We start from the raw sequence: 57,671 nt of genomic DNA on the forward strand, positions 1-57,671 counted from the left end.
CTCCGCAGTCCCTTCGCTCGGCCTCCTGAAGTCGCAATCGGCGGCGCCTGAACTATCGCGCGCTTAGAAGCAAAAGCCGAAGCAAGAGCAAGAGCAAGAGCAGGAGCAAAGCGGTTCGCTGTGCTAGCGCGGCTTCAAGTCCAACCGGCGCAGATGGCAGGTCACTTCCTCGCGGTCGTGATACAGCTGCTTGCAAGCAATCGACACCTTGATCTTGCGCGCCTTGAAGGTCGCCTCCATGCGGTCGAGCAGCCGGCGTACTTCGGCATAGCGCTGTTTCATCGGCAGCTTCAGGTTGACCACAGCTTCACGACACAACCCCTCGCCCAGCCAGGTCTCGATCAGCGAGGTGGTACGCGCCGGTTTCTCGACAATGTCGCACACCATCCAGTCCACCGGCTGCTTCGGTTGCCAGGTGAAACCATCGGCCATCAGGTGCTGAACCAACCCGGTGTCCATCAGGCTTTCGGCCATCGGCCCGTTGTCGATGGCGGTCACCAGCATGCCCCGGCGCACCAGCTGGTAGGTCCAGCCACCCGGCGAGGCCCCCAGGTCGACACCGGTCATGTCATCGCCCAGGCGCTGCTCCCACTGCTCGCGCGGGATGAACTGGTGCCAGGCCTCTTCCAGCTTGAGCGTCGAGCGGCTGGGTGCCTCGCGGGGGAATTTCAGGCGCGGGATGCCCATGGGCCACAGCGCACTGTTGTTGGCCGGGGCAACACCGGCAAATACCCGGCGGCCGCTGATGAAGGTGAGCAGCAGGCGTGGGCGGCTGGGGTCGTCGACCAGGCGCCCGGCCTTTTCCAAAGCCTTGCGCAGCGGCACCTCGAACTTGCGGCAGAAGGTGGACAGTTCCTTGCCTTCGTTGCTGTCCAGCACCTCCAGCCACAGGCTACCGAATACCGGGAACCCAGCCAGGTGCGCCAGCAGCACACTGATGCGGTCGCTTTCCGGCAGTTCGACATAACCGCCACGGGCCCACTGCCGCGGGAAAATCAGCTGGTTGAAGCGCAGTTCCCCCATCAAGCGCTCGGCACCGCCCTCCTCGCTACAGACAAACTCGGCACTGGCGCTTTGCGGCTTGCCTTTGGCATAGCCGGCAACACCCAGGCGGGCAGCATGTTCGCTGATTTCGGCGCACACCTCACCCTCGAAACCGGGCCGGCAATGCATGAACAGGGTATTCATCTCTCACTCCACTACGGCTGGCGCGCCACAGGCGCCGGCAGGGCGGCGATGATAAAGGAAGATCGGAACCTGCGACACGCCCCGCCGGTCCAGAAAAGGGTCAGGTGGCGCAAAGCGGTCTAACCTGACCTTTCAGCCAGGTCCGTGCCGTGCGGATCGATACAGAGCGGTGCCATCGGCAGATCTTGCCAGGCACCGGCGCAGAAGGAGTTGGCAATGCCCTCGCTCGATAGCCTGAATACCCTCAAATCCCTACAGGTCGGCGACAAGACCTACCACTACTTCAGCCTCACCGAAGCCGCCCGCCAACTGGGCGACCTGCAGCGCCTGCCCATGTCGCTGAAGGTGCTGCTGGAAAACCTGCTGCGCTGGGAAGACGGCAAGACCGTCACCGGCGACGACCTGCGCGCCCTCGCCCAATGGCTGGGCGAGCGACGCTCCGACCGCGAGATCCAGTACCGCCCGGCGCGGGTGCTGATGCAGGACTTCACCGGTGTGCCGGCCGTGGTCGACCTGGCCGCCATGCGCGCAGCCATGGCCAAGGCCGGCGGCGACCCGCAGCGGATCAACCCGCTGTCTCCCGTGGACCTGGTGATCGACCATTCGGTGATGGTCGACCGCTACGGCACGTCGCAGGCCTTCAGCGAGAACGTCGACATCGAAATGCAGCGCAACGGCGAGCGCTACGCCTTCCTGCGCTGGGGCCAGAGCGCCTTCGACAACTTCCGCGTGGTACCGCCGGGCACCGGCATCTGCCACCAGGTCAACCTCGAATACCTCGGCCGCACCGTCTGGACCCGTGAGGCCGATGGCCGCACCTACGCCTTCCCCGACACCCTGGTCGGTACCGATTCGCATACCACCATGATCAACGGCCTGGGCGTGCTCGGCTGGGGCGTGGGCGGCATCGAAGCGGAGGCGGCGATGCTCGGCCAGCCGGTGTCGATGCTGATCCCCGAAGTGATCGGCTTCAAGCTGACCGGCAAACTGCGCGAAGGCATCACCGCCACCGACCTGGTGCTGACGGTGACGCAGATGCTGCGCAAGAAGGGCGTGGTGGGCAAGTTCGTCGAGTTTTATGGTGATGGCCTGGCCGAGCTGCCCTTGGCCGACCGTGCGACCATCGCCAACATGGCCCCGGAATACGGCGCCACCTGCGGCTTCTTCCCGGTCGACCAGGTGACCCTGGACTACCTGCGCCTGTCCGGCCGCCCCGAGGCGACCGTGCAACTGGTCGAGCAGTACTGCAAAGCCCAGGGCCTGTGGCGGCAGCCCGGCCAGGAGCCACTGTTCAGCGACAGCCTGGCGCTGGACATGCACGAGGTCGAGGCCAGCCTGGCAGGGCCCAAGCGGCCGCAGGACCGGGTAGCCCTGGGCCAGGTCAGCCAGGCCTTCGACCACTTCATCGAACTGCAACCCAAGCCGCTGGCCAAAGAGGTCAGCCGCCTGGAAAGCGAAGGTGGCGGCGGCGTGGCGGTGGGCAACGCCGACCAGGCGGGGGAGATCGACTACAGCCATCAAGGCCAGACCCACACACTGCGCGATGGCGCCGTGGTGATTGCCGCGATCACCTCGTGTACCAACACCTCCAACCCCAGCGTGATGATGGCCGCCGGGCTGGTGGCGAAAAAGGCCCTGGAAAAAGGCCTGCAACGCAAACCCTGGGTCAAGAGCTCGCTGGCGCCGGGCTCCAAGGTGGTCACCGACTACTTCAAGGCAGCCGGGCTCACCACCTATCTGGACCAATTGGGGTTCGATCTGGTCGGCTATGGCTGCACCACCTGCATCGGCAACTCCGGCCCGCTGGATGAAGCGATCGAAAAAGCCATCGGCAGCGCCGACCTCACGGTGGCTTCGGTGTTGTCGGGCAACCGCAACTTCGAAGGCCGCGTGCACCCGCTGGTCAAGACCAACTGGCTGGCCTCGCCGCCGCTGGTGGTGGCCTATGCCCTGGCCGGCAGCGTGCGCCTGGACCTGACCTGCGACCCGCTGGGCACCGGCAAGGATGGCCAGCCGGTGTACCTGCGCGATATCTGGCCCAGCCAGCAGGAAATCGCCGCTGCCGTGGCCAAGGTCGACACGGCGATGTTCCACAAGGAGTACGCCGAGGTGTTCGCCGGCGATGCACAGTGGCAGGCCATCGAGGTACCGCAGGCGGCCACCTACGTGTGGCAGGCCGACTCCACCTATATCCAGCATCCGCCGTTCTTCGACGACATCGGCGGGCCACCCCCGCAGATCACCGACATCCAGGGTGCGCGGATCCTGGCGCTGCTGGGTGACTCGGTGACCACCGACCACATTTCCCCGGCCGGCAACATCAAGGCCGACAGCCCGGCCGGGCGCTACCTGCGTGAGCAGGGCGTGGAGCCCCGCGACTTCAACTCCTACGGCTCGCGGCGTGGCAACCATGAAGTGATGATGCGCGGCACCTTCGCCAACATCCGCATCCGCAACGAAATGCTGGCGGGCGAAGAAGGTGGCAACACCCTGCACGTGCCCAGTGGCGAGAAGCTGTCGATCTACGACGCGGCCATGCGCTACCAGCAGGAAGGCACTCCGCTGGTGGTGATCGCCGGCCAGGAATACGGCACCGGCTCGAGCCGCGACTGGGCGGCCAAGGGCACCAACCTGCTGGGGGTCAAGGCGGTACTGGCGGAAAGCTTCGAACGCATTCACCGCTCCAACCTGGTAGGCATGGGCGTACTGCCGCTGCAGTTCAAGGCCGGGCACAACCGCAAGCAACTGGGGCTGACCGGCAAGGAAAAGATCGATGTGCTTGGCTTGAACGGCGCACAGATCCGCCCGGGCATGAGCCTGCCCTTGCGCATCACCCGCGAGGACGGGCAGCAGGAGCAGATCGAGGTGCTGTGCCGGATCGATACCGTGAATGAGGTGGAGTACTTCAAGGCCGGGGGAATTCTGCATTATGTGTTGCGCCAGCTGATTGCTGGTTGAGGCGCGTATGCTTGGGGCTGCTGTACACGCCGATCGCCTGTAGGAGCGGCCCGTTTCCGTTTACCCGAAAAGGACCACTCGTGCCTCGCTTCCACCTGATCGCACTTTCACTCCTGGCACTCGGCTACACCCTCGCCCTGAGCCAGGGCAACCTCGGCATCACCACCCTGCCCACCTTTCTCGCCCTGCTTGCCAGCGCCCTGCTCGCTCGCCGCCCCCAGCGCTGGCAACAAGCCCTCGGCCACACGTTGTTCATCCTCCTGGCCATCGCCCTGGCATTGCACTGGCTGCCCGGCTTCAACGCTGCCAAGGTCATCGACGGCGTTGTCCTCAGCCCCGGCGCCCTGCCCTTCACGATGTACCTGAACCTGGACAAACCGCTGATCGGCGCCTGGCTGCTGCTGGCCTGCCCTTGGCTGTTCCTGTGGCGCAGCCAGGGCCTGGCGACCAGCCTGCTGTACGCCCTGCCCCTGACCCTGCTCGCCTGCCTGGGCGGCGCCTGGGCACTGGGCATGCTGGCCTGGGCCCCGAAATGGCCCGACCAGGCCTGGCTCTGGCTGCTGAACAACCTGCTGCTGGTAAGCCTGACCGAAGAACTGTTGTTCCGCGGTTACATCCAGGCCGGCCTGCAACGGCTACTGCGCCACCAAGGGTTGGCATTGTTCGCCGCCGCCTTGCTGTTCGGCCTGGCCCACCTGGGGGCCGGCTGGCAATGGGTGTACCTGGCCACCCTTGCCGGTATCGGCTACGGCCTGGCGTACCGCTGGGGCGGCGTGGCGGCGGCGGTGCTCTGCCATTTCGGCCTGAACCTGGTGCACTTCACCCTGTTCAGCTATCCGATGCTGGCTCTTGGCTAGCTAATCGGTCATCATTCGACTTATACGTCATGAAACAGCAGTAAAAACGCAATAATGACGCCAACTTGCTTGAACGTGCTCGCTGGCTAACCCAGATCAAGTGATGGCTTATTGCCACAGATCAAGCACATTAATTATTCATTCAATAAAACCAGCGGCTTGCCGATACCTGTCGAAAGCCCTGCGGACTATCAACCCATGCGTAACAACCAGCCGATTACCCAGAGAGAACGGACTTTCCCTGCCCAGCAGCGGTTGATCTCCACCACCAATGCCAAAGGTGTGATCACTTACTGCAACGATGCCTTCATCGAGATCAGTGGTTTCACCCGCGAAGAGCTGACCGGTGCGCCGCACAACCTGGTGCGCCACCCCGACGTGCCGCCAGCGGTGTTTGCCCACATGTGGCAAACCCTCAAGCAGGGCCAGCCGTGGATGGGTATCGTCAAGAACCGCTGCAAGTCCGGTGACCACTACTGGGTCAACGCCTATGTCACGCCGATCTTCGACAACAACCAGGTGGTCGGCTTCGAGTCGGTACGGGTCAAGCCTACCGCCGAGCAGGTCCGCCGCGCCGAGGCGCTGTACCAGCGCATCAACCAGGGCAAGCCGCCGGTACCACGCCGGGACAAGTGGCTGCCGGTGCTGCAGGACTGGTTGCCGTTCATCCTGATCAGCCAGGTGGGCTTCCTGATCGGCAACTGGCTGGGCCATTCCTGGGGCTTCGCCCTGGCTGCCGGGCTTTCCGTACCGCTGGGCCTGCTGGGCCTGAGCTGGCAGCAGCGCGGCCTCAAGCGCCTGCTGCGCCTGGCCGAACAGACCACTTCCGACCCGCTGATCGCGCAGATGTACACCGACAGCCGTGGCGTGCAGGCGCGCCTGGAAATGGCCATGCTCAGCCAGGACGCGCGCATGAAAACCTGCCTGACCCGCCTGCAGGACAGCGCCGAACACCTCAGCGAACAGGCGCGCCAGTCCGACGAGCTGGCGCACAAGAGTTCTTCGGGCCTGGAACGCCAGCGGGTGGAGACCGAGCAGGTTGCCGCTGCGGTCAACCAGATGGCCGCCACCACCCAGGAAGTGGCCAACCACGTGCAGCGCACCGCCGATGCCACCCAGGAAGCCAACCGCCTGACCAGCCAGGGCCGGCAGATTGCCGGTGAAACCCGCGAGGCCATCGAGCGCCTGTCGGCGGCGGTGGGCGAGACCGGCCAGACGGTGACGCAACTGGCCAAGGACAGCGACGAGATTGGTGGCGTGGTCGATGTGATCAAGGGCATCGCCGACCAGACCAACCTGCTGGCGCTGAACGCGGCCATCGAAGCGGCACGTGCCGGTGAAATGGGCCGAGGCTTTGCCGTGGTGGCCGACGAAGTACGCCAGCTGGCCCAGCGCACTGCCGAATCCACCGGGCAGATCCACGGCCTGATCGCCAAGCTGCAACAAACCGCCAGCAATGCCGTGCTGACCATGGAAACCGGCCATCGCCAGGCGCAGGAAGGCGTCGACCGTGTGATGCAGGCCGACGAGGCACTGGTGGGCATCAGTGACGCGGTAGCCAACATTACCGACATGGCCACCCAGATTGCTGCGGCGACCGAGGAGCAGACTGCAGTGGCTGACGAGATCAGCCGCAACATCAGCACCATCGCCGACCTGGCCGACCAGACTGCCGAACAGGCCCAGCACTCGGCGCTGCTCAGCGAAGAGCTGACCAGCACGGCGGGCACCCAGTACTCGCTGGTGGAGCGGTTCAACCGCTAGGGCCCTGTAGGAGCGGCCTTGTGTCGCGATGGGCCGCGAAGCGGCCCCAGGAGTTCAGCGGTGATGCAAAAAAATGCCGGGGCCGCTTCGCGGCCCATCGCGACACAAGGCCGCTCCTACAACGACCCCGTCCAGACTACCAATCCAGCTGCAAGCAGCTCTCGAAGTAGCGCTCTTCCCCGCTCAGCGGGTCTGCAAAGCGCAGGCTCTGCGCCAGCAACTTCAGTGGCCGCTGGTAGTCATCCTCTTCGTTGACCAACTGCGGATAGAACGGGTCATTGCAGATCCCCGCCCCCAATGCCGCCATGTGCACACGCAACTGATGGGTCTTGCCAGTCACCGGCGACAGCCCGTAACGCCACAGCTCGCCATTCTTCTCCAGCACTTCGGCCAGGGTTTCGCTGTTGGCCTCCCCCTCTACCTCATGCATGCGGAAAAACGGCTCGCCATGTACCAGGCGGCTTTTGTGCACCAGCGGGAAATCGTGCTGCGGCATGGCCGCGGCAATGGCCTGGTAGCGCTTGTCGATACGTCGTTCGGGGAACAGCCGTTGGTAGGCACTGCGGCTCTGCGGGTTGGCGGAAAACAGTACAAGCCCGGCGGTATGCCGGTCGATACGGTGCAACGGCACCAGATGCGGGTTGCCCAGGCGGCGGATCAGGCGGCGCAGCAAGGTCTGTTCGACGTATTCGCCAGTCGGCGTCACTGGCAGGAAATGCGGCTTGTCGGCTACCACCAGGTGCTCATCCACATGCAGTACGGTCTCCTGCACCGGGATCGGCCGCTCGTTCGGCACCTCACGGAAGTAGTGCAAACGCATACCGCGCTTGTAAGGCAGTTCGGCAGAAACCGCCCGCCCCTCGGCATCCAGCACCCGGCCCCGGGCAAAGCGGTCGAGCCACTGGGCGCGGTCGATGGCCTTGAAATGGTCACACAGGCAGTCGAGCACCGTCGCCCAGTTACCGGGGGGCAGGCACACCGTGCTGGCTTGCTGGCGGGCGGGGTCGAAAGGCGTTGTCATGGCAGGGCTCGAAACGTTCACGGCCGCGCATTATCCCCCAAGCCCGTGCCCTCAACCAGCCTGGGCAATGGCCTCGCAGCGCTCCTTCAGCCAGCGCAACACCTGCACCGGCTCCCAGCGCCCAGGGTCGTAGAGGGCATACAGCAACCCCTGGTACCCCACCACGTCCAGCCCACGGTGGTAGCCGGCACGCTGGAACAGGGCCTCGATCTCGGCGAAGCAGGTATTGAAGTGGACCTTGCCGAACGGCGTACGGTCGTCGGTCACCAGGCCTTCGAGGCGCAGTTCCAGAACAGCGTCGGCCACCCGCTCGACGGGCATGCGGTTGACGCTGTACTTGAGTTGCTCGACATTGAGCATGGCTTCACCTCGACACTGTATTTATATACAGCATACGAACATCCCCTTGGCGCCGTCAATGCGCTTCATTGCAGCCCCGGCAGATAGCCGGTGCCTTTGCGGATGGTCAGCACCTGGCGCCGGGGGTCGCTACGCGACACGGCCAGGTGCACCCAGTTATCGAATTCGAGGATCAGCTGGTCGAAGGGGATGGCGCTTTCGCTGATCCGGCGCACCACCTCGCGCGGGCTGACTTCAATCACCGTGAAGTCAGCCGCCAGCCCCTGCAGATGCTTGCTCGCCAGCGCCCCGCCAATGCGCTGGTTGACTGCGGGGCTGCGATAGCCGCTGCTGACGATGACCGGTGCACCGAACAGCGCGCGCACCTGCTCCAATGCATTGCACAGCAACTGCAGGTTGGCACGCGCTTCGGCTGGAGGATTGTTGTCGAGCCCTTCCCTGGCGGCGAGCTGCGAAACGGTCATTTCATCGAGGGTGAAATGGGGGGAAATGAGCATGGCTGGGTTCCTGATGACAGCTGAAGGATGCCGGCCTCAACGTGCCGGCAGCGGATCATCACAACGCAGCACGCCGCATGGAGCAGGGACAGACCTCCCCTTGCGCGATTACTGCGCGAGAAACGCCACCACCTGTTCGGCATCGAACGGCCAGTGCAGCTCGCCGCCATTGTCACAGCGGCGCAGCACCGGAATGATCAGGCCATAGCGTTCGAACAGGGCTTCGTTCTCGGCAATGTCGACCAGTTCTACCAGCAGGCCATGGTCGACGAAGGGCATCAGCACGGCCTCGGCCACTTCACACAGGTGGCAGCCGAGGGTGCCGAACAGTTGGCATTCAGGCAGCATGGGGGCAAGTCCGCTTTGGCAGGGAGAAACCTATTCTAGGTCTGTCCTGCCGTCCGTGCACCTGACCTGGCTCAATCCTGGCTGGTGGCGCCGATACGGTGCAGCGACAGGTCCGCGCCCTGGAACTCCTGCTCATGGCTCAAGCGCAGCCCATGCAGCGCGCGGATTGCACCATACACGGCAAATCCGCCGGCCAATGCCACCACCACGCCCATCAGGCTGCCCAGCAACTGGCTGACCAGGCTGACAGCGCCCATGCCACCCAGCACCTCCTGGCCGAAGATGCCGCAGGCCATGCCACCCCAGACACCGCACAGGCCATGCAACGGCCACACACCCAGCACATCATCGATCTTCCAGCGGTTCTGCGCCGCGGTGAAGGTCCAGACGAACAGCGCACCCGCCACCAGGCCGGTGGCCAGCGCACCAATCGGGTGCATCAGGTCGGAACCGGCACAAACCGCTACCAGCCCGGCCAGCGGCCCGTTATGCAGGAAGCCCGGGTCGTTACGCCCGGCCAGCAAGGCCGACAGGGTGCCACCGACCATGGCCATCAGCGAGTTGATCGCCACCAGGCCGCTGACACCCTGCAAGGTCTGGGCACTCATGACGTTGAAGCCGAACCAGCCGATGATCAGGATCCACGACCCCAATGCCAGGAAGGGAATGCTCGACGGCGCAAACGCCACTAGCCGGCCATCGCGGTAGCGCCCGCGGCGTGCGCCCAGCAGCAGCACCGCCGCCAGCGCCAGCCAACCACCCATGGCATGCACCACCACCGAGCCGGCAAAGTCATGGAACGGCGCGCCGAAGCGTGCCTGCAACCAGGCCTGAACGCCCAGGTTGCCGTTCCACACCACGCCCTCGAAGAACGGGTAGATGAACGCCACGATCAACGCCGTGGCACACAGTTGCGGCACGAAGCGCGCCCGCTCGGCGATGCCCCCGGAGATGATCGCCGGGATCGCCGCTGCAAAGGTCAGCAGGAAGAAGCACTTGACCAGCGCATAGCCATGGTCGGCCGCCAGCGCCGCCGCTGGCTGGAAGAAGTTGACCCCGTAGGCGATCCAGTAGCCGATGAAGAAGTACACCAATGCCGAGATAGCGAAGTCGCTGAGAATTTTCGACAAGGCGTTGACCTGGTTCTTGTGGCGCACCGTGCCCACTTCGAGAAACGCGAAGCCGGCGTGCATGGCCAGCACCAGAATGGCGCCCATGAGAATGAACAGGGTGTTGGAACCATGGACCAGGGAGTCCATCGCGCTGTGCATGTTTTCCATGAAATAGGCAGACCTGCTGAAAAAGGCACCAGGACAGTTCAAGAACCTGCATCCCTGCACCGAATCGGTGCCAGCCCCCTGCCCTGTTTCGGTGAGCCGGGCGGAGCCTGCGTGGTTTTTTCTTGGGTTTGTCGTGGATTGGGTTAAGGTTTATCGGTATCCGCTGCGCTGGCGCCCCTAATCGGCGCAATACCTGCCTGGGGCGCCCCGCAACGTGGCAAAGCCTTAGCAAGGCCCATACCAGCGCCGGCACTTGAACCTTCCGCGCGTGCTATCACTCGAACTACCAACACTCATCGACAGGGAGACACCCATGGCCAGCAAATCGGCAAAGACTGCACAAGAGATATTGATGGCTGACTTCCAGGCATTGGTCCGTGACACCGAGAAGCTGCTGGCCGACACCGCCAACCTGGCCGGCGACCAGGCTGACGAGTTGCGTGAACAGATCCACGACCGCCTGGCCCAGGCCCGCGAAAGCCTGCAGCTGACCCAGGACTCGGTGCGCGAGCGCGGCCAGGCAGCACTGGGCAGTGCCGAACAGTACGTGCAGGAAAAACCATGGCAGGCGATCGGCATTGCCGCTGGCGTCGGCCTGTTGATCGGCCTGCTGGCCAACCGGCGCTAAGGGGTTCCCATGGAGAACGACGCCAACGGCGCCAGCGCCTCGGGCAGGCGCCTGGGCGCGGCTGCCCTGGGGCTGCTGCACAGCCATATCGAACTGTTTGGCATCGAGTTGCAGGAGCAGAAGGGCCGCACCTTGAGCCTGCTGCTGTTCGCCGGCCTGGCCCTGGTATTCGCCCTGCTGCTGCTGACGGCGCTGTCCGGGCTGTTGCTGGTATTGCTGTGGGACAGCTATCGCCTGGCCGGCATCATCGGCCTGTGCGTGTTCTACGGCATCGCCGCGCTGTATTGCGGCCTGCGCCTGAAGGCAGCGGTGTTCGACGAGTCGTCGCCCTTCGGCGCCACCCTCGAGGAACTTGCCAAGGACCGGGAGCGCCTGTTGCCATGAGCCTGCCAGAACTGCCAAACACCCGAAACCCGCGGGAACTGCGCAAGGCGCTGCTGCGCCTGCGCATGGAAATGCACCGCCAGGAAATCCGCCACGAGTCCGCACAGTTGCTTGAGCCGCTGCGCCGCGTGCGCGGCATGGGCAGCTCGCTGCACGACGGGCTGGGCATCAAGCATGCGCCGCTGTGGGGGATTGGCGCCGTGGTGGCGCTGGGTTTCCTCACCGGCAAGGGCGTGCGCAGCGGCAACCTGGCGCGGCTGTTGCGCCTGGGCACCAGCCTGCTGCCGCTGCTGCGCCTGTACCTGCAAGGCAGCCGCCGCCCCTAACCATCGCGGTCCCTGTAGGAGCGGCCTTGTGTCGCGACAGGGCTGCATAGCAGCCCCGACAATTTGTGCACTATTGCTGAAATCCTGGGGCCGCGTTGCGGCCCTTTCGCGACACAAGGCCGCTCCTACAGGATATGCTGCTGCCTTCGACCTACAGGAGACCGCGCCTTGGACTGGCACACCCTGCTCACCCGCGAACGCCTGGGCAAAGCCCTGTACAGCGCCGATGAACTCGGGCGCAGCCCCTTCCACAAGGACCACGACCGCATCATCTTCTCCGGTGCCTTCCGCCGCCTAGGGCGCAAGACCCAGGTGCACCCGGTTTCCAGCAACGACCATATCCACACACGCCTGACCCACTCGCTGGAAGTCAGCTGCGTCGGCCGCTCGCTGGGCATGCGCGTCGGCGAAACCCTGCGCGACAGCCTGCCGGACTGGTGCGCCCCCAGCGACCTGGGGATGATCGTGCAGTCGGCCTGCCTGGCCCATGACATCGGCAACCCACCGTTCGGCCACTCTGGCGAAGACGCCATCCGCCACTGGTTCCAGCAGGCCGCCGGGCGTGGCTGGCTGGACGACATGAGCGACGACGAGCGCGCCGACTTCCTCAACTTCGAAGGCAACGCCCAAGGCTTTCGCGTACTCACCCAGCTGGAGTACCACCAGTTCGACGGCGGTACCCGGCTGACCTATGCCACCCTCGGCACTTACCTGAAGTACCCGTGGAGCGCACGCCACGCCGACGCCCTGGGCTACAAGAAGCACAAGTTCGGCAGTTACCAGAGCGAACTGCCGCTGCTCGAACAGATCGCCCGCAAGCTCGGCCTGCCGCAACTGGAACATCAGCGCTGGGCGCGCCACCCGCTGGTCTACCTGATGGAGGCTGCGGATGACATCTGCTACGCGCTGATCGACCTGGAAGACGGCCTGGAAATGGAGTTGCTGCAGTACGCGGAAGTCGAAGCGCTGCTGCTCGACCTGGTCGGCGATGACCTGCCGGAAACCTACCGTCAGCTCGGCCCAGGCGACTCCCGGCGGCGCAAGCTGGCGATCCTGCGCGGCAAGGCCATCGAGCACCTGACCAACGCTGCCGCCCGCGCCTTCGTCGAGCAGCAGCAAGCCTTGCTGGCCGGCCAGCTGGCGGGCGACCTGGTCGAACACATGCATGGCCCGGCCAAGCGCTGCGTGCTGCAGGCCAAGGACATGGCACGCAACAAGATCTTCCAGGACAAGCGCAAGACCCTGCACGAGATCGGCGCCTACACCACGCTGGAGATTCTGCTGAACACCTTCTGCGGCGCCGCCCTCGAACAGCACGGCGGACGCACGCCGTCGTTCAAGAGCCGCCGGGTACTGGACCTGATCGGCAACAATGCCCCCGATCCACGCGGCTCGCTGCACAGCGCCTTCCTGCGCATGATCGACTTCATCGCCGGGATGACCGACAGCTATGCCAGCGAAATGGCCCGGGAAATGACCGGGCGCTCCAGCCCGACCTGAGCACTGCCGGTGCAGCCCGGGCATCGCCCGGAGCTGCACCGTGTATTGTGGGAAACTTCCTACATATATTGGCAGCAAGTTAAACAGCACGAATAAAAACAAATGAAAAGTTACCAATCACGCTTTGACATCGAGTTAAACGCGCCTGCCTCGTAGCCCGTTTTGTTTTATCTTGTAAGCCATTTCCCATATAGGGCTAATAGCCCTTCCTCGCATGCCCGATGACTTCCAACTGCGATATGGTGCCGCCTGTCACCCTCAATAGCCCGCAGGGAAGTTGAACATGCATTCCATATTTATCGTCGACGACCACCCCGTCATCCGCCTGGCCGTTCGTATGTTGCTGGAAAACCAGAATTACAAAGTTGTCGGCGAGTCGGACAACGGCGTGGACGCCATGCAGATGATTCGCGAAACCGCCCCCGACCTGGTCATTCTCGACATCAGCATCCCCAAGCTAGACGGGCTGGAGGTGCTTGCCCGCTTCCAGGCCATGGCCCTGCCCCTGAAGGTGCTGGTACTGACCGCGCAGTCTCCCGCATTGTTTGCCGTACGCTGCATGCACTCCGGTGCTGCAGGCTACGTGTGCAAGCAGGAAGACCTGAGCGAACTGCTCAGTGCAATCAAGGCCGTGCTGGCCGGTTACAACTACTTCCCCAGCCAGGCAATCAAGCATGACCAGGCGGTAGATGCCGACTTGCAACTTTTCCGCCAGGTGAATGACCGCGAACTGATGGTGCTGCAACTCTTCGCCCAAGGCCGCAGCAACAAGGAAATTGCCAAGGGCATGTTTCTCAGCAGCAAGACCGTCAGTACCTACAAGAAGCGCCTAATGCACAAACTTCAGGTCAATACGCTGGTCGACCTGATCGAAATGGCCAAACGCAACGCGCTGGTCTGAGGGTAGTCATGGTGCGCCTTATCGTTCGCCTGCTGCTCACCCTGCTTCTGTTCAGCGGCGTGGCACAGGCTACCCATCACGAGGCCTCGTCCTATGCCTTGCTGGCACGCTCATCGGCCAGGCCGGCACTGCCTGCCCTCACCAGCGAACAACGTCAATGGCTCGAAGGCCGTCAGGAACTGGTGCTGGGTACCTCGGCACCGGACTACCCGCCGTTCGACATCACCAGTGGGGGTCGCGACTACCAGGGCCTAACTGCCGAGTACGCGAGCCTGATCGGCAAGGCCCTGCAGTTGCCTGTGCGGGTGCTGCGCTTTTCCAGCCGGCAAGCGGCGGTGGAGGCGCTCCGGCAGGGCGACATCGACCTGCTTGGCAGCGCCAATGGCTACGAAGCGGCCAGCGATGACCTAGCCCTGTCGCACCCCTATGCCATCGACCAACCAGTGCTGGTAACGCGCGAGGACGAAAGCCGGGCGCTGGACATGGGCCTGGCGGGCATGCGCCTGGGCATGCTCTACCACTATCTGCCCCGGCAGGAGGTGAAAAGCGCCTACCCCAAGGCCGAGCTGCTGGCCTTCGGCTCGTCCAGCCAGGCCCTGAGTGCCGTGGCGTTCGGCCAGGCCGACGTATTCATCGGCGATACCATTTCCACCCACTACCAGCTCAATCGCGGCCACCTGCCGCGCCTGCGCATGGCCAGTTTCGGCAAGCACGAAGCCATCGGCTTCGGTTTTGCCCTGCGCCACGAGGACAGGGTGCTGATGGAGATGGTGAACGCCACCCTGGACGGACAGACCTTGGCCATACGCGCCAGTATCTTCAAGCGCTGGAGCGCCGGTAGCGACCTGCTGCTGACCGACCGCAGGCTGCAACTGACCGACGCAGAAGAACAATGGCTGCAGGATCACCCGGTGATGCGCGTGGCGATCGACGAGACCGCTGCACCGGTCTCCTATTTCGATGGCTCGGGGCATTTTCGCGGTATCACCGCCGACCTGCTCGAACTCATTCGCCTGCGCACCGGCTTGCGTTTCGAAGTGCAGCGCGCCAGCGGCCTCGCCGACATGATTGCCCGCCTCAAGGATGGCCGCGCCGATGTCATCGCCGCACTGGCTACCGGCGGGGTGAACGAAGACGACCTGCAAATCAGCCGGCCCTACCTGGAAAGCGCCTATGTACTGGTCAGCCGCAAGGACAAAAAGCCCTTCACCTCGCTGGAGCAACTGCAGGGGCATCGCATTGCCATTACCCGCTACAGTGCCATGGACGCCATGCTGTCGCGGCACCATCCGCAAATCGGCTGGGTCGAGACCGAAAGTTCGTTCTATTCCATGGCGTTGCTCAACAGCGGTGCCGTCGATGCGGTGATCACCACCCTGATCGACGCCAACCACGCGCTGGCCGGCAACCCCGAACTGGTCATCCGGGCTACCGTCGGCAGCGAACCCGCCAACTTCGCCATGGCCACCAGTGCCCCGTCACAGGCGCTGGTGTCGATCCTCGACAAGGCGCTGCTGAGCATCTCGCCGGAAGAACTGGGGGTCATCAACAACCGCTGGCGCGGCTTCAGCCTGCACGAGGATGGCAACGACCAGGGCTACCGCCGGCTGGCGATACAGGTGGTACTGGGCACCGCCGTGCTGTTGCTGCTGGCCTTGCTGTGGAATGCCCGCCTGCGCCTGCAGATTCGCCAGCGGCAACGCGCCGAACGGGCGCTGAACGACCAGTTGGCGTTCATGCGCGCCCTGCTCAACGGCACGCCCCACCCCATGTACGTGCGTGACCGCGAGGGCCGCCTGCAAAGCTGCAACTACAGCTACCTGGAAGCCGTGCAGGCCCGCTCCGAAGAGGTCATCGGCAAGAACCTGGAGGGCAGCCTGTTCGCCGATTTCGAGCAGACCCGGCAGATCCACGCCGACTACCTGAAGGTGATGGCAGAAGGCTCGCCACTGATCATGGACCGGCCACTACGGATCCAGGGCCGGGAGATGACCATCTACCACTGGATCCTGCCGTACCGCGACTCACTGGGTGAGGTGCAAGGCATAATCGGTGGCTGGATCGACATCAGCGAGCGCCGCCATCTGGTCATGGAGCTGCGCCAGGCCAAGCAGCAGGCCGACGATGCGAACCGCGCCAAAAGCACGTTCCTGGCCACCATCAGCCACGAAATCCGTACCCCGATGAATGCAGTCATCGGCATGCTCGAACTGGCAGTCAAGCGTGCCGACCAAGGCCGGGTAGACCGTTGCGCGCTGGAGCTGGCCCACCACTCGGCCAAGGACCTGCTGGGCCTGATCGGCGATATCCTCGACATCGTGCGCATCGAGTCGGGGCACTTGTCCCTCGCCCCGGAGGCCGTCGACCTGGCGGCCCTGGTCGAATCGGTGGGGCGTATTTTCGAAGGCCAGGCGCGGCAGAAAGGCCTGGCCCTGGAGGTGATGATCGCACCGGCCGCACGCTGCCATGCCCTGCTCGACCCCCTGCGTTTCAAGCAGGTCCTGTCCAACCTGGTAAGCAACGCCATCAAGTTCACCGAGCATGGCCAGGTGCGCATCTGCGTCGGCCTGGTGGACGACGGCAGCACTACCCCCGCCGTGCTGGAGCTGGAAGTACGCGACAGTGGCATCGGTATCCACGCCGACGACCTGCAACGCCTGTTCAACCCGTTCATCCAGGCCAACCCGCATAGCCAGAGCGCCCGCGCGGGTACCGGGCTGGGCCTGGCCATCTGTCGCAACCTGTGCGAAATGATGGGCGGCAGCCTGACCATCAAGAGCCTGGAGGATGTCGGCACCCAGGTACGCCTGAAAATGCCGCTGCAGCGGGTTGACGCTGCGGCGCAGCCGGCCCCGCTGATAGAGAACCTCGATGTGCCCGACCCACGGCTGAACGTGCTGGTGATCGACGACCACCCGGCCAACCTGCAACTGATGGCACAGCAGCTTGGCTACCTGGGGCTGGAGCACACCAGCGCCCGCGACGGTCGCGAAGGCCTGGCCACCTGGCGGGCGGGCGACTTCGATGTGCTGGTGCTCGACTGCAACATGCCGCACATGAACGGCTACCAGCTGGCCACCGCCGTGCGTACCGAGGAACGCCATGGCAAGCGGCCGCGCTGCACCATTCTCGGCTACACCGCCAACGCACAGCCGGAGGTACGCCGAAAGTGCCTGAGCGCCGGCATGGACGACTGCCTGCTCAAGCCCATCAGCCTGGGCACGCTCAGCCAGCGCCTGGCCGGCATCCGCCCGCGCCGCCAGCACAAACCGCGGCTCAAGCTGTACCACCTGGACGGCCTGGCCACAGTGGTCGGGCATGACCCGAACGACCGCCAGCGCTTCCTGCAGGCATTGCAGCAGAGCCTGCAGGCCGATCTGGCCACCTTGATGGCATTGCATCCACAGCGCGACAGCGATGCCATTGCCGAACAGGCGCACAAGGTGCTCAGCGCCGCGCGGATGCTGGAAGCCCCCGCGCTGATGAAGGCCTGCGAAGCCCTGGAGGCAAGCGGCTTGCCTCCCGACCAGTTACGCCTGCGGCGCCAGGCACTGGCGCGGCATATGTGCCGGGTAGAACGTGCCCTGGCCAAGGAACTGGCCACAGGCACCTGCACACAGGCAGGCAGCCAGGCGTGTTAACTGGTAGACTGCGCGGCGTTATTACCTAAGAGGATTGTTTCATGGCCACAAACCGCTCCCGTCGTCTGCGCAAGAAGCTGTGTGTCGACGAGTTTCAGGAATTGGGCTTCGAGCTGAACCTGGAATTCAAGGAAGATCTGGATGACCAGGCAATCGATGCTTTCCTCGACGCGTTCCTGGCAGAAGCCATGGACGCCAACGGCCTGGACTATGTAGGCGGTGACGATTTCGGCCTGGTGTGCTCGGTCAAACGTGGCTCGGTCAGCGAAGAACAGCGTGCAGCCGTTGAAGCCTGGCTCAAAGGCCGTAGCGAACTGACCAAGATCGAAGTCAGCCCGCTGCTGGACGCCTGGTACCCGGAAAAGCCGATCAACAAGGCCGAGTAATACCGGCCCGGCTCGATCGCTGAAAAGGCCACCCCAAGGGGTGGCCTTTTTTATTGGGGGTGCTTTTCCGTCGAACGTGGCGCATCGTCGCTGCGCTTGGGGCATAATGCGTATTCTTTCACCCTGGGGCCATCATCCCTTACAGCCCCAATGCCCTTTTCCCTCGCCGTAGGGTATTTATCGATCATGATCAAAACGCTTCGTCCCCTCGTTCTTGCCGGTCTGCTGTTGCCACTCGCCCTGCCCAGCCAGGCCGCCGCCGTCAACACCACGCTGCCTGCCAAAGTGCAGCAGGCCCTCAAGGCCAACAAGCTGCAGGATTCTGCCCTGTCGCTGGTGATGCTGCCGCTGGACGGCCCCGGCACACCGACCGTGTTCAATGCCGATGTCTCGGTCAACCCGGCCTCGACCATGAAACTGGTCACCACCTACGCCGCCCTCGAACTGCTTGGCCCGACCTTCCAGTGGAAAACCGAGTTCTACACCGATGGCACCCTGAGCAACGGTGTACTCAACGGCAACCTGTACCTCAAAGGTGGCGGCGACCCGAAACTGAACATGGAGAAGCTGTGGCTGCTGATGCGTGACCTGCGCGCCAATGGCGTGCGCACCATCACCGGCGACCTGGTGCTGGACCGCAGCCACTTCGTGCAGCCCAACCTGCCGCAGTTCAACGACGACGGCGGCGATGAGAACAAGCCGTTCCTGGTCAAGCCCGACTCACTGCTGGTCAACCTCAAGGCCCTGCGCTTCGTGGCCCGCAACGATGGCGGCAAGGTCACCATCGCGGTCGAACCGCCGATTGCCAGCATCCGCATCGACAACCAGGTCAAGGCGGTGGCCTCCAAACAGTGCTCGGGTGATGTGCGCTACAACCCGGTGCAGCAGGCCGATGGCATCAGCGTAACGGTCAGCGGCCAGCTGGGTGACGGCTGCAACTCGCAGACCTACCTGTCGCTGCTCGACCACCAAACCTACGCCGCCGGTGCCGTGCGCGCGATCTGGAACGAGCTGGGTGGCAGCATCCAGGGTGGCGACCGCTTCGAGAACGTGCCCAAGGGCGCTCGCCTGCTGGCCCGCGCCTTCTCACCAGACCTGGTGGAAGTGATCCGCGACATCAACAAGTACAGCAACAACACCATGGCCCAGCAGCTGTTCCTGAGCCTTGGCGCGCAGTTCCGCACCGATGCCGACGGTGACGACGCCCGCGCCGCCCAGCGCGTGGTGCGCCAGTGGCTGGCGAAGAAGGGCATTACCGCGCCGCACCTGGTGATGGAAAACGGTTCCGGCCTGTCGCGTGCCGAACGGGTCAGCACCCGGGAGATGGCCGCGATGCTGCAGGCCGCCTGGAAGAGCCCCTATGCCGCCGAGTTCATGAGCTCGATGCCGCTGGTGGGTATGGACGGCACCATGCGCAAGCGCCTGAAGCGTACCGCCATGACCGGCGAAGGGCACATCAAGACCGGCACGCTGAACACCGTGCGGGCAATTGCCGGCTTCAGCCGCGACAGCAACGGCCATACCTGGGCGGTGGCGGCGATCCTCAACGACCCGAAACCGTGGGGCGCCTCGCAGGTGCTCGACCAGGTGCTGCTGGACCTTTACCGTCAGCCGAAACTGGCCGGCAGCACAGCGGCCAACTGATCGTTAGCCGGTACCGGCCTCTTCGCGGCTAAAGCCGCTCCTACACAGTGCAGGGTTCAAGACCTGTGATGTCCCTGTGGGAGCGGCTTTAGCCGCGAAAGGGCCGGCATTGGCAACTGAAAGCTGTCAGGCCAACTCCCCCTCCACCCGGTCCCGCCCGGCCTGCTTGGCCGCATACACGCCTGCATCAGCCCGCAACAGCAAGGCATCGGCCCCTTCCCCCGGTCGCCAGCCCGCCACACCAAAACTCGCGGTCACCCTGCCCACGCCTTCCACCGGCACATTGCGCACTCCTTGCCACAGCTCCAGCGCCAGCAGCCGCGCCTGCTCGGCATCGCTGCCCGGGCACAGCACCATGAATTCCTCGCCGCCCAGCCGGCAGAACACATCGGTACGCCGCAAACGCTGGCCGATACGCAGGCACAGGCTACGCAGCACGCGGTCGCCGACGGCATGGCCGAAATGGTCGTTGATGCGCTTGAAGTGATCGATATCGAGCATGATCACCGCCAGTGCCTGGCCATCGCGCTGGGCCCGTTCCAGTTCGAGCTTGAGCCGCTCCTGGAAGTAACGGCGGTTATGGATGCCGGTCAGCGAGTCGGTCACCGACAGCGCACGCAACTCTTCCTCCACGCCCTTGAGGTCGGAAATGTCGGTCAGGTAGCCATGCCACAAGGTGCAGCCCTGCTCGCCCACCTCCGGTGTCGCCTCGCCACGCACCCAGCGCAGCCCGGCACGCGGCAGGCAGACCCGGTATTCCTCGCGCCAGGGCGACAGGTGTTCGGCCGAGTAACGCACCGAGCGGCGCACGCGCTCTAGGTCATCCGGGTGGATACGCTCGAACACCGCCGTGGCATCCTCGCGCAACTGCTGCAGGTCGACTTCGTAGATGTCGTACAGGCCCATGCTGGCGTACGGAAAGCAGGAATGGCCGTTGCCATCCAGGCGGTACTGGTAGATGCCGCCCGGCACCTCGGCACTGAGCTTTTCCAGAAGGCGGTCACGCGCCGCCAGCGCCTCATGCACCCGCCGCCGTTCAGTGACATCGATGCAGATCGCCAGGTAACCGACCCACAACCCCTGTTCATCGAGCATGGCGGTGACCAGCATGTTGGCCACCAGTTGGCTGCCATCGGCGCGCAACAAGGTCCACTCCCCCGGCTCGGCGCCATGCTCCTGCACCGTTTCGGCGAACATGGCCTGGCCACCTTCAATCGGCCGGCCGTAACGCAGGCTCAAGGCATGGGCACGCAGGCTCAACTCCTCGGGCAGCACCAGGTCCTCCAGGCGCAGTTGGCCGATCGCCTCGCTGGCGGGGTAACCGAGCATGCGCTCGGCGCCGGCGTTGAAGGTGCTGACCACGCCCTTGAGGTTGGTGGCGATGATCGCCACCTGGGTTGCGGCATCCAGCACGCTGCGCAGCTGGTTGTGGGTGCCACGCAGGGATTGCTCGCTGACCCGCAGCTCGGCGGTGCGCTGCTCGACCAGGGCCAAGGCGCGCTGGCGCTGGCTGAACAAGCTGTAGAGCAAGACACTGAGCAGCAGGCTCAACAAGCCGCCCAGCAGGCTCACCGCCAGCACTGCGGATGAACGGTTGGCGCGCACGAAGGCCAGGCTCGGCCGGATACTCAGCTGGAAGTGGTGATCAGCCAGGTGCAACAGCTGGTTGGTGGCCAGCGGCAGGGGTGCGACCGGGTTCTGCGAATCGAACATCACCTCGGGGCCATGCAGCCCGGTGGGGTCGACGATACGCACCACCAGGTTATCGTCTGCCGAAACCGGGCGCCCGTCACTGACCAACTCACGCATGCTCAGCAAGGCCATCACATAGCCCACTGCAGCGCCGCGGGGGTTGGCATCGGAAAACACCGGCGCCACCATCAGCAGGCCACGCGCATCCGAGCTGGTATCGAACATGGGCAGTGGCTCGGACACCGCCATGCTGCCCGGTCCCAGCGCCCGCGCCAGTGCCGCCAGGGGCACTTCCTGGCCGGCGAGGTCCAGCCCATAGGGCAACCCGGGCAATTCACCCGACTGGGTATAGAGCACCGGGAAGTAATGGTCGCGCTGGGGGGATGGCCGCCACTGGCCTTGCTCATCCTGGTCGCGGATCACATAGCCCGGGCCGGAATGCGCACTGGCCTGGCGCTCGAACTCGGCTCGTTGCGCGGCTTCGACACGCGGCGCCCAGGCGTAGGCCAGGGTCCGCTGCAGCAATGGCCTGGCGTAGCCGTCGAACTCGTGTGGGGTGATTTCGTTGGAAAAGCTGAAAAACCGCCGCAGCCCGTCCAGGCGCTGCTGCTGTTCGTCAAACCGCTCGGCGATACGGCTGAAACGCTCGCTGGCCAGCAGCTCGAAGCGCTGGCGCAGCTGCTGCTTGTAGAAGGTTTGCGTGGCTAACGCCAGGACGGCCGTCAACAGGCCGCCCACGACCAGGGCGACCAGGGCCACCGCCCAGGCGGACACCGCCTCTGTGCACAGGCCAAGCAACCGCGCACGCACGCCACCCTTTGACATACACCCATCTCGTCACGTCAGCGTCCTGCGGATTATCTTGCCCTGCCCTCAGTTATAGCTATTGGCCATTAGCCGCGCAATGTACCTCGTCGCCTCAACGAAGCTGCAGACGCCAGGCGCGATGGATACGGTTATTGCGGGCGAAGTCCGGGTCCAGGGTCTGGGCCGTGATTTCCTCCACCGCGTAACGCGCCATCAGGTGCTCGTCCAGCTGGAACTTGCGGAAGTTGTTGGAGAAATACAGCACGCCACCCGGCGCCAGGCGGGCCATGGCCAGGTCCAGCAGTTGCACGTGGTCACGCTGCACGTCGAACACGCCTTCCATGCGCTTGGAGTTGGAGAAGGTCGGCGGGTCGATGAAGATCAGGTCGTAGCTGTCGCGGTTGCCCTCCAGCCAGGCCATCACATCGCCCTGCTCCAGGCGGTTGCGCTCGGAGAAGCCATTGAGCGCCAGGTTGCGTCGCGCCCAGTCCAGGTAGGTTTTCGACAGGTCGACGCTGGTGGTGCTGCGCGCGCCGCCCTTGGCCGCATGTGCGGTGGCCGTGGCGGTGTAGCAGAACAGGTTGAGGAAGCGCTTGCCGGCTGCTTCGCGCTGGATGCGCATGCGCATCGGGCGATGGTCGAGGAACAGGCCGGTGTCGAGGTAGTCGGTGAGGTTGACCAGCAGCTTGACGCCGCCTTCGTTCACTTCCTGGAAGCGGCCTTCGGTTGCCTGGCGCTCGTACTGGCGCGTGCCGCTCTGCCGCTCGCGACGCTTGAGCACCACACGCTGCGGTGAAATGCCCAGGGCCTGCGGGATGGCTGCCAGCGCGTCGAGCAGGCGTGCCTGGGCCTTGTCCGGGTCGACCGAACGTGGCGCGGCGTATTCCTGTACGTGCACCCAATCCTGGTACAGGTCGACCGCCAGGGCGTACTCGGGCATGTCGGCATCGTACAGGCGGTAGCAATCGACCTGCTCGCGGCGGGCCCACTTGCCCAGTTGCTTGACGTTTTTTTGCAGGCGGTTGGCGAACATCTGCGCCCCTTCCGACAGGCGCGCCGGCTCGCTGGCCGGTGCTGCCTGCTGGCGGCTTTCCGCGCCTTCAGGCTGCGCCTCGCGGCGCTCGCCGGTAACGAACTGGTCGGGCTGCACCTTGAACAGCAGCAGCTTGCACGGCAAGGCGCCGTTCCAGAACGCGTACTGCTTGTGGCTGCGAATGCCCATGCGCTTGCCCAGCTGGGGCGCGCCAGTGAATACCGCCGCCTCCCAGCCCATGCAGGCCTGGCGCAGGCGCTCGCCGAGGTTCTGGTAGAGGTACAGCAGGCTGGCTTCGTCACCCAGGCGCTCGCCATAGGGCGGGTTGCTGATGACCAGGCCTTTCTGGTTCTGGTCCGGGCGCGGCTCGAAGGTGCTGACTTCGCCCTGGTAGATCTTCACCCAGTCGCCCAGGCCGGCACGCTCGACGTTGTTGCGGCCTGGCTGGATCAGCCGCGGGTCGGCCTCGTAGCCACGGATCCACAGTGGCGGCCTGGCCAGGCCGGCCTGTGCCCGCGCCTGCGCCTCGTCATGCACCTTGCGCCACAACGCCGGTACATGGCCGAGCCAGGCACTGAAGCCCCAGCGTTCACGCTTGAGGTTGGGCGCGATATCGGCGGCGATCATCGCCGCTTCGACCAGGAAGGTACCCACACCGCACATTGGGTCGGCCAGCGCGCCACCTTCGGCGGCAATGCGCGGCCAGCCGGCGCGGATCAGCACCGCCGCCGCCAGGTTTTCCTTCAGCGGCGCGGCACCTTGCTGCAGGCGGTAGCCACGCTGGTGCAGGCTGTGCCCGGAAAGGTCGAGGGAGAGAATGGCTTCGCCACGGTCCAGGCGCAGGTGCACGCGCACATCAGGGTCGATCTTTTCCACCGACGGGCGCAGGCCTTCGCGGTTGCGCAGCTTGTCGACGATCGCGTCCTTGACCTTCAGCGCACCGAAGTGAGTGTTGTCGATGCCCGAGCCATGGCCGCTGAACTCCACCGCCAGGGTGCCGTCGGCTGCCAGGTGATCGGCCCAGTCGACCGCGTGCACGCCGTCGTAGAGGTCGTCGGCGTTCTTCATGGAGAAGCGCTTGAGTACCAGCAGCACCCGGTTGGCCAGACGTGACCACAGGCACAGGCGGTAGGCGGTTTCCATGTCGGCGGCGCCGCGAATGGCCGAAGTGTGCTCGCGCACATCATCCAGGCCGAGGCCCCGTGCCTCTTCGGCAAGCAGGCCTTCCAGGCCTTTGGGGCAGGTGAGGTAAAGTTCGAAACGGTCCGACATGAGTAATCCAGCGCCTTGGGCTATTTGACTGACGGGGCGACGCATCGCCCCGCGATGTTTGCCCGCATACCTTTCCAGCAGGCGTGCGGGTGGCCTTTCCGGCACGCGAGCGTGCGGTGAAAGGCCGGGCCGCCTGACCGATCTGTGCTTGGCCCAGTGGCAAAGACAGCTTAGATCATCAGGCAGTACGAAAAATTCTGGCGATACCGGGGCCGATGTGACCCTTCGTCGCATTTCAAATTATTTCTGTCATCCGCGAGAAACGCTGGCGAAATGACGTCAATGATCGGCAAAGCCTGATCATAGCGGGCTCAACGCTAAACAAGGTTGAGTCGCATTTATTTACTTATCCCCTCACCCTTGGAAAGGTTACGTGCTTATGACAAATCGATCATTCACACGGTGACTCGCATTCGATAGAACTGGTCTCAGGCCACTTCGCAACGAGGTGGCACTTTCAGCTCGCCACGCCGGCAGCGAGCGCACACCGGCAGAAAGACTCTGCCCGGCCTCGGAGAGGCCGACGGGACATTACAGTCAACAAGTGAGGGCAACACCCTATGAGAAGACTTAAGCGTGATCCGTTGGAAAGAGCATATTCACGTGGCTACCAATACGGGGTCACCGGCAAATCCCGCGAACTTTGCCCCTTCAATCTTCCTTCTGTTCGCCAAGCCTGGATCAACGGCTGGCGTGAAGGTCGCGGTGATAACTGGGACGGAATGACTGGCACCGCTGGCATCCATAGACTCAACGAAAATCACGCCGTTGGCTGAACGAGGACACTGAATTCGATTTACCATGCACGCCCTATCCGGGCGGCGGGCGAAGGCCCAGGGGCCCCTTGATGGGGCCCTTTTTTATGACTTCGAATCCCTATCCGCGCTGGCTTCTTCGCGGGCTCGCCCAGGTCACCGCGGCATCGCAGCGATAGCGTCCACCGCCTCGCGAATCAGCGCTGGCCCTCTGTAAATGAAGCCCGAATAAATCTGCACCAGGCTCGCCCCGGCAGCGATCTTCTCGGCGGCATGGCGGCCTTCGGTAATGCCGCCAGCGGCAATGATCGGCAGCTTGCCGCCCAGCTCGCCCGCCAGCACCTTGACAATATGGGTGCTTTTCTCCAGCACCGGCGCGCCCGACAGGCCCCCCGCCTCGCCACCGTACGGCAACCCTTCGACACCTTCACGCCCCAGCGTGGTGTTGGTGGCGATCACCGCATCCATGCCCGACTCCATCAGCGCGGCGGCCACCAGGGCGGTTTCTTCGTCGCTCATGTCCGGAGCAATCTTGATTGCCAGAGGTACGCGCTTGCCATGCGTGCCGGCCAGTTGCTCGCGGCGCTCGGCCAGGGCATCGAGCAACTGCTTGAGCGAATCGCCGAACTGCAGGCTGCGCAGGCCCGGGGTGTTTGGCGAACTGACGTTGACCGTGATGTAACTGGCGTCGGTGTAAACCTTGTCCAGGCAGATCAGGTAGTCATCGACGGCACGCTCCACCGGGGTGTCGAAATTCTTGCCGATGTTGATGCCCAGCACGCCGTTGTAACGCGCAGCCCGCACCCGGCCGAGCAGGTGATCAACGCCCAGGTTGTTGAAACCCATGCGGTTGATGATGGCTGTTGCCTCCGGCAGGCGGAACAGCCGCGGCTTGGGGTTGCCCGGCTGCGGGCGCGGGGTGACGGTGCCGATTTCGACGAAGCCGAAGCCCAGCTGGGCGAAACCGTCGATGGCCGCGCCGTTCTTGTCCAGGCCGGCCGCCAGGCCCACCGGGTTGGCGAAGTTCAAGCCCATGACCGTAACCGGCAAAGCCGCCGGCTGCTTGCACAGCATGCCGTTGAGGCCAAGACGGCCACCGGCGCCGATCAGGTCCAGGGACAGGTCGTGGGAGGTTTCCGGAGAAAGCTTGAACAGCAGCTGGCGGGCCAGGGTATACATGGGCGGGCAAGGCTCGGGGTGAATGAGGGGGCGATTATAGCCAGCGCGAGGCCGGCATGACAGCAAATCGTGGGGCTGCTGAGCAGCCCATCGCCGGCAAGCCAGCTCCCACAGGTACAACACAAGAGCTGAAACCTGCGCTGTATCTGTGGGAGCTGGCTTGCCGGCGATGAGGCCAATGCAGGCGGCACAAGGCAGTTGCTCCACAGGGATGCTGCCAGATGGCACATCGGTTGCACCGGAAAAGCCCACAGCCTTATCAGTACGGGCGAGGAACCTTGTGAACACTGTACCCCGAGCAACGCCCCTGGCCTGGGTCAACGGCAGCGACGCGCCGGAAAAGCCCAGCCTGAACATCGGCTACATGGCCCTGACCGACTGCGCCTCGGTAGTAGTCGCCGCCACCCAGGGCTTTGCCCAGCAGCACGGCCTTACCCTCAACCTCAAGCGCCAGGGCTCCTGGGCCGGGCTGCGCGACAAGCTGGTCAGCGGCGAGCTGGATGCCGCGCACTGCCTGTATGGCCTGGTCTATGCCGTGCACCTGGGCATCGGCGGTGTACCGGCCAGCGCCATGGCCGTGCTCATGGGGCTGAACCAGAACGCCCAGGCCATAAACCTGTCCCCGGCCCTGCAGCGCAAAGGCGTGACCAACCCTGAAGCATTGGCACGCCTGGTGCACCAGCATGGCGCACGCCTCACCTTCGCCCAGACCTTCCCCACCGGCACCCACGCCATGTGGCTGTATTACTGGCTGGCCAGCCAGGGCATCCACCCATTGCGCGACGTCGACAGCGTGGTGGTACCACCAGCGCAGATGGCCGCGCATATCCAGGCCGGGCGCATCGACGGTTTCTGCGTGGGCGAACCCTGGGCTGCCGATGCCGTAGCCACGGGCCAGGGCTTCACCCTGGCCACCAGCCAGTCGATCTGGCCGGACCACCCGGAAAAGGTCTTGGCCTGCGCCCGCGCCTTTGCCGAGCAATACCCCAACAGCGCCCGCGCGCTGATCAAGGCGGTCCTCGCCGCCAGCCGCTTCATCGAGCAAAGCCCGGAGAACCGCCGCAGCACTGCGCAACTGCTCAGCGGCAGCGCCTACCTGGCCACCCCGCTGGCAAGTATCGAACCACGCCTGCTCGGCAGCTATCACGATGGCCTGGGCAACTACTGGCAAGACCCGCACGCCCTGCGCCTGCACGATCATGGCCGGGCCAACCTGCCGTACCTGTCCGACGGCATGTGGTTCATGACCCAGTTCCGCCGCTGGGGCCTGCTGCGCGACGACCCCGACTACCTCGGCGTGGCCCGCCAGGTCCAGCAGCTGGCACTGTATGGCGAGGCGGCACAAAGCCTCGGCGTGGCCTGCCCCGAGCAGCCGATGCGCAGCAGCCTGCTGATCGATGGCAGCCGCTGGGACGGCAGTGACCCCTACGGTTATGCCCGCAGTTTCAGCCTGCATGCACTGGGCGACCTGCCTGATGCCCGTGTCGGCGCGTGAGGGGGACCATTCATGTTGCGCATCCTGCTGATCGACGACACCCAGAGCAAACTCGGCCGCCTCAAGGCGGCCTTGAGCGAGGCCGGCTTCGAGGTCATCGAAGCCCCGGACCTGACCATCGACCTGCCCGCCTGCGTCGAAACGGTGCGCCCGGACGTGGTGCTGATCGATACCGACTCACCGGACCGCGATGTGATGGAACAGGTGGTCCTGGTCAGTCGTGACCAGCCGCGGCCAATCGTGCTGTTCACCGACGAGCACGACCCTGGGGTAATGCGCCAGGCGATCCAGGCAGGGGTCAGCGCCTACATCGTCGAAGGCATCCAGGCCGCGCGGCTGCAACCGATCCTGGACGTGGCCATGGCCCGCTTCGAAAGCGACCAGGCGCTGAAGGCGCAGCTGCTTGCGCGCGACCAGCAACTGGCCGAGCGCAAGCGCATCGAGCAGGCCAAGGGTTTGCTGATGAAGATGAAGGACTGCAACGAAGAACAGGCCTACACCCTGATGCGCCGCCAGGCCATGAGCCGGCAGCAGAAGCTGATCCAGGTGGCCGAGCAGATCATTGCCATGCACGAGATGCTGGGCTGACGCTTCGTTCAAAACCTCACGCGATCCATGTGGGAGCGGCCTTGTGTCGCGAAAGGGGCGCGTAGCGGCCCCCGAATTTCCAGCTTCGCCGCAGACATTGCCGGGGCTGCTGCGCAGCCCTTTCGCGACACAAGGCCGCTCCCACATAACCCGAGTCAACCCACGGTCCGAGTTGGCCCATCTCTTGCTGAACAAATATCACCGGTAGCCAACGGCGGTTGCCCACTTGATCCCGACAAAGACGTCGCTCTCCCCTCCACCCACGTGGAGCGGGTAGCGGCGTCTTTTTCGTTCCGTTGCATTGCCGAGTGAGGTGTTCGATGAGTACCAGCTTCTGGAAATCCGGGCATGTGCCCACGCTGTTCGCCGCGTTCCTGTACTTCGACCTCAGCTTCATGGTCTGGTACCTGCTTGGCCCACTGGCGGTGCAGATTGCTGCCGATCTGCAGCTGAGTGCACAACAACGGGGCCTGATGGTGGCCACGCCGATCCTGGCCGGGGCGATCCTGCGCTTTGCCATGGGCGTGCTGGTCGACCGCCTGTCGCCCAAGACCGCCGGGCTGATCGGCCAGGTGGTGGTCATCGTCGCCCTCGCCGCTGCCTGGAACCTGGGCGTGCACAGCTATGAACAAGCGCTGCTGCTGGGCGTGTTCCTCGGCTTTGCCGGCGCTTCGTTCGCCGTGTCACTGCCGCTGGCCTCGCAGTGGTACCCGCCACAGCACCAAGGCAAAGCCATGGGCATTGCCGGTGCCGGCAACTCCGGCACGGTGTTCGCCGCCCTGCTGGCCCCGGCGCTGGCTGCGGGCTTTGGCTGGAACAATGTGTTCGGCTTCGCGCTGGTCCCGCTGTCGCTGGCCCTGTTGGTGTTCGCCCTGCTGGCACGCAATGCTCCGCAGCGGCCCAAGCCAAAAGCCATGGCCGACTACCTCAAGGCCCTGGGCGACCGTGACAGCTGGTGGTTCATGTTCTTCTACAGCGTCACCTTCGGCGGCTTCATCGGCCTGGCCAGTGCCCTGCCCGGCTATTTCAGCGACCAGTATGGCCTGAGCCCGGTCACCGCTGGCTACTACACCGCTGCCTGCGTGTTCGCCGGCAGCCTGATGCGCCCGCTCGGCGGCGCTCTGGCCGACCGCTTCGGCGGCATCCGCACCCTGCTGGGCATGTACAGCGTGGCGGCTATCTGCATCGCTGCAGTCGGCTTCAACCTGCCTAGCGCCGCCGCCGCACTGGCGCTGTTCGTCAGTGCCATGCTCGGCCTGGGCGCCGGCAATGGCGCGGTGTTCCAGCTGGTACCGCAGCGTTTCCGCCAGGAGATCGGCGTGATGACCGGGCTGATCGGCATGGCCGGCGGCATCGGTGGCTTCCTGCTGGCCGCCGGGCTTGGCACCATCAAGCAGCACACCGGTGACTACCAGCTGGGGCTGTGGCTGTTCGCCAGCCTGGGCTTGCTGGCCTGGTTCGGCCTGCACGGCGTGAAACAGCGCTGGCGCACCACCTGGGGCTCGGCTGCGGTTACCGCGGCACGGGTCTGAGGCACAGCCATGAGCCTGCAACTGAACTTTGCCCAGGCCAGCGCCACCGGGCCGCGCGAGGAAAACCAGGATGCCCTGCGCCTGGTTACCCCGGCGCCGGAGCTGGCCGCCAGCAAAGGCTACCTGTTCGCCCTCGCCGACGGCGTCAGCCAATGTGCCGATGGCGGCCTGGCAGCCCGTGCCAGCCTGCAGGCGCTGGCCCTGGACTACTACGCCACCCCCGCGACCTGGAGCGTGGCCCAGGCCCTCGACCGCCTGTTGCTGGCGCAGAACCGCTGGTTGCGTGCCCAAGGCAGTGGCCAGCCACTGCTGACCACCCTCAGCGCGCTGGTGCTGCGTGGCCGGCGCTTTACCCTGGCCCACGTGGGTGACTGCCGCGTGTACCGCTGGCACGCTGGGCGCCTGCAATGCCTGAGCGAAGACCATGTATGGGACCAGCCAGGCATGCAGCATGTGCTTAAACGCGCGCTGGGCCTGGACCAGCACCTGCTGGTGGATTATCTGGAAGGTGAGCTGCAGCCGGGCGAGAGCTTCCTGCTGTTGAGCGATGGCGTATGGGCCAGCCTGGGCGACCAGCACATCCAGGCGGTACTGCGCGAGCAACCCGACCTGCAACTGGCCGTCGACACCCTGGTCGCCAGCGCGCACCTGAACGGCAGCCAGGACAACGCCAGTGCCTTGCTGGTGCAGGTCGAGCAACTGGGCACGGCCAACCTGGGCGACACCTTGGCGCAACTGCAGCAATGGCCAGTGCCCGGCCCGCTGCGTGAAGGCCAGGTAATCGATGGCTGGCAAGCCGAAAAGCTGCTTTCGCAAAGCCGCCAGTCGCTGCTGTACCGGGTACGCGATGCCCAGGGCCAAGCCTGGCTGCTGAAGACCCTGCCCCCCGCACGCGAACAGGAGCCCGGCGCGGCGCAAGGGCTGTTACTGGAAGAATGGTTCCTGCGCCGGGTCGCTGGCCGGCACTTCCCCGAGCTGCACACCGCCAGCCAGCGACAGCGCCTGTACTACGTGATGCGCGAATACCCCGGCCAGAGCCTGGCAGCGCTGCTGGCCGAGCACGGCCCGATACCCATGCCGCAGTGGCTGGAGCTGGCCCGGCAGCTGCTGCAGGCGGTCGGCGTACTGCACCGGCGCAACCTGCTGCACCGCGACATCAAGCCAGAGAACCTGCACCTGGGCAGCGATGGCCAGCTGCGCCTGCTGGACTTCGGCCTGGCCTACTGCCCGGGGCTGTCCGAAGACCCGCTGCACGAGTTGCCGGGCACGCCGTCATATATTGCCCCGGAAGCGTTCGACGGCCAGCCGCCCAGCCCACGCCAGGACCTGTATGCCGTGGGCGTGACGCTGTATCACCTGCTGACCGGGCATTACCCCTACGGCGAAGTGGAGGCCTTCCAGCGCCCGCGCTTCGGCCAACCGGTCAACGCCGCGCGCTACCGCCCCGACCTGCCGGAATGGCTGCAGCACAACCTGCAGCAGGCACTGGCAGCGGACCCGGCGCAGCGCTTCGAAACCGCCGAACACTGGTTGCTGCTGCTCGAACGTGGCGACCGCCAGGAACTGCCCAGCCGGCCACGGCCGTTGCTGGAGCGCGAACCGTTGAAGGTCTGGCGCACCCTGGCCCTGCTGTCCTTGCTGTTCAACCTGATATTGCTGCTCACCCTGCTCAAGGGCTGAACGCACCTTGCCGATGAGGAAACCCTGATGAATGCGAAAGTCTGGCTGGTTGGTGCTGGTCCTGGCGACCCCGAACTGCTCACCCTCAAGGCTGTACGCGCATTGCAGCAAGCCGCTGTGGTGATGATCGACGACCTGGTCAACCCGGCGGTGCTGGAGCATTGCCCACAGGCCCGGGTGATTGCCGTGGGCAAGCGCGGCGGCTGCCGCTCCACGCCGCAGGCGTTCATCCAGCGCCTGATGCTGCGCCATGCGCGGCAAGGGCGCTGCGTGGTCCGGCTCAAGGGCGGCGACCCGTGCATCTTCGGCCGTGGTGGTGAAGAGGCGCTGTGGCTGCAGGGGCATGGCATCGAGGTGGAAGTGGTCAACGGCATCACCGCCGGCCTGGCTGGCGCCACGCAATGCGGGATTTCCCTGACGTCACGGGGTGTGAGCCGGGGCGTGACGCTGGTCACGGCACATACCCAGGACGACAGCGAACTGAACTGGGCGGCCTTGGCCCAGGGTGGGACGACGCTGGTGGTGTACATGGGCGTGGCCAGGCTGGAGCAGGTGCGCCAAGGGTTGCTGGACGGGGGCATGGCACCGGCGACGCCGGTGGCGATGATCGAAAATGCCTCGTTGCCGCAGCAGCGGGAGTGCAGGAGCGATGTGCGGGGGATGGTCGAGGATGCGCGGGGGTTTGGCTTGCGTAGCCCAGCGATTTTGGTGATTGGGGAGGTGGTTGGGGAACAGCAGGCCCTGGGGCTGATCGCAGCCGCGGGCTGAACGCCATCCCTGTAGGAGCAGCCTTGCGCTGCGAAGAGGCCGGTACGGGCAATGGTATTCTGTTGCTGTAATGGCCTCTTCGCAGCGCAAGGCTGCTCCTACAGGCATTGTGCAGGCTTTGAGACCGAATAAATCCCAGGCAAAGAAAAACCCGGCCGAGGCCGGGTTTTTCATGAAGCTTCAAACCAATTACTTGGCCTGGGCTTCTACCTGAGCTTCAACGCGACGGTTGACAGCGCGGCCTTCTTCGGTGGCGTTGTCGGCAACCGGACGGGTTTCGCCGTAGCCAACCGAGTCAACACGGCTGGATTCCACGCCGTACTGCTGGGTCAGGACCTGCTTGACAGCGTTGGCACGACGCTCGGACAGCTTCTGGTTGTAAGCGTCTGGGCCGACGGAGTCAGTGTGACCTTCCACGGTGGTGGTGGTCTGTGGGTACTGCTTCATGAAGTCAGCCAGGTTCTTGATGTCGCCGTAGCTGTTTGGCTTGACGACCGACTTGTCGAAGTCGAACTTGACGTCCAGCTCAACGCGAACGACTTCGGCAACAGCCGGGCAGCCATCAGCGTCAACGGTAACGTTGGCTGGGGTGTCTGGGCACTTGTCGACGTTGTCGCAAACGCCGTCGTTGTCGGAGTCGGAGCACACTTCGGCAACTGGAGCCGGAGCGACTTCAGCTTGCTTCGGGCTACCGCCGAAGTTCAGACCAACACCAACGGTCGGGCCCCACTCGGTGTTGCCGTTGTCGATGTTGTACATGGCTTCTACGCCAGCACGGGCGAAGAACATGTCGGTGATGTACCACTTGGCGCCAGCGCCAACGTTGGCGAAGGTGGAGTGGTCGCGGCCGCTACGAGTGGCCTGGCCCAGGCTCTCGTGAGCGAAACCGGCGGAAACGTACGGACGCAGAGCGTCGCCCACGGTACCGAAGTGGTAGGTAGCGTCGAGCTTGGCCTTGGAACCTTTGATGTCTTTGTTGAAGACTTCACCACGAGCGTTGTGGGTCTCGTTGTAGCCGAGGTCCAGGGAAACGTCGTCGGTCAGGAAGTAGCCCAGGCGAACACCAGGATTGGTGCCGTCGTTCTTGAAGTTACGTTCGCTGTCGTAGTACTGCTTGGTAACGTTGCCTTCGATTTCCACAGCGCCTTGGCCTTGAGCCAGAACGCCGAACGAAGTAGCAGCGACGAGCGAGCCAATGGCCAAGCCCAAGGTGTTTTTCAATTTCATCCGTTAAATCCCCATCTGGTGATAGTTAAGCAGTCCCACCACAAACAAGGGGGACAACTCGACGGCAAGTCTAGCAGAACTCGCCGGTTCGTTAGAGATATTTGCACGCCACTAAGTTTCATCGAGGCCGGCAAATTTCTCCCGAAGCTTGTCTAGCGCGCGCTTGTAGCGCATTTTTGTCGCGCTCAGGCCCATGTGCATGATGTCGGCAATTTCCTGAAATTCCAGCTCTGCGACAAAACGCAGCACCAGGATTTCCCGGTCAATCGGGTTCACATGCACCAGCCACTTGTCCAGCCCGCCTTTTTCTTCCGGCTTCGGAGCCTTGTCTTCGGACGCCTCTTCAACAGGGTCCAGACTCAAGGCATCCATCAACCGACGTTTACGGCGCTCCTTGCGGTACTGGGTAATGCATTCGTTGTAGGTGATGCTGTAGAGCCAGGTCTTGAACTTGGACTTACCCTCGAAGTTCTTCAGCCCGTACAGCACTTTCAACATGACTTCCTGACAGACATCGTCCGCGTCACGGTCGTTCCCCAGATAACGCGCACAGACGTTGAACAGGGTCCGTTGGTAGCGCCGCATGAGCTCTTCATAGGCGCGGGTAACGTGGTACAGCTCCTCATGCGAACGCGCCACCAACTCTTCGTCGGTGAGCTCGCGGGGGTCATAACGCATGGGCGGCGAATGAACTTTATTCAAAACGGATCTGGCCGACAGTCAGGTCAATGTCGCCGCGCGACCCCGTGGGTCGATTTTCGCGGCGGCATACATTAACAGCTTTGTGCGGTTAGCGGCTATTGACTCGCTGTTCAAGCAGCTCACGATTGGACAGCGATACCAGTTCACCATCATCGGTCAGCAGCGTCGTCTTGACCGTACCGATCTCCTCGATATGCCCTTCGACCTCGCCAATCCGCACCTGCTGGCCTACCTGGTACAGCTCGCGCACGTAGATGCCGGCCAGGATCTGCCCGGCGATTTCGCGGCTGCCCAGGCCCATTGCCAACGCAACGGCCAGACCAACGGTAATCAGCCCGATCACGATCACATGGTTCAGCAGGTCGGTTTTCACCTCCAGCTGGCTGATGGCCACCGAGATGCTGATGATGATCACCAGGCCCTGGGTGATACGCCCCAGGCCTGCCGAGTATTCCAGGCCGATGCCTTCGGCTGCGCCGCGTACCAGGCCGTTTGCCACCTGGGCCAGCAGCACGCCAGCCAGCAGCACCAGGGCTGCGCCGAACACCTTCGGCAGGTACAGGGCAAGCATGTCGAGGGTTGCCGAGACCCGCTCCAGGCCCAGCGACTCGGCGGCCGAGACCAGGAAGATGAGCAACACGAACCAGTAGACGATCTTTCCGATCAGGGTGGAGATGGGTACCTGGATGCCGACCCGGCCGAGCATCTTGGTCAGGCCGGTGCCGGCCATCAGGCGGTCCAGGCCGAACTTGGCCAGCAGTTTGGACAGCAGCGTGTCGAGCAGCTTGGCCACCACGAAACCGAGCAGCACCACGACCAGCGCGCCGAACAGGTTGGGGATAAAGTTCGCTACCTTGGTCCAAAGGGCAGTCATGGCGGTGACCAGGCTCTGGGTCCAGAGATCGAGTTCCATATTCAATCGGCCTTATCTGCTTTGCTGCCGTTGGCAGCGTTGCGGGAAGAGTGTCGACGCACCGGCGCAACATGCGCCGCGCCATTGTTCATGGCGATCAGCAGCGCCTGGCTCCAGCGGCCAAGCAGGCTGAACAGATCGCCCGCGCCAACCTGGCGGTTGGCGGTTTTCAGCACGCGACCCAGGCAAGCGGCGTCGTCCCGGTCGTCCCGGTCATTGCCGGAGGGTGACGCCTTGAGCAGGTCGCGCAGGGATTCTTCAAACGGATCGTGCATGGGCACCTCGCGCAGTGTCAGTCAGAGACGAGATGGCCGGTCGATGGGTCACACATCGCATTGGGACGAGTGTTTCAAAATGAATGCGCGTCGGCTTCTTCGCGGGCACGCCCGCTCCCACAGGGACACCACAGCCTTCAGGTACTGTGGGATCCCTGTGGGAGCGGGCGTGCCCGCGAAGAGGCCAGAGCAGGTCAATGAGCATCTATACCCACCGCAACCGCCGGAACAGCCACCACTGCCCCACCGCCAGCCCCAGCACGACGATGCAGGCAAACAGGAAGCCATAGGGGTTTTCCGCCCCCGGGATGCCGCCGACATTGATGCCCAGCAGCCCGGTGATGAAGCTCATGGGCAGGAAGATGCAGGTGATGATGCCGAAGCGGTACATGGTGCGGTTCATGCGCTCGCTGCGCCGGCGATCCTGGCTTTCCAGCACCAGGGCGGCCCGCTCGCGGGTCAGTTCCAGCTCTTCGAGGTAGCGGATAAGGCTGTTGTTCAGCTCGTTCCAGTAATCGGCGTCGGCATCGACGAACCAGCTCCATTTGCTACGCGACAGCTGGGCGTAGATCTCTCGCTGCGGAGCCAGGAAACGCCGCAGACCGGCGGCACGCCGGCGAATCTGCTGCAGGCAGCCATTCTCTGGAGTGTACCGTTCGTCGGATTCGACCTTTTCTTCTTCCAGGTCGACCAGTTCGGACAAGTCGCTGACCAGGCCCTGGACCTTTTCGGTCAGCAGTTCGCCCATCAGCAGCAACAGCTCCGACGCCGATTTCGGGCCCCTGCCCTCTTCGAGCTGCTGAAGAATCTCGTCACTGGCGCGCAACGGCCGCAGGCGCAGCGAGATAACCCGCTGCGCCTCGGCGAAGATGCGCACCGAGACCATGTCTTCAGGCTCTGCACCCGGGTTGAGGTTGACCCCACGCAGGAACAGCAACAACTGTTCATCGGCCATGGGCAGCAGGCGCGGCCGGGTGTTTTCTTCCAGCAGCAGCTCGCAGGCGAATGCGCTCAGGCCGCTGTCGTGCAGCAGCCAGGTGCGGGTTTGCGGATGGCTGCGGTCCCAGTGCAGCCACAGGCTCTGCTCGGGTTGCAGCTGCAGGTCGTCCAGCTCGGTACGGGCAATCGAGCGCGCGCCGCCTTTGCCATCGAGCACCAGGGCGTGTACCAGCCCCCACTGCGCGTTGTCTTCCTCGAACATCAAAGCTCCATCAGCGCGGGCGGCGCATTACTCCGGCATTTTCAGCGGGCTTGGCGAGACCAGCACGCCGTTGTTGTCGGCATACACGTACTCGCCCGGGCGGAAGGTCACCCCGGCGAAGGTCACTGCCACGTTGAGGTCGCCGATGCCGCGCTTGTCGGTCTTCATCGGGTGACTGGCCAGGGCCTGCACGCCGACGTCGGTCTGGATCAGCACGTCGACGTCACGCACGCAGCCGTAGATGACCAGGCCTTCCCAACCGTTCTTGGCAGCCTTCTCGGCGAGCATGTCGCCGAGCAGTGCGCGGCGCAGCGAGCCACCACCATCGACGACCAGGACCTTGCCCTTGCCATCGAGTTCGACCTGCTCCTTGACCAGCGAGTTGTCTTCGAAGCACTTGATGGTGACGATCTGGCCGCCGAACGAATCGCGGCCGCCGAAATTGCTGAACATCGGTTCCAGCACCTGCACCAGGTCCGGGTAGGCATCACACAGGTCGGGCGTAACGTAATGCTGCATGGGAAGCTCCTGTCAGTCACAACGAAAGCGGGTATCGGCCAAGGCTACACCGTAGAGCCCATTGCAGTCATCCGGGACCAAGCAGTCAGTTGTGTTTTGCCTGTACCGGCCCTTTCGCGGGCACGCCCGCTCCCACAGGGACCACACAGGGGCTGAATGCTGTGAGGTCCCTGTGGGAGCGGGCGTGCCCGCGAAAGGGCCAGCACAGGCGCAACCCATCAACCGACAGGCACAGGCTCCGCCACCACCGTGGATTCATGCACCGGCACCAGCGGATCCCGCAGCCAACGCTCCACCAGCGGCCACACCTGCACCTGCGCGGCCTTGCTCACCAGCATGTCGACATGCCCGAAAGCCTCGAAGCCTTCCTCGAGCCCCAGTCGCAGAAACTGCTTGCGCTCACCGCCCAATTGCTCGAACAGCTTGCGGCAGGCCCACACCGGGTCCTGGAAGTCCCCCGCACCAGCCACGGCCAGCAGCGGCACATCCACCTTGGCCAGCCCCGCCCACCAGTCGCTCTGTTTGTCGCCAAAGCGCCCGAACAGGCCATGCCAGCGCATGCTCTCCAGGGCCAGGCCGATCGGCTCATCCTCCGGCCCACGCTTGAAACGCGGCCCGGAAATCTGCCCCCAGCGCTTGAGCAGCAGCTTCGCCCCCCAGGCCAGCGGCGGCACCTTCAACGGCCAGTACACGCGGCTGATCTGGGTACCGAACAGCGCAACGCTGGCCACCTGCTCGGCAGGCAGAAAACCACCGCCCAGCGCTGCCGCCAGGGTCGTCCCACCCAGGGAATGGCCGACCCAGTGCGGCGCCTGGCCCGATTGCTCGCGCACGAACGCGGCAATCAGCGGCAGGTCATCGCGGGCATAGGCGGCAACGCTGTTGTGCTTCCAGTCATGGTTACGCGGCGACAGGCCGTGGCCGCGCATTTCCGGGATCCACACATCGAAGCCGGCGCGGGCGAGATAGGCCCCCAGGCCAACTCCTTTGGGCGAGTACCAGAAGCGGCGGTTGGAGAAGCTGCCATGCAGGAGAATGACCGGCACGCCCTGGGCCTGGCCCTGATCGGCCAGCCCCAGGCGGGTGACAGCCAGCTCGACGCTGGGGTCAGGGCTGTTGCCGGCCTTGATCCGGTACACGTCTTCGCTGAGGTCGCCGCGGCGTTCGGCACTGAGCAGGGCCACGGGGAATAGAGTGCTGCTGCTTTGCATAAGGTTGCTTGGTGCACAAAAAAGGGCGGGATCCATTGCTGGAGCTCGCCCTGGAAAAAACCAGGCGGGGGTACGCCAGACGTACCCCCGCGTTTTACTGCATCAGACCGCGCCCTGCCCTTCGGCCAGGTAGAACCAGGTTTCGAGTACCGAGTCCGGGTTCAGCGACACGCTGTCGATGCCTTGTTCCATCAGCCACTTGGCCAGGTCCGGGTGGTCCGACGGGCCCTGGCCGCAGATGCCGATGTACTTGCCAGCCTTGTTGCACGCGGCAATGGCGTTGGCCAGCAGCTTCTTCACCGCAGGGTTACGCTCGTCGAACAGGTGGGCGATGATGCCCGAGTCACGGTCCAGGCCCAGGGTCAGCTGGGTCAGGTCGTTGGAGCCGATCGAGAAGCCGTCGAAGTATTCCAGGAACTCTTCGGCGAGGATGGCGTTGGACGGCAGTTCGCACATCATGATCACGCGCAGGCCGTTTTCGCCGCGGGCCAGGCCGTTTTCGGCAAGCAGGTCGACGACCTGGCTGGCTTCACCCAGGGTGCGTACGAACGGCACCATGATCTCGACGTTGGTCAGGCCCATCTCGTTGCGCACGCGCTTGAGCGCACGGCACTCGAGCTCGAAGCAGTCACGGAACGATTCGCTGATGTAACGCGAAGCACCACGGAAGCCCAGCATCGGGTTTTCTTCTTCCGGCTCGTACAGCTTGCCGCCGATCAGGTTGGCATACTCGTTGGACTTGAAGTCCGACAGGCGCACGATGACCTTTTTCGGGTAGAAGGCCGCAGCCAGGGTGCTGATGCCTTCGACCAGCTTCTCGACATAGAAGCCGACCGGGTCGTTGTAGCCAGCGATGCGCTTGTCGACGCTGTCCTTCAGGTCGGCCGGCAGGCCTGCGTAGTTCAGCAGTGCCTTGGGGTGCACGCCGATCATGCGGTTGATGATGAACTCCAGGCGCGCCAGGCCGACACCGGCGTTGGGCAGCTGGGCGAAATCGAAGGCACGGTCCGGGTTGCCGACGTTCATCATGATCTTGAACGGCAGGTCAGGCATGGCGTCGACCGAGTTCTGCTTGACGTCGAAGCCCAGCTCGCCCTCGAAGATGAAGCCGGTATCGCCTTCGGCACAGGATACGGTCACACCCTGGCCGTCTTTCAGCACCTGGGTGGCGTTGCCGCAACCGACCACGGCCGGAATGCCCAGCTCACGGGCGATGATCGCCGCGTGGCAGGTACGCCCGCCACGGTTGGTGACGATGGCGCTGGCGCGCTTCATCACCGGTTCCCAGTCCGGGTCGGTCATGTCGGAGACCAGCACGTCGCCCGGCTGGACCTTGTCCATTTCCGATACGTCGTTGATCACGCGGACCTTGCCGGCGCCGATGCGCTGGCCAATGGCGCGGCCTTCGACCAGAACGGTGCCCTTCTCTTTGAGCAGGTAGCGTTCCATGACGTTGGCGCTGGAGCGGCTCTTCACCGTCTCGGGGCGCGCCTGGACGATGTACAGCTTGCCGTCGTCACCGTCCTTGGCCCATTCGATGTCCATCGGGCGCTGGTAGTGCTTCTCGATGATCATGGCCTGCTTGGCCAGTTCGCTGACCTCGGCATCGGTCAGGCAGAAGCGCGCGCGCTCGGCGCGGTCCACTTCGACGGTCTTGACCGAACGGCCGGCCTTGGCTTCTTCGCCGTAGACCATCTTGATCGCCTTGCTGCCCAGGTTGCGGCGCAGGATGGCCGGGCGGCCGGCCTCCAGGGTTTGTTTGTGCACGTAGAATTCGTCAGGGTTGACCGCACCCTGCACCACGGTTTCGCCCAGGCCGTAGGCGCCGGTGATGAACACCACGTCGCGGAAGCCCGACTCGGTGTCGAGGGTGAACATGACGCCGGCGGTGCCGGTTTCGGAGCGGACCATGCGCTGCACGCCGGCGGACAGGGCTACCAGCTTGTGGTCGAAGCCCTGGTGCACGCGGTAGGCGATGGCACGGTCGTTGAACAGCGAGGCGAACACTTCCTTGGCCGCGCGGATCACGTTGTCGACGCCGCGGATGTTGAGGAAGGTTTCCTGCTGACCGGCGAACGAGGCGTCCGGCAGGTCTTCGGCGGTGGCCGAGGAGCGCACGGCAACTGCCATGTTGTCGTTGCCGGCAGCCATTTCGGCGAAGGCCGTACGGATTTCCGAATCCAGGCGGGCCGGGAAGTCGGCTTCCATGACCCACTGGCGAATCTGCGCGCCGGTCTTGGTCAGGGCGTTGATGTCATCCACGTCGAGTGCGTCGAGCGCGGCGTGGATACGGTCGTTGAGACCACTCTGTTCGAGAAAATCGCGGTACGCCTGCGCCGTAGTGGCAAAGCCGCCCGGCACCGATACACCAGCACCTGCGAGGTTGCTGATCATCTCGCCCAGGGATGCGTTCTTGCCCCCCACATGCTCCACATCATGGACGCCGAGCTTATCGAGGGAAACTACGTACTCTACCAAGGTGATCTCTCCACTAACTGTATTGGAAAAGCTCAAGGGCGCCCGCCTGCCTTCGTTGACTTGGCCGGACGCTTGTGGCCTGTACCTGGAAAATAAGTGAGAATGCCGACAGCCGCATTCGGCAAACCGAACTTATCATATCCAAGAAACGTCATCAGCTTAAGGCCCAGATCGCAAATGAAACGAACCGCGTTCTTCATCTCCGACGGCACCGGCATCACTGCCGAAACCCTGGGCCAGAGTCTGCTCGCTCAATTCGAGAGCATTCCGTTCAATAAATTCACCCGTCCCTACATCGATTCGCCGGAAAAGGCGCGGACCATGGTCCAGCAGATCAACGCCGCGGCCGAGCGCGATGGTGTACGCCCGATCATCTTCGACACCATCGTCAATCAGGACATCCGTGAGATCCTGGCTACCTCGAATGGCTTCATGATCGACATCTTTTCTTCGTTTTTGTCCCCGCTTGAACAAGAATTGACTGCCCATTCGTCGTATTCCGTCGGCAAGTCGCACTCCATTGGCGGCAACTCCAACTACATGGAACGCATCGAGGCGGTGAATTTCGCCCTGGACAACGACGATGGCGCGCGCACCCATTACTACGACAAGGCCGACCTGATCCTGGTAGGCGTATCGCGCTGCGGCAAGACCCCCACCTGCCTGTACATGGCCATGCAGTTCGGCATCCGCGCCGCCAACTACCCGCTGACCGAGGACGACATGGAGCGCCTGCAGCTGCCGGCGGTGCTGAAAAAGCACCACAACAAGCTGTTCGGCCTGACCATCGACCCCGACCGCCTCACTGCCATCCGCCACGAGCGCAAGCCCAACAGCCGCTACTCCAGCTTTGCCCAGTGCGAGTTCGAAGTGCGCGAGGTGGAAAGCCTGTTCCGCCGGGAGAACATTCCCAACATCAATTCCACGCATTTTTCGGTGGAAGAGATTTCGGCGAAGATTCTGGTCGAGAAAGGGGTGGAGCGCAGGTTCAAGTAAGCCTGTACCGGCCTCTTCGCGGGTAAACCCGCTCCCACGGGGACCTCACTGCCCTCAAGCCTTGTGATGCTCCTGTGGGAGCGGGTTCACCCGCGAAAGGGCCAGCACAGGAATAAAAAAGCCCCGGCATCACTGCCGGGGCTTTTCATTTCAGCTCATGGCTCAGGACGGCACCACCGCCGCCTGCCCGCTCATGGCCAGGTCGACCAGCTCGCGGTTGGCCACCGCGTACATCGCATAGTCGGTACCGGTGGCATTGCGCAGGTCATCCAGCATGGCGCGCCAGCGCTCCACCATCACCCGGTGCTGCTCGGCCCACAGCGCCACGCGGGCGTCCATGTCTTCCGGTGCATCGGCCATCTGCAGTACCGAGATGGTGATCGCCCGCTGCTGCAGGTCGATGTCGTCGCGGAACGCCTCGCGGGCCAGCGCCTGCCAGTTGTTCTCCACCGGCAGGTTGCTGATTTCCTGCAGGTACCAGGTCAGGTCCAGCGCGCTGCCCACGGCGAAGAACGCCTTGGCCACCTGCGCCGGGTCATGGCCGGTAACATCCGAAGCCTCGATGATCGGCAACAGGGTGTACAGGTGGGTAGTGCCAGCCACCATGCGCGCCAGCAACTCCGGCACACCGGCCTCGACGAAGCCCTGGTAGCGCACCATCCAGCGCTCGCGGGTCGGGCCTTCGAGCAACTCGTCGAGCTTGAGCCCCAGTTGCGCGATCTTCGGCCCGAAGTGCGCGGTGTCGCGCCCGGCGTCCTGCTCGTTGCGGCGGCTGCGCAGGAACCAGCGGGTGGCACGGCGGCCCAGGCGCATCAGCTCGTCCATCAGGGTCAGCTGGATTTCCGCCGGCACCTGGTAGTCCAGTGCCTCGATCTGGCGGAACCAGTGCGGCAGATGGAAGATGTCGCGCACGATCACATAGGCCCCGGCCACGTTGGCCGGGCTCATGCCGGTCGACTCCTTCAGGCGCTGGACGAAGGTGATGCCCATGTTGTTGACCAGGTCGTTGGCGATCTGGGTGCTGACGATTTCGCGCTTCAGGCGGTGGCGGCGCATGGACTCGGCAAATTTGCTGACCAGCGACGGCGGGAAGGCGGTTTCCATGTCGCGGGTCAGGTAGTCGTCGTCCGGCACCAGCGACTTGAGCAGCTGTTCCTTGAGGTCGATCTTGCTGTACGAGATCAGCACCGACAGCTCGGCGCGGGTCAGGCCCTGGCCGGCGGCCAGGCGCTCGGCCAGCTGCTCTTCGGACGGCAGGAACTCGATGGCGCGGTCCAGCTTGCCTCGGGCCTCCAGGTCGGCCATCAGGCGTTTGTACTCGGCAATCCGCTCGCGGGCGCGGCGGGCCGCCAGCGACAACGCCTGGGTCTGCTTGTAGTTGTTGCCCAGCACCAGGCCGGCCACTTCGTCGGTCATGCTGCCCAGCAGCTGGTTGCGCTGCTTCTCGGTCATGTCGCCACCCTGCACCACTTCGTTGAGCAGGATCTTGATGTTGACCTCGTGGTCGGAGCAGTCCACGCCGCCGGCGTTGTCGATGAAGTCGGTGTTGGTGGCGCCGCCATGCAGGCCGAACTCGACGCGGCCAAGCTGGGTCATGCCCAGGTTGCCGCCCTCGCCCACCACCTTGCAGCGCAGTTCGTTGCCATTGACCCGCAGCGCGTCGTTGGCCTTGTCACCGACGTCGGCGTGGCTCTCGGTGCTGGCCTTGACGTAGGTACCGATGCCACCGTTCCACAGCAGGTCTACCGGTGCCTTGAGCAGCGCATTGAGCAGCTCGGTCGGGGTCAGGCGGTCGGCTTCGATGGCGAAGCGCTCTTTCATCTGCGGGCTGATGGCGATGCTCTTGGCACTGCGCGGGAAGATCCCGCCGCCTTCGGACATGATGCTGGTGTCGTAGTCGCTCCAGGCCGAGCGCGGCAGGTCGAACAGGCGCTTGCGTTCGGCAAAGCTTGCGGCTGGCTCCGGGTTCGGGTCGATGAAGATGTGCAGGTGGTTGAACGCCGCCACCAGTTGCAGCTTGTCGGACATCAGCAGGCCGTTGCCGAACACGTCGCCGGCCATGTCGCCGACGCCAATGACGGTGATCGGGTCTTCCTGCACATTGATGCCGCGCTCGCGGAAGTGGCGCTGCACGCCCACCCAGGCGCCGCGCGCGGTAATGCCCATCTTCTTGTGGTCGTAACCGGCCGAGCCGCCCGAGGCGAAGGCGTCGCCCAGCCAGAAGCCGTAGTCGATGGCGATGCCGTTGGCGATGTCCGAGAAGGTCGCGGTGCCCTTGTCGGCCGCCACCACCAGGTACGGGTCGTCATCGTCATGGCGCACCACGTTGGCCGGCGGTACCACGCCACCGTCCTTGAGGTTGTCGGTGATGTCGAGCAGGCCGGAAATGAAGATGCGGTAGCACGCCACGCCTTCGGCGGCGATCTCGTCACGGCTGCCGCCCAGCGGCAGGCGGCGCGGCAGGAAGCCGCCCTTGGCACCGACCGGCACGATGACCGAGTTCTTCACCTGCTGGGCTTTCACCAGGCCCAGCACCTCGGTGCGGAAGTCTTCCTCACGGTCGGACCAGCGCAGGCCGCCGCGGGCGACGTTGCCAAAGCGCAGGTGCACGCCCTCGACCCGTGACGAGTAGACGAAGATCTCGAACTTGGGCACTGGTTTAGGCAGTTCGGGGATCAGCTTGGGGTTGAACTTGAAGCTGAAGTACGACTTGTTGTGGCCGTTGGCGTCCGGCTGGTAGAAGTTGGTGCGCAGGGTGGCCTTGATCAGGTCCAGATAGCGACGCAGGATGCGGTCTTCGTTGAGCACCTGCACGTCGTCCAGCGCGGTCAGGATGGCTTGTTCCAGGCGCAGTTGCTTGTCATCCAGGTCTTCCTGGGTGAGCTTGCGCGCCAGGTAGAAGCGGGTCTTGAACAACCGGGTCAGCTCGCGGGCGATGTCGGTGTGGTTGTTCAGGGTGCTGGCGATGTAGCCCAGGTCGAAGCCCAGGCGAATCTGCTTCAGGTAACGGGCGTAGGCGCGCAGCAGCGCCACGTCGCGCCATGGCAGGCCGGCGGTCAGCACCAGGCGGTTGAAGGCGTCGTTCTCGGCATCGCCGCGCACGATGTGGATGAAGGCGTCCTGCAGGGTGTCGTTGAGCTGCTGGATGTCCAGGCTCAGGCCTTCGCTGTAGGTGAAGGCGAAGTCGTGGATCCAGTAGCCGCGGCCACTGGCATGGCGCAGGCGGTACGGGAACTCGCCGAGCACGCGCAGGCCAAGGTTCTCCAGGATCGGCAGCACGTCGGACAGCGCCAGCGGCGTGTCGGCGTGGTACAGCTTGCAGTGCAGGGTGCGCTCGCCGACCTGGGTCAGCGGCTGGTAGAAGCTCATCGCCAGCGGCTTGCTTTCCGACAGGTTCAGCACGTGCTGCAGGTCGACCACCGCCGAGTGCGCGGCGAAGCGCTCGCGGTAGCCAGCCGGGAAACCTTTGGGGAAGTCGGCGAGGATGTTGGTGCCCTGGGCTTCGCCGAAGTTCTCGATCACCAGCGCCGAGTAGTCGTCATGCCACGAGCGGCAGGCCTGGATCACTTCGCGTTCCAGCTGCTGCGGGTCGATGTCGATGCGGTTTTTCGGGTCTACCCGCAGAATCAGCTGCACACGGGCAAGCACCGACTCGGAGAAGAAGGTCCAGAACTCGCAGTCGCTGGCCTTCAGGCGTTCCATCAGCACCTGCTGGATCTTCTGCCGCACTTCGGTGGAGTAGATTTCCCGCGGTACATAGGCCAGGCAGTAGCAGAAGCGGCCGTACGGGTCCTTGCGCAGGAACACGCGGATCTTGTTGCGCTCCTGGATCTGCACGATCGACATGACGGTGCTGAACAGCTCGTCGACCGGGGTCTGGAACAGGTCGTCGCGCGGCAGCACTTCCAGCACCTGGGCCAGTTCCTTGCCCAGGTGGGCCTTGGGATCGAAGCCCGAGCGGCGCTCGACTTCGGTGACCTTCTGGCGGATATAAGGGATGGCATGCACGCTTTCACCGTACACCGACGAGGTGTACAGGCCCATGAAGCGGTGTTCCTTGATCACCTTGCCATCGGCGTCCAGCTGGCGGATCGACACGTAGTCCGGGTAGGCCGGGCGGTGTACGCGGCTTGGCAGCGCGGCCTTGGCGAACGACAGCAGCAACGGTTCGTTGAGGTAGGCCACGGCATAGTCTTCGATGCGCAGCTCGTCGCTCGTCAGGCCCACGCGCAGGCGGCGCGGCAGGCCGAGGAACGACTGCTCGTCGTAGACCATCTGGCCGCCATCGGCGTCGCCCTTGACGGTGAATTCTTCATAGCCCAGGAAGGTGAAGTGGTTGTCCAGCAGCCACTCGAGAAAAGCCTTCACCTCGCCCTTTTCGTGCTGCGCCGGGCCAAAGGCGGTCTGCTCCACCTCCGCCACCACTTCACGCAGCTTGGCCTTCATCGGTTCAAAGTCGGCAACCACCACCCGCACCTCGGCCAGCACCTGCTCGATCTCGCGGGCCAGGACCGTCAGCTCGGCGGCGTTGGCGCAACGGTCGATCTCCAGGTACATCAGCGACTCATGGCGTACGCCCTCGCCCTGGGTACCCTTGGGCAGCAGTTCAAGCAGCTCGCCCTTGGCGCCGCGGCGCACGCTGAGCACGGTGGTCTGCAAGGTGTGGATGCTGTAGCCGCGGCGGTTGAGCTCGGTGCGTACCGAGTCGACCAGGAACGGCAGGTCGTGGTGCAACACTTCGACCACGCTGTGGGTCGATTGCCAGCCATTGCGTTCGTAATCGGGGTTGTACACCCGTACTTGCGGGTATTCGGGGTCGAAACGCTCGATGATGCGCCAGGCTGACAGGGTGCAGCCGGCCAGGTCGGAAAGCCTGCGTTGGGTGAGTTCGTCCAGAGAGATGATGCCGAAGAACTGCTCGGCGAACAGCGCGACTTGTGGCAGGGACTGTTCGCTGATGTGCTGCGCCAGGGCCGCTTGCAGTTGATGCTGGAAGTCGGCTTTGCTGGCTGCGGTGAAGAACGCCATCTGTGGTACTCCGCTTGGGCTTTGTAATAATTGAAGCGTCGCTGCGTGCGCCGTGTACGGATCAACGATAGCCAACCCGTGGCAAGGCGGACGGTAAAACCAGGCGTTGAACGTGCGCAGGCACGCCCAGGGCTCGCCGAAGCTTAACGACTGATCGGTCATCAAGGCTTGCAGCGCTGCGACAATTTCGGTCAAGGGGGGGTAACTTTACGTTTATGCCTGTCGGCAAGACTGTCAGAATTCCCTTCCGTTTCCTTTGATCCGAGCCTTGTCCATGCAAATCAATACTGCCCTGCTGTTCGCCACCCCTTGCGATGACGAGGAAGACAACATGGCGACCCTGTGCTGCCACAGCGACAAGGGTCAGATGTTCCTGCTGACCCGCTACCCGGACGAAGACACCGTCGACCTGACCCTGGATGACGAGCCGTCGACGCTGGATGGCCTGAAAGTGACCCTGAGCCCCAAGCGCCTGCTGATCGAAGTAGCGGCCGGCGACCGGGATGCGCTGAAGGGGGATGAAGTGCTGGAGATCAACCTGACCAGCGAGTTGAGTGACATGGATGAAGTGAAGGAAACCCTGGAGAACATCCTGGCCGGGACCGGCACCTTTGTCTGCGAACTCTGAGCCATACAGCAATCCAAACGCTTGCGCGATCCCTGTAGGAGCGGCCTTGTGTCGCGATGGGCCGCAACGCGGCCCCAGCAATGTATGCCGTGACGCCGAGATTCTGGGGCCGCTTTGCGGCCCATCGCGACACAAGGCCGCTCCTACAAAGGCCGCGCCAGGCTTCAGATCAGTGCCGCTTGCATCTCTTGGGCCTGTTGCCGCAACGCCTGGCAAAACGGCTCCACCGCCGCCGACGCCGGCCGGTGGTCCGGCCTGATCAGCATCACCTGGTACGGCACCGACACCCGCAACCGCCGAATCGGCAACCCGCCCTGCGCCGCCTCCAGCCCGCTCAGCGGGTTGATGATCGCCACCCCCAGGCCCTGCCTGACCATGGCGCACACCGAGGCCGCACTGGTGGTCTCGATGACCGTGCGGCGATTCACCCCTGCCGCGCGAAAGTGCTGGTCCAGGCGCTGCCGGTAGGTGTCCAGGCTGGCCAGGTTGATGAAGTCGACCTCGTGGAAATCGCTCAGCTCCAGCTCGGCCCTGGCCTGCAACGGGTGCCCGTCGGGCAGCACGCACACCATGTTGGCGCTGAACAGCAATTCGCCGTAGGCGCCACGCGGTATCTGTTCTACCTCGGTCAGGCCCAGGTCATGCTGCTGGGCAACCAGCGACTCCTCCAGCAACGGCGATTCCTGCGCCAGGATACTCACGCTCACGCCCCGGTGCTGCTGGTGAAAACGCTGGCAAGCCTTGGGCAGCAAGGTCTGGGAAAACAGCGGCAGGCAGGTAATGGCCAGCCGGCCCTGCTCGAAATTGCGGATGGCCTGGGCAAAGCGGTCGATGCGCTCCAGCCCTACGTAGGCCCGTTCAACCTCCTCGATCAACAGCAGCGCCTGGGCCGTCGCCACCAGGCGGCCACCTTCGCGCTCGAACAGGTTCAGCCCGGTTACCTGCTCCAGCCGCGCCAGCTCACGGCTGACGGTGGGCTGCGAGGTAAACAGCAGGCGCGCCGCACCGGTGACGCTGCCAGCGGCCATGATAGCGCGGAACACTTCGATATGGCGGACGGACAGTTTCACGGGCAACACCTGGCAAGTCGGCAATGGTCATATCAGATATGAATGGCTGACAGAAAAATAGCTATTTTTCTGAATTCCTGCTTTGGCTCATCCTCGTGGCCTTCCTTATATGAGTAGCGCCGCCATGACTGCACCCTTCACTCTTCTGGCCGAGGCTGTCCGCCAGCACGGCTCGCCGCTGTGGGCCTACGACGCCGGCACCATCGCCGAGCGTGTCGAACAGCTGAAGGTGTTCGACACCGTGCGCTTCGCCCAGAAGGCCAACCCCAACCTGCATGTGCTGCGCCTGATGCGCGCCCACGGCCTGGTGCTGGACGCAGTGTCGCTGGGCGAAATGGAACGGGCCTTTGCCGCGGGCGCCAGCGTGGATGGCGACCCTGCCGGCGTGGTGCTGACCTGCGACGCGCTGGACCGGCCGACCCTGGAGCGGGTGGTGGCCTCGAAGATCGAAGTCAACGCCGGTTCCATCGACATGCTGCGCCAACTGGGTGAACGCTCGCCCGGCCACCGCGTGTGGATCCGCATCAACCCCGGCTTCGGCCATGGCCACAGCCGCAAGACCAACACCGGCGGTGAGAACAGCAAGCACGGCATCTGGCACGAAGAGCTGGGTGAAGCGCTGGCCTGCGTGAAAACCCATGGCCTGCACCTGGTAGGGGTGCACATGCACATCGGCTCGGGGGTGGACTACCAGCATCTGGAGCAAGTGGCGCGCTCGATGATCGAGCTGATCGGCCGCCTGGGCGTGGACATCGAGGCGTTCTCCATTGGCGGCGGCCTTTCCACCCCGTACCGCAGCAGCGACACACCGGTCGACCTGCAACGCTACGCCCGGACCTGGGCCGTGGCCCGCAAGGAGATCGAAGCGATGCTGGGCCACCCCGTGCGCATGGAGATCGAGCCAGGGCGCTTCCTGGTGGCGGAATCGGGCTACCTGGTGGCCGAGGTACGCGCCGTGAAGCAGGTGGGCCGCAACACCTTCGTCATGATCGACGCCGGTTTCAACGACCTGATGCGTCCGGCGATGTACGGGGCCTACCACCGCATGACCCTGCTCGACGCCGACGGCCAGCCGGTTGACCGCCCACGGCAGCCGACCGTGGTGGCCGGGCCGCTGTGCGAGTCGGGTGATGTGTTTACCCAGGATGACCAGGAACTGACCCCGCACGACCTGCCCCAGGCGCAGGTGGGTGACCTGCTGGTGATCCACGACGCCGGGGCCTATGGCGCGTCGATGTCGTCGAACTACAACAGCCGGCCGTTGCTGCCGGAGTTCCTGATCGAGGATGGAGCGCTACGGATGATTCGCCGCAGGCAGACGGTGCAAGACCTGCTGGGCCTGGAGGCAGGCTTCTAACTATCGGTGTGGATTGCAGTCGAGCCCATCGATGGCACGGGCTTCGCCCATGTTCGCGGGTAAACCCGCTCCCACAGGTACGGCGCCGGGCTCGAGGGCAGTGCCGTACTTGTGGGAGCGGGTTTACCCGCGAAAGGGCCGGCCCGGGCAACACATCAGCTGATGCCCTGCCCCACCGTCCATTGCCCCGCCCCACACAATCCGGGTACCCTTTTTTCCTCCCGGCCTCCCCAGGCATGACTCCATGATCATTCGCCAAAGCATCGCTGCAGACCACCCGCAACTGCTCGATATCTGGCTGCGCGCCGTGCGCGCCACGCACCACTTTCTGCAAGCGTCCGACATCGACGCGCTGCTGCCGCAATTGCGCGACGTGTACCTCCTGGCCGTCGAGCTCTGGGTCGCGGTTGACACCGAAGACCGCCCGCTGGGCTTCATCGGCTTCAATGGCAACCACGTGGAAATGCTCTTCGTCGCCCCCGAGCGCCATGGCAAGGGCATAGGCCGCGCGCTGCTGGACTTCGGCCGCCAGAAGCACAGCGTGATGAGCGTCGATGTCAACGAGCAGAACCCGCAGGCGGTTGGGTTCTACCGGCACTATGGTTTCATCCAGACCGGCCGTTCACCGCTGGATGGCGAAGGCCGGCCATTCCCCTTGCTGCATATGAGCCTGTCCGCACAGGCTTGATTTCCGGGGCCGCATTGCGCCCCGCCGCTGTTACAAATTCGCGAGACAGACCAAAGGTATGAACCCGACGCGCTATACCACCGTGGCAAAGGACTTGATGGAAGGCATCGCCAGTGGCCGCTACCCTGTGGGCAGCCTGCTGCCGACCGAGTTCGAGCTGTGCGACCTGTACGATGTGAGCCGACACACTGTGCGCGCGGCGATCAACCAGTTGCTCAACCAAGGGCTGGTATCGCGGCGCAAGCGCGTGGGCACCCGGGTGGAGGCCAGCAGCCCGCGCGGTGGCTACTCGCAGTCACTGGCCAGCGTGGCGGACCTGGCGCACCTGGCGGAAACCCAGCAACGGGAAATCCAGGACGTGCGCCACTTCGTCGCCGACCTGAGCGAGGCGGCGCGGCTGGGGCTGGTTCCGGGCGAGCACTACTTCTGCGTGTCGAGCATCCGTGTCGACCGCGTGCACAACGCCGCGCCGCTGTGCTGGACCGATGTGTACGCGCAGCGCGACTATGCCGAGGTCATCGAGTTGGCCCGCGAACACCCCGACCAGCTGATTGCGGGGCTGATCGAGCAGCACTATGGCCGGGCGATCGCGGTGGTCGACCAGCAGGTGCGGGCAGTGTTGCTGAGCGCGGAAATGGCCCGGGTGCTGAAGGCCGAGGCAGGCGCGCCGGGGCTGAAGATCATTCGCCATTACCGCGAGGAAAACGGCGACCTGATGGCGGTGTCCGAGACGGTGCACCCGGATGATCGCTTTACCCTGGTTACCCAGATGCGCCGGGATCGGTCGCCTGGCTGATCAAACCAGCGCCATGTTCGATATCCCAAAACTTGCGCGATCCCTGTAGGAGCGGCCTTGTGTCGCGATAGGGCTGCGCAGCAGCCCCAGGATTTCCGCGCAGGTGCACAAATTGCCGGGGCTGCTGCGCAGCCCTATCGCGACACAAGGCCGCTCCTACAAGGATCGCGCATGTGGCCAGGTTTACCTCACACGCCCAACACCCGCTCAGCCTCCGCCAACTGCTGCCCCCGCACCGTGGTCACCCGATGATCGCGCGCCAGCAAGGCATAGATCGTCGGCAGCACAAACAGGGTAAACAAGGTCCCCACCAGCATCCCGCACACGATCACCACCCCCAGGCCAAAGCGGCTGTTGGCCCCGGCGCCGCTGGCAAACAGCAGCGGCAGCACGCCGAAGGTCATCGCCGCCGTGGTCATCAGCACCGGCCGCAGGCGTATCTGCGCGGCGCGGACGATGGCGGCGGCACGGTCGAGGTTGTCACGCACCTGGATCTCGTTGGCGAACTCCACCATCAGGATGCCGTGCTTGCTGATCAGCCCGATCAGGGTCACCAGGCCGATCTGCGTGTAGATATTCAGCGTGGCCCAGCCCAGCGCCAGCGGCAGCAACGCACCGCAGATCGACAACGGCACGGTCACCAGGATGATCAGCGGGTCCACCAGGCTTTCGTACTGCGCGGCCAGCACCAGGTAGATCACCACCAGGGCGGCGAGAAACGCCCACATCAGGGCAAAGCCCTCCTGCACGTACTGGCGCGACTCCGATTGCCAATCATGACTGAAGCCAGGTGGCAGTTCGGCGGCAAGCTGTTCGAGAAATGCCACGGCATTCCCCATCGACACACCGGGCGCCGGGATCGCCTGCAGGGTACTGGCGTTCTGCTGGTCGAACTGCAGCAAGCGGTTGGGCGCCACTTCGATGTCCAGGTGCACCACCGTGGCCAGCGGCACCAGGCTGCCGTTTTCGGCGCGCACGTACTGGCGGTTCAGCGCCGCCGGCGTCAGGCGCTGGTCCTGGATGCTTTGCGGGATCACGTCGTAGGAGCGCCCGAACAGGGCGAAGCGGTTGAGGTACTGTTCGCCCACCAGCACGCCCAGCGACTCGCCGATGGCCTGCATGCTGATGCCCAGGCTGGCCGCCTTGGCGCGGTCGATGCGCACCTTGACCACCGGGTTGTTGTAGTCGAGGTCGCTGTCCACGACGCTGAACAGGCCGCTGTCGCGGGCACGCTGCTTGATCACCTCCATGGTCTGGTACAGCTCGGGGTAATCCTGTGCGCTGCGCAACACCATCTGCACCGGCAAACCACCGCTGGAGCCCGGCAGCGAGGCCACCTGAAAGGCGAAGATGCTGCTGCCTTCAATGTCCGCCACGGCCTGCTGCAACTGCGCCTGCACCTGCGCGGCGGAACGCTCGCGGGCCTGCCAGGCGCTGAGGTTGATGCCGCCGAAACTGGCGGCCGGGCCGTCGGTGCCGTTGATGATCCAGGTGTCGGTGGTTTCGGCGAGGGACTTCATCACCTGGTCCAGCTTCAGGGCAAAGCGCTCCACATAATCCAGGCTGGCATGCTGCGGCGACTTGATGGCCGTCAGCACCGCCGCCTGGTCCTCTGGCGGGGCCAGTTCGCGCTGCGGCAGCAGGTACAGCCAAGGCAGGCTCAGGCACACCAGAAGCGCCACACCACCACTGATCCAGCGATGCGACAGGGTGTAGGCAAGTACTCGCCCATAGGCCCCGGTCAGCATGCCGAACAGGCGGTCGGCCATGTTGGCCATGGCGCCATGCTGCTGGCCGGGTTGCAACAACAGCGAGCTCATCACCGGCGACAGGGTAAGCGCGACGATGCCGGAAACGATCACCGCCCCCGCCAGGGTCAGGGCAAACTCACGGAACAGCGTGCCGGTCAGCCCGCCCATCAAGCCGATCGGCGCGTATACGGCGGCCAGGGTCAGGGTCATGGCGATCACCGGCCCGGCGATCTCCCGCGCCCCGGCCAGCGCCGCGGCAACCGGCGACTTGCCCTCTTCGATATGGCGGTGCACGTTCTCCACCACCACGATGGCATCGTCCACCACCAGGCCGATGGCCAGCACCATCGCCAGCAAGGTCAGCAGGTTCAGGCTGAAGCCGAACAGCAGCATCAGGCCCGCCGCACCAAGCATCGACAGCGGGATGGCCACCACCGCGATCACCACGCTGCGCAGCGAACCCAGGCACAGCCAGATGACCAGCACCACGATCAGCATGGCCTCCACCAGGGTGCGCAGCACCTCGTCGATCGAGGCATCGATGAAACGTGCGGTCTCATAGGCCAGCGCCACCTCCACCCCGGGTGGCAGGGTCTGACGGATCTGCGGCAGCAGCTGGCGAATACCCTCGACGATCACCAGCGGGTTGCCGGTCGGGGTGGGGAACAGCCCCAGGTGCACGGCGGGCTTGCCGTCCATGGTGGCGCTGGTCTGGGTGGCCGCCGCGCTCAGCTCGACGGTGCCGACATCACGCAGGCGCACTAGGTCGGTGCCATCGTTGCGGATGATCAGCTCGCGGAAGTCCTCGACCCGGGTCAGGTCGGTGTCCACCTGGATATCGGCCAGCACGTACTGCCCACGCACCTGCCCCGGCGTCGCCTGGTAGTTGTTGGCACGCACCGCCTGCGCCACGTCGGCGGCCGTCACCCCGCGCCCGGCCATCTGTTCGTTGTCCAGCCACAGGCGCATGGCCAGGCGCTGCCCGCCGAACGACTGCACCTTGGCCACACCGTCGATGCCGGAGAACTGCGGTTCCACCACCCGCGACAGGTAATCGCTCAGTTCGGGTATCGACAAGGTTTCGCTGGCAAAGCCCACGTAGGCCACCGCCGTGGAGTCACCTGCCGACAGCTCCACCACCGGGTCGTAGGCCTTTTCCGGCAGGCGATAGCGCACCTGGTTGACCTTGGCCATGGTCTCGGCAAGCGCCTGGGTCGAATCGCGGTTGAGCACCATGCGCAAGGTGATCAGGCTGCGCCCCTGCTGCGACGACGAGGACAGGTAGTCGATGCCTTCGACCGACGACACCGCCTGGGTGATCGGCTGGGTCACGAAGCCTTGCATCAGCTCGGCAGAGGCGCCCGGGTACTCGGTGCTGATGGTGATGGTGGAAGTTTCCAGCAGCGGGTACTGGCGGATCGGCAGCTTGCCCATGGCAAACAGCCCCAGCAGGATGATCAGGCTGCTGACCACCAGCGCCAGCACCGGGCGGCGGACAAAAAGGTCGGTGAACTTCACGATTGCCGCCCTCCCTGGCTGGCCTGCAGGCTGTCTTGCGCCACTGGCTCGACCGGCATGCCGTCGCTCAGTTTCAACTGGCCGGAAACCACCACCTGGTCACCGGGCGCCAGGCCTGAGGTGATCTCCACCCGCCCCTGCCAGCGCTCACCGGTAGTCACCCGCACGCGGCTGACCCGGGTGCCCTGTTCCGGGTCCCGGGTAGCGACGAACACCGTCTGCCCGTAGGCGGTGTAGGTGATCGCGGTTTCCGGCACGGCCAGCACGCTTGACGGCTGCGCGGCATCCAGGCGCACGCCGGCGTACATGCCCGGCTGCAACTGCCCGCCCGGGTTCGGCAAGGCCGCCTGCACCTGCACCAGGCGCGCCTTGCTCACCACCGGGTCCACCGCGACCACCCGGGCCTGGAAGTCCTGCCCGCGCACCGCATCCACCGTCAGCGCCAGCAGTTGCCCCACGTGCACTTCGGGGGCGGCTTGTTCGCCCAGGGAAAAATTGACATGCAGCTGGCTGATGTCGGCCAGGCTGGCGATGGTCTCACCGGCGCTCAGGTACTGGCCCTGATGCACCCGGCGAATGCCGAGCTTGCCGGCAAACGGCGCGCGTATTGCCTTCTGCGCGATCAGCGCCTCGACATGCTGCAGTTCACCGCTGGCCACGTCCACGGCGGTGGCCGCATTGTCGAGCAGCTCCTGTGACACAGCGTTCACCGCGCGCAGCTTGCGGCTGCGCTGCAGCACCACTTCGGCATTGCGCAGCCTGGCGCGCAACTGCACGCGCTGGGCCTGCTCCGGGGCATCGTTCAGCTGTACCAGCAATTGCCCTGCACTCACCCATTGCCCCGACTCGAAGGCGATGCGGGTGATGCGCCCCGCCGTCTCGGCCGCCACCTGTACCTGGTTGACCGCCTCCAGCTCCCCCGAGGCAAAGTTCTGTCGTGCCAGCTGCACCTGCTCGGCCGTGGCCAGCGCCACCTTGGTCGCCGGCCATGCCGCCGCAGCCGGCGGCGCCGAGCCACTGCCGACCAATGCATAGGCAGCGGCCAGCACACCTGCAACAGCGCCAGCCCAGGCCAGTAACGTCCTTTTGTTCATGCAGTGCTCCGATCATCAGGGAAAGCGGTTGCGGGGAAGATCGGGCAGGACTATAAGAGCTCGAGTTAACTTGAGGTCAACAGGCATGGCAGCGGACAACACACGGATGCTAACGGTAGGGGAAGTGGCCAAACGCAGCGGCGTGGCGGTTTCTGCGCTGCACTTCTACGAGACCAAGGGGCTGATCGCCAGCGTCCGTACGGCGGGTAACCAGCGCCGCTATCCTTCACTGGTGCTGCGCACGCTGGCCATCATCAAGGTGGCGCAGCGCACGGGTATTCCGCTTGAGGAGATCAAGCAGGCCTTCAGCCGCTATGCGCCCAACAGCAAGCTCACGGCAGCGCAATGGGGCGAGATGTCGACCGCCTGGCGCGAAGACCTGAACGCCCGCATTCGTACTCTGGAAGCGTTGCGCGACAGCCTGGACAACTGCATTGGTTGCGGTTGCCTGTCGCTGGAAGATTGCCCGCTGCGCAACCCCGAGGATGTGCTGGGCAAGGAAGGTACCGGGGCGCGGATTCTGGAGAAAAAGGCCCGATAGCCCGTCACCGGGTTTATCCACACATCGCGTACCCTGTAGGAGCGGCCTTGTGTCGCGAAAGGGCTGCAGAGCAGCCCCAGCAATTTGTGCATTTCGGCTGAGGTCCTGGGGCTGCTCCGCAGCCCGTTCGCGACACAAGGCCGCTCCTACAAGGAAACCGCCTGCACCATAGGGTTCAGTCGCCTTTGCCCAACACATACCGGTCAAAATGCTCGATGTGCTCGTCCAGGTTGTCCTCGAGCATCATCCGGTACTGCTCACAGAAATACTTCAACAGCTCCTCCCGCGCGGCAGCCAGTTCGGCACTGGTCTTGAAACTGCGGGCACTCATCCAGGCATTGAAGCGCGAGGCGCCGAAGGTCAGCGAGGCACTGACCTTGCCCAGGTCTTCGATTTTCTCGATCTGCTGGTTCGCCAGTTCGATATGCGCATCCGCGCGGTCGTAAAAAGCCTGATCGGTAGCTTGTGTCATTGCGGTTTACCTTGTTGCAGCATTCAAGTTGAGTACCCGCGAAAAATTGTACCCCGTACACGTGAACCTGTATTGAGGCGCACAGTCTTAGCCGAGCCCTCAAATCGGCCTTGCCGCCGTCATTCACCAGAGCCATTCACCCCATGCGCCAAGCAGTCCGTCGCTCCCCCTTTGTTTCGCTCTGCTTCATTCCTTTTCTTCCCCTGTTCGCCAACCCCGCCCATGCCAGCGGGGAAAGGCAACTGGTGGCAGCCATCAACGACTATCGCACCCTGCCACAACGCTGCGAGCGGCGCATTATTCGGGGTTCGACGCCGCTGGTGCTGAAGCCGAAACTGGCGTTGCCGGTCGGCTACGGCGGGGCGTTGCGGGAAGGATTGAAGGCTGCGGGGTATCAGGCGGTGAAGGTGCGGGCCATCCGCCTGGTCGGCGCGCAAGATGCCGAGGAGGCCTTTGACATGCTGCGCAGCGACTACTGCACGGCCCTGCTCGATAGCCAATATGCCGATATCGGCGTCAGTCGCTCACGCAACGAGTGGCGGGTGCTGCTGGCTCGGCCCCTGCTCGATGCCCAGCTTGGCGATAGGCGATCGGCCAGCAACGCGTTGCTGGCACAGGTGAACGCTGCACGGGCGAAACCACGCCTGTGTGGTCGCAAGCGCTTTGCCGCTGCACGCCCGCTGGCCTGGAACACCGCCCTGGGAACGGCGGCGCAGCGCCAC

The 57,671-nt window shown here is 64.4% G+C and carries 46 protein-coding genes (1 of these 46 running past the window's edge); 24 read left to right on the forward strand and 22 right to left on the reverse strand.

Annotated elements, in window-relative coordinates; all coding sequences use genetic code 11:
• Positions 1–123 precede the first annotated feature (123 nt).
• Complete coding sequence (rlmM, locus tag ACGLHT_RS21550; RefSeq protein WP_085589413.1) at positions 124–1,188, reverse strand: 23S rRNA (cytidine(2498)-2'-O)-methyltransferase RlmM; 1,065 nt, start codon at positions 1,186–1,188, stop codon at positions 124–126.
• A gap of 216 nt (positions 1,189–1,404) precedes the next feature.
• On the opposite strand from rlmM, the gene acnA reads away from it, so the two are divergent.
• The 3 genes from acnA (at position 1,405) to ACGLHT_RS21565 (ending at position 6,767) form a co-directional block, all read left to right on the forward strand.
• Complete coding sequence (gene acnA, locus ACGLHT_RS21555) at positions 1,405–4,146, forward strand: aconitate hydratase AcnA (RefSeq protein ID WP_274120151.1); 2,742 nt, start codon at positions 1,405–1,407, stop codon at positions 4,144–4,146.
• Between the two features lie 80 nt (positions 4,147–4,226).
• Positions 4,227–5,003, forward strand: coding sequence for a CPBP family intramembrane glutamic endopeptidase (locus tag ACGLHT_RS21560; protein ID WP_025338304.1), 777 nt, complete (start codon positions 4,227–4,229; stop codon positions 5,001–5,003).
• Between the two features lie 198 nt (positions 5,004–5,201).
• The gene (locus tag ACGLHT_RS21565) at positions 5,202–6,767 is read left to right on the forward strand and encodes a PAS domain-containing methyl-accepting chemotaxis protein (RefSeq protein WP_274120150.1); all 1,566 of its coding nucleotides are present in this window, start codon (positions 5,202–5,204) and stop codon (positions 6,765–6,767) included.
• A 136-nt stretch (positions 6,768–6,903) separates the two neighbouring features.
• Here the strand turns inward: ACGLHT_RS21565 and ACGLHT_RS21570 are convergent, their stop codons facing one another.
• From ACGLHT_RS21570 to ACGLHT_RS21590, 5 genes are all read right to left on the reverse strand, one after another.
• Entirely contained in the window at positions 6,904–7,788 is an 885-nt protein-coding gene (locus ACGLHT_RS21570) for a pseudouridine synthase (RefSeq protein ID WP_025338302.1), read from the reverse strand.
• Between the two features lie 51 nt (positions 7,789–7,839).
• Complete coding sequence (locus ACGLHT_RS21575; RefSeq protein ID WP_004376097.1) at positions 7,840–8,148, reverse strand: hypothetical protein; 309 nt, start codon at positions 8,146–8,148, stop codon at positions 7,840–7,842.
• 65 nt (positions 8,149–8,213) lie between these two features.
• Positions 8,214–8,645, reverse strand: coding sequence for a D-Ala-D-Ala carboxypeptidase family metallohydrolase (locus tag ACGLHT_RS21580; protein ID WP_137163332.1), 432 nt, complete (start codon positions 8,643–8,645; stop codon positions 8,214–8,216).
• A gap of 108 nt (positions 8,646–8,753) precedes the next feature.
• Positions 8,754–8,993, reverse strand: coding sequence for a glutaredoxin family protein (locus tag ACGLHT_RS21585; protein WP_019096182.1), 240 nt, complete (start codon positions 8,991–8,993; stop codon positions 8,754–8,756).
• Between the two features lie 71 nt (positions 8,994–9,064).
• On the reverse strand, positions 9,065–10,273 hold the full coding sequence (locus tag ACGLHT_RS21590) for an ammonium transporter (RefSeq protein ID WP_137163331.1): 1,209 nt from the start codon (positions 10,271–10,273) through the stop codon (positions 9,065–9,067).
• Between the two features lie 313 nt (positions 10,274–10,586).
• On the opposite strand from ACGLHT_RS21590, the gene ACGLHT_RS21595 reads away from it, so the two are divergent.
• The 8 genes from ACGLHT_RS21595 (at position 10,587) to dacB (ending at position 19,683) form a co-directional block, all read left to right on the forward strand.
• Entirely contained in the window at positions 10,587–10,901 is a 315-nt protein-coding gene (locus ACGLHT_RS21595) for a YqjD family protein (RefSeq protein WP_025338298.1), read from the forward strand.
• 9 nt (positions 10,902–10,910) lie between these two features.
• On the forward strand, positions 10,911–11,285 hold the full coding sequence (locus ACGLHT_RS21600) for a phage holin family protein (RefSeq protein WP_025338297.1): 375 nt from the start codon (positions 10,911–10,913) through the stop codon (positions 11,283–11,285).
• Positions 11,282–11,611, forward strand: a complete 330-nt coding sequence (locus ACGLHT_RS21605; RefSeq protein WP_013971682.1) for a hypothetical protein — start codon at positions 11,282–11,284, stop codon at positions 11,609–11,611. Before ACGLHT_RS21600 ends, ACGLHT_RS21605 begins: the two co-directional genes overlap by 4 nt.
• Positions 11,612–11,779: 168 nt before the next feature.
• On the forward strand, positions 11,780–13,111 hold the full coding sequence (locus ACGLHT_RS21610; RefSeq protein ID WP_274120149.1) for a deoxyguanosinetriphosphate triphosphohydrolase: 1,332 nt from the start codon (positions 11,780–11,782) through the stop codon (positions 13,109–13,111).
• Positions 13,112–13,394: 283 nt separating this feature from the next.
• Positions 13,395–14,012: a response regulator transcription factor gene (locus ACGLHT_RS21615; protein ID WP_025338296.1), complete on the forward strand. Its 618-nt coding sequence runs from the start codon at positions 13,395–13,397 to the stop codon at positions 14,010–14,012.
• Between the two features lie 8 nt (positions 14,013–14,020).
• Complete coding sequence (locus ACGLHT_RS21620) at positions 14,021–17,653, forward strand: ATP-binding protein (RefSeq protein ID WP_274120148.1); 3,633 nt, start codon at positions 14,021–14,023, stop codon at positions 17,651–17,653.
• A 41-nt stretch (positions 17,654–17,694) separates the two neighbouring features.
• On the forward strand, positions 17,695–18,039 hold the full coding sequence (locus ACGLHT_RS21625) for a YggL family protein (protein ID WP_004376110.1): 345 nt from the start codon (positions 17,695–17,697) through the stop codon (positions 18,037–18,039).
• A 186-nt stretch (positions 18,040–18,225) separates the two neighbouring features.
• Positions 18,226–19,683, forward strand: coding sequence for a D-alanyl-D-alanine carboxypeptidase/D-alanyl-D-alanine-endopeptidase (gene dacB / locus ACGLHT_RS21630; protein WP_025338294.1), 1,458 nt, complete (start codon positions 18,226–18,228; stop codon positions 19,681–19,683).
• Positions 19,684–19,809: 126 nt separating this feature from the next.
• On the opposite strand, the gene ACGLHT_RS21635 is transcribed toward dacB, so the two are convergent.
• Positions 19,810–22,200, reverse strand: a complete 2,391-nt coding sequence (locus tag ACGLHT_RS21635) for a diguanylate cyclase (RefSeq protein WP_025338293.1) — start codon at positions 22,198–22,200, stop codon at positions 19,810–19,812.
• Positions 22,201–22,294: 94 nt separating this feature from the next.
• Positions 22,295–24,487 carry a bifunctional 23S rRNA (guanine(2069)-N(7))-methyltransferase RlmK/23S rRNA (guanine(2445)-N(2))-methyltransferase RlmL gene (gene rlmKL, locus ACGLHT_RS21640; RefSeq protein WP_274120147.1) on the reverse strand — a complete coding sequence of 731 codons (2,193 nt, stop codon included), beginning with the start codon at positions 24,485–24,487 and terminating at the stop codon, positions 22,295–22,297.
• A 560-nt stretch (positions 24,488–25,047) separates the two neighbouring features.
• On the opposite strand from rlmKL, the gene rmf reads away from it, so the two are divergent.
• Complete coding sequence (gene rmf / locus ACGLHT_RS21645; protein WP_003248687.1) at positions 25,048–25,263, forward strand: ribosome modulation factor; 216 nt, start codon at positions 25,048–25,050, stop codon at positions 25,261–25,263.
• A gap of 135 nt (positions 25,264–25,398) precedes the next feature.
• On the opposite strand, the gene ACGLHT_RS21650 is transcribed toward rmf, so the two are convergent.
• On the reverse strand, positions 25,399–26,421 hold the full coding sequence (locus tag ACGLHT_RS21650) for a quinone-dependent dihydroorotate dehydrogenase (protein ID WP_025338291.1): 1,023 nt from the start codon (positions 26,419–26,421) through the stop codon (positions 25,399–25,401).
• 280 nt (positions 26,422–26,701) lie between these two features.
• On the opposite strand from ACGLHT_RS21650, the gene ACGLHT_RS21655 reads away from it, so the two are divergent.
• From ACGLHT_RS21655 to cobA, 5 genes are all read left to right on the forward strand, one after another.
• A complete protein-coding gene (locus ACGLHT_RS21655; RefSeq protein WP_274120146.1) occupies positions 26,702–27,916 on the forward strand; it encodes a CmpA/NrtA family ABC transporter substrate-binding protein in 1,215 nt (404 codons plus the stop codon).
• 12 nt (positions 27,917–27,928) lie between these two features.
• Positions 27,929–28,504: an ANTAR domain-containing response regulator gene (locus tag ACGLHT_RS21660; protein WP_274120145.1), complete on the forward strand. Its 576-nt coding sequence runs from the start codon at positions 27,929–27,931 to the stop codon at positions 28,502–28,504.
• Positions 28,505–28,824: 320 nt separating this feature from the next.
• Positions 28,825–30,036 (forward strand): NarK/NasA family nitrate transporter, encoded by a 1,212-nt coding sequence (locus ACGLHT_RS21665; protein ID WP_274120144.1) that lies wholly within the window; start codon positions 28,825–28,827, stop codon positions 30,034–30,036.
• 9 nt (positions 30,037–30,045) lie between these two features.
• The gene (locus ACGLHT_RS21670) at positions 30,046–31,716 is read left to right on the forward strand and encodes a bifunctional protein-serine/threonine kinase/phosphatase (RefSeq protein WP_274120143.1); all 1,671 of its coding nucleotides are present in this window, start codon (positions 30,046–30,048) and stop codon (positions 31,714–31,716) included.
• Positions 31,717–31,743: 27 nt separating this feature from the next.
• Complete coding sequence (cobA, locus tag ACGLHT_RS21675; RefSeq protein ID WP_274120142.1) at positions 31,744–32,484, forward strand: uroporphyrinogen-III C-methyltransferase; 741 nt, start codon at positions 31,744–31,746, stop codon at positions 32,482–32,484.
• Positions 32,485–32,673: 189 nt separating this feature from the next.
• Here cobA and ACGLHT_RS21680 read toward each other — a convergent pair whose 3' ends face one another.
• The 8 genes from ACGLHT_RS21680 to ppsA form a co-directional block, all read right to left on the reverse strand.
• Positions 32,674–33,711 (reverse strand): OmpA family protein, encoded by a 1,038-nt coding sequence (locus ACGLHT_RS21680; RefSeq protein WP_004376136.1) that lies wholly within the window; start codon positions 33,709–33,711, stop codon positions 32,674–32,676.
• A 111-nt stretch (positions 33,712–33,822) separates the two neighbouring features.
• Positions 33,823–34,389: an RNA polymerase sigma factor SigX gene (gene sigX / locus ACGLHT_RS21685; RefSeq protein ID WP_003248665.1), complete on the reverse strand. Its 567-nt coding sequence runs from the start codon at positions 34,387–34,389 to the stop codon at positions 33,823–33,825.
• A gap of 112 nt (positions 34,390–34,501) precedes the next feature.
• A complete protein-coding gene (locus ACGLHT_RS21690) occupies positions 34,502–35,326 on the reverse strand; it encodes a mechanosensitive ion channel domain-containing protein (RefSeq protein WP_004376138.1) in 825 nt (274 codons plus the stop codon).
• Between the two features lie 2 nt (positions 35,327–35,328).
• Entirely contained in the window at positions 35,329–35,601 is a 273-nt protein-coding gene (locus ACGLHT_RS21695) for a CrfX protein (protein ID WP_274120141.1), read from the reverse strand.
• A gap of 205 nt (positions 35,602–35,806) precedes the next feature.
• The gene (locus tag ACGLHT_RS21700; protein WP_063913854.1) at positions 35,807–36,802 is read right to left on the reverse strand and encodes a zinc transporter ZntB; all 996 of its coding nucleotides are present in this window, start codon (positions 36,800–36,802) and stop codon (positions 35,807–35,809) included.
• A 27-nt stretch (positions 36,803–36,829) separates the two neighbouring features.
• Positions 36,830–37,321, reverse strand: coding sequence for a ribonuclease E activity regulator RraA (gene rraA, locus ACGLHT_RS21705; protein WP_021785500.1), 492 nt, complete (start codon positions 37,319–37,321; stop codon positions 36,830–36,832).
• A 218-nt stretch (positions 37,322–37,539) separates the two neighbouring features.
• Positions 37,540–38,532, reverse strand: coding sequence for an alpha/beta fold hydrolase (locus tag ACGLHT_RS21710; protein ID WP_249352816.1), 993 nt, complete (start codon positions 38,530–38,532; stop codon positions 37,540–37,542).
• A 102-nt stretch (positions 38,533–38,634) separates the two neighbouring features.
• Entirely contained in the window at positions 38,635–41,010 is a 2,376-nt protein-coding gene (ppsA, locus tag ACGLHT_RS21715) for a phosphoenolpyruvate synthase (protein WP_075044190.1), read from the reverse strand.
• A 177-nt stretch (positions 41,011–41,187) separates the two neighbouring features.
• Between ppsA and ACGLHT_RS21720 the strand changes: the two genes are divergently transcribed.
• The gene (locus ACGLHT_RS21720; protein WP_009684026.1) at positions 41,188–42,006 is read left to right on the forward strand and encodes a pyruvate, water dikinase regulatory protein; all 819 of its coding nucleotides are present in this window, start codon (positions 41,188–41,190) and stop codon (positions 42,004–42,006) included.
• A 162-nt stretch (positions 42,007–42,168) separates the two neighbouring features.
• On the opposite strand, the gene ACGLHT_RS21725 is transcribed toward ACGLHT_RS21720, so the two are convergent.
• Positions 42,169–47,034: an NAD-glutamate dehydrogenase gene (locus ACGLHT_RS21725; RefSeq protein WP_274120140.1), complete on the reverse strand. Its 4,866-nt coding sequence runs from the start codon at positions 47,032–47,034 to the stop codon at positions 42,169–42,171.
• Between the two features lie 274 nt (positions 47,035–47,308).
• Between ACGLHT_RS21725 and ACGLHT_RS21730 the strand changes: the two genes are divergently transcribed.
• Positions 47,309–47,662: a hypothetical protein gene (locus ACGLHT_RS21730; protein ID WP_137163323.1), complete on the forward strand. Its 354-nt coding sequence runs from the start codon at positions 47,309–47,311 to the stop codon at positions 47,660–47,662.
• Positions 47,663–47,826: 164 nt separating this feature from the next.
• Here ACGLHT_RS21730 and ACGLHT_RS21735 read toward each other — a convergent pair whose 3' ends face one another.
• Complete coding sequence (locus ACGLHT_RS21735; RefSeq protein WP_025338281.1) at positions 47,827–48,732, reverse strand: LysR family transcriptional regulator; 906 nt, start codon at positions 48,730–48,732, stop codon at positions 47,827–47,829.
• 124 nt (positions 48,733–48,856) lie between these two features.
• On the opposite strand from ACGLHT_RS21735, the gene lysA reads away from it, so the two are divergent.
• From lysA to ACGLHT_RS21750, 3 genes are all read left to right on the forward strand, one after another.
• Positions 48,857–50,089: a diaminopimelate decarboxylase gene (gene lysA / locus ACGLHT_RS21740; protein WP_274120139.1), complete on the forward strand. Its 1,233-nt coding sequence runs from the start codon at positions 48,857–48,859 to the stop codon at positions 50,087–50,089.
• Between the two features lie 244 nt (positions 50,090–50,333).
• Complete coding sequence (locus tag ACGLHT_RS21745; protein ID WP_137163321.1) at positions 50,334–50,777, forward strand: acetyltransferase; 444 nt, start codon at positions 50,334–50,336, stop codon at positions 50,775–50,777.
• A 58-nt stretch (positions 50,778–50,835) separates the two neighbouring features.
• The gene (locus ACGLHT_RS21750; protein WP_137163320.1) at positions 50,836–51,573 is read left to right on the forward strand and encodes a GntR family transcriptional regulator; all 738 of its coding nucleotides are present in this window, start codon (positions 50,836–50,838) and stop codon (positions 51,571–51,573) included.
• Between the two features lie 188 nt (positions 51,574–51,761).
• Here the strand turns inward: ACGLHT_RS21750 and ACGLHT_RS21755 are convergent, their stop codons facing one another.
• Positions 51,762–54,842 (reverse strand): MexW/MexI family multidrug efflux RND transporter permease subunit, encoded by a 3,081-nt coding sequence (locus ACGLHT_RS21755; protein WP_274120138.1) that lies wholly within the window; start codon positions 54,840–54,842, stop codon positions 51,762–51,764.
• The gene (locus ACGLHT_RS21760; protein WP_274120137.1) at positions 54,839–55,936 is read right to left on the reverse strand and encodes an efflux RND transporter periplasmic adaptor subunit; all 1,098 of its coding nucleotides are present in this window, start codon (positions 55,934–55,936) and stop codon (positions 54,839–54,841) included. Before ACGLHT_RS21760 ends, ACGLHT_RS21755 begins: the two co-directional genes overlap by 4 nt.
• A gap of 85 nt (positions 55,937–56,021) precedes the next feature.
• Between ACGLHT_RS21760 and soxR the strand changes: the two genes are divergently transcribed.
• Positions 56,022–56,477 carry a redox-sensitive transcriptional activator SoxR gene (soxR, locus tag ACGLHT_RS21765; RefSeq protein ID WP_016500816.1) on the forward strand — a complete coding sequence of 152 codons (456 nt, stop codon included), beginning with the start codon at positions 56,022–56,024 and terminating at the stop codon, positions 56,475–56,477.
• A gap of 175 nt (positions 56,478–56,652) precedes the next feature.
• Here the strand turns inward: soxR and ACGLHT_RS21770 are convergent, their stop codons facing one another.
• On the reverse strand, positions 56,653–56,949 hold the full coding sequence (locus tag ACGLHT_RS21770) for a DUF3144 domain-containing protein (protein ID WP_015269483.1): 297 nt from the start codon (positions 56,947–56,949) through the stop codon (positions 56,653–56,655).
• A 143-nt stretch (positions 56,950–57,092) separates the two neighbouring features.
• Between ACGLHT_RS21770 and ACGLHT_RS21775 the strand changes: the two genes are divergently transcribed.
• Positions 57,093–57,671 carry the 5' portion of a CAP domain-containing protein gene (locus ACGLHT_RS21775; protein WP_274120136.1) on the forward strand. The gene runs 282 nt beyond the window's last position, so only the first 579 of its 861 coding nucleotides appear in the window; it begins with the start codon at positions 57,093–57,095; the stop codon falls past the right edge of the window.

It is taken from the genome of Pseudomonas sp. PsB (genome assembly GCF_043658375.1).
GTDB classification, from domain to species: Bacteria; Pseudomonadota; Gammaproteobacteria; order Pseudomonadales; family Pseudomonadaceae; genus Aquipseudomonas; species Aquipseudomonas putida_Z.

Coding starts and splice junctions, on each gene's coding strand:
- ACGLHT_RS21635 (WP_025338293.1), bottom strand. CDS start 22,200: ATGTCAAAGGGTGGCGTGCGTGCGCGGTTGCTTGGCCTGTGCACAGAG.
- ACGLHT_RS21680 (WP_004376136.1), bottom strand. CDS start 33,711: ATGAAATTGAAAAACACCTTGGGCTTGGCCATTGGCTCGCTCGTCGCT.
- rlmM (WP_085589413.1), bottom strand. CDS start 1,188: ATGAATACCCTGTTCATGCATTGCCGGCCCGGTTTCGAGGGTGAGGTG.
- ACGLHT_RS21750 (WP_137163320.1), top strand. CDS start 50,836: ATGAACCCGACGCGCTATACCACCGTGGCAAAGGACTTGATGGAAGGC.
- ACGLHT_RS21615 (WP_025338296.1), top strand. CDS start 13,395: ATGCATTCCATATTTATCGTCGACGACCACCCCGTCATCCGCCTGGCC.
- ACGLHT_RS21590 (WP_137163331.1), bottom strand. CDS start 10,273: ATGGAAAACATGCACAGCGCGATGGACTCCCTGGTCCATGGTTCCAAC.
- ACGLHT_RS21650 (WP_025338291.1), bottom strand. CDS start 26,421: ATGTATACCCTGGCCCGCCAGCTGCTGTTCAAGCTTTCTCCGGAAACC.
- ACGLHT_RS21730 (WP_137163323.1), top strand. CDS start 47,309: ATGCAAATCAATACTGCCCTGCTGTTCGCCACCCCTTGCGATGACGAG.
- ACGLHT_RS21745 (WP_137163321.1), top strand. CDS start 50,334: ATGATCATTCGCCAAAGCATCGCTGCAGACCACCCGCAACTGCTCGAT.
- ACGLHT_RS21700 (WP_063913854.1), bottom strand. CDS start 36,802: ATGTTCGAGGAAGACAACGCGCAGTGGGGGCTGGTACACGCCCTGGTG.
- ACGLHT_RS21595 (WP_025338298.1), top strand. CDS start 10,587: ATGGCCAGCAAATCGGCAAAGACTGCACAAGAGATATTGATGGCTGAC.
- ACGLHT_RS21760 (WP_274120137.1), bottom strand. CDS start 55,936: ATGAACAAAAGGACGTTACTGGCCTGGGCTGGCGCTGTTGCAGGTGTG.
- acnA (WP_274120151.1), top strand. CDS start 1,405: ATGCCCTCGCTCGATAGCCTGAATACCCTCAAATCCCTACAGGTCGGC.
- lysA (WP_274120139.1), top strand. CDS start 48,857: ATGACTGCACCCTTCACTCTTCTGGCCGAGGCTGTCCGCCAGCACGGC.
- ACGLHT_RS21620 (WP_274120148.1), top strand. CDS start 14,021: ATGGTGCGCCTTATCGTTCGCCTGCTGCTCACCCTGCTTCTGTTCAGC.
- ACGLHT_RS21570 (WP_025338302.1), bottom strand. CDS start 7,788: ATGACAACGCCTTTCGACCCCGCCCGCCAGCAAGCCAGCACGGTGTGC.
- ACGLHT_RS21770 (WP_015269483.1), bottom strand. CDS start 56,949: ATGACACAAGCTACCGATCAGGCTTTTTACGACCGCGCGGATGCGCAT.
- rlmKL (WP_274120147.1), bottom strand. CDS start 24,487: ATGTCGGACCGTTTCGAACTTTACCTCACCTGCCCCAAAGGCCTGGAA.
- ACGLHT_RS21725 (WP_274120140.1), bottom strand. CDS start 47,034: ATGGCGTTCTTCACCGCAGCCAGCAAAGCCGACTTCCAGCATCAACTG.
- ACGLHT_RS21605 (WP_013971682.1), top strand. CDS start 11,282: ATGAGCCTGCCAGAACTGCCAAACACCCGAAACCCGCGGGAACTGCGC.
- ACGLHT_RS21665 (WP_274120144.1), top strand. CDS start 28,825: ATGAGTACCAGCTTCTGGAAATCCGGGCATGTGCCCACGCTGTTCGCC.
- rraA (WP_021785500.1), bottom strand. CDS start 37,321: ATGCAGCATTACGTTACGCCCGACCTGTGTGATGCCTACCCGGACCTG.
- ACGLHT_RS21625 (WP_004376110.1), top strand. CDS start 17,695: ATGGCCACAAACCGCTCCCGTCGTCTGCGCAAGAAGCTGTGTGTCGAC.
- ACGLHT_RS21660 (WP_274120145.1), top strand. CDS start 27,929: ATGTTGCGCATCCTGCTGATCGACGACACCCAGAGCAAACTCGGCCGC.
- cobA (WP_274120142.1), top strand. CDS start 31,744: ATGAATGCGAAAGTCTGGCTGGTTGGTGCTGGTCCTGGCGACCCCGAA.
- ACGLHT_RS21670 (WP_274120143.1), top strand. CDS start 30,046: ATGAGCCTGCAACTGAACTTTGCCCAGGCCAGCGCCACCGGGCCGCGC.
- ACGLHT_RS21710 (WP_249352816.1), bottom strand. CDS start 38,532: ATGCAAAGCAGCAGCACTCTATTCCCCGTGGCCCTGCTCAGTGCCGAA.
- sigX (WP_003248665.1), bottom strand. CDS start 34,389: ATGCGTTATGACCCCCGCGAGCTCACCGACGAAGAGTTGGTGGCGCGT.
- soxR (WP_016500816.1), top strand. CDS start 56,022: ATGGCAGCGGACAACACACGGATGCTAACGGTAGGGGAAGTGGCCAAA.
- ACGLHT_RS21575 (WP_004376097.1), bottom strand. CDS start 8,148: ATGCTCAATGTCGAGCAACTCAAGTACAGCGTCAACCGCATGCCCGTC.
- ACGLHT_RS21580 (WP_137163332.1), bottom strand. CDS start 8,645: ATGCTCATTTCCCCCCATTTCACCCTCGATGAAATGACCGTTTCGCAG.
- ACGLHT_RS21720 (WP_009684026.1), top strand. CDS start 41,188: ATGAAACGAACCGCGTTCTTCATCTCCGACGGCACCGGCATCACTGCC.
- ACGLHT_RS21585 (WP_019096182.1), bottom strand. CDS start 8,993: ATGCTGCCTGAATGCCAACTGTTCGGCACCCTCGGCTGCCACCTGTGT.
- ACGLHT_RS21695 (WP_274120141.1), bottom strand. CDS start 35,601: ATGCACGATCCGTTTGAAGAATCCCTGCGCGACCTGCTCAAGGCGTCA.
- rmf (WP_003248687.1), top strand. CDS start 25,048: ATGAGAAGACTTAAGCGTGATCCGTTGGAAAGAGCATATTCACGTGGC.
- dacB (WP_025338294.1), top strand. CDS start 18,226: ATGATCAAAACGCTTCGTCCCCTCGTTCTTGCCGGTCTGCTGTTGCCA.
- ACGLHT_RS21690 (WP_004376138.1), bottom strand. CDS start 35,326: ATGGAACTCGATCTCTGGACCCAGAGCCTGGTCACCGCCATGACTGCC.
- ACGLHT_RS21600 (WP_025338297.1), top strand. CDS start 10,911: ATGGAGAACGACGCCAACGGCGCCAGCGCCTCGGGCAGGCGCCTGGGC.
- ACGLHT_RS21565 (WP_274120150.1), top strand. CDS start 5,202: ATGCGTAACAACCAGCCGATTACCCAGAGAGAACGGACTTTCCCTGCC.